This is a genomic window from Mycobacterium palustre (assembly GCF_002101785.1).
GTDB lineage: Bacteria > Actinomycetota > Actinomycetes > Mycobacteriales > Mycobacteriaceae > Mycobacterium > Mycobacterium palustre.
Genome location: NZ_LQPJ01000043.1, coordinates 1 through 56,811 on the forward strand (window position 1 = coordinate 1; position 56,811 = coordinate 56,811).

The following is a 56,811-nucleotide window of genomic DNA, read 5'->3' on the forward strand; positions in this document are numbered from 1 at the left end:
TATCCCGGCTACGGCTACCCGCCCCCGCCGCCGGGATATCCGGGCCCCGCCTATCCGGGCTATCCACCGCCTCCACCACCGCCGCGTCGGACGGGACAGTCGGGCACCGCGCTGATCATCATCGGTGCGCTGCTGCTGGTGTTGGGCGGTATTGGGATCGTCGGAAACATCGCCCATTTCAATTCCGAACGGCCGCAAGGGTTGCCGGGGGCCGATCAGCCGCAGCCGTCGACCGAAGTCCCGACGCCCGATATCGGTCGGTGCTTCGGCGAATTCGAATTGGGCATGGGTTCTCTCAACGGCGCGCCCGAGAGCTGCGCTGATCCGGTGGCGACCTATGAGCTCGCCTCCAAAGGCGGGCCGACGGCGAACTGTCCGGATGGCAAACGCGATGGCTCTGTCTACGCACGCCTGGTCAACAAGTCCGCCACGCTGTGCTTCGCACTGAACCTGCAACAAGGCCAGTGCTACCTGAGGACTGACGCCACCACGACCAAGACGTGGACGCCGACCGATTGCGCCAATGCGCGATACGCAAAGTTCAGGGTCGACAAGCGCATCGACGGCAGCACGGACGAAACGCTGTGCCCGCCCGGGACGACGGCCAGGGCGTTCCCCACTCCCGCACGTGTCTATTGCCTGGCGATCGAGGGGTAGCAGGCTTGATCAGCCCGCCGCGACGGGACGCACCTGCGGTTGGCAGGCGGTCGATGCCGGCACAGCGGTGATTTCCGGCCCGGCCGGGATGTTGACCCCGGATCGGGAAGCGTCGCTTCACCTTGCAGGGTTAGGCTCTCTGACGGTTGACGACCCTCGACCCTAGGAGGAAGCCAGTGACCGCCACCCGCACCGAGGGCCCGTCTCACCCGGTGTCGTATCCGCCGCCGGCGCAGTTCACCGAGCAAGCCAACGCCGGCGAGGAGCTCTACCGCGAGGCCGAGAATGACCGGCTGGCGTTTTGGGCCGAACAGGCCAAGCGGCTCAGCTGGTCGACGCCCTTCACCGAGGTGCTGGACTGGTCGCAGGCGCCGTTCGCCAAGTGGTTCGGCGACGGCAAGCTCAACGTCGCCTACAACTGCGTCGACCGCCACGTCGAGGCCGGCCACGGGGACCGCGTCGCCATCCACTGGGAGGGCGAACCCGTCGGCGACAGCCGCAGCCTCACCTACTCCGAACTGCAGGCCGAGGTGTGCAAGGCGGCCAACGCGCTGACCGACCTCGGTCTGGTCGCCGGCGACCGCGTCGCGATCTACATGCCGTTGATCCCGGAAGCGGTGGTCGCGATGCTGGCCTGCGCGCGCCTGGGCATCATGCACAGCGTCGTGTTCGCCGGTTTCACCGCGAAGGCTCTGCGCGCCCGCATCGCCGACGCCCAGGCCAAGCTGCTGATCACCGCCGACGGGCAGTTCCGCCGCGGCAAGCCGGCGCCGCTGAAGGAGGCCGCCGACGAGGCGGTCGCTTCGGGTCCCGACGGCTCCGGTGACCGGAGTCCCGTCGAGCACGTTCTGGTGGTGCGCCGCACCGGAATTGACGTGCCGTGGAACGACGACCGCGACCTGTGGTGGCACGACGTCGTCGGGCGCGCCTCCGCCGAACACACCCCCGAGGCGTTCGACGCCGAGCATCCGCTCTTTTTGCTGTACACCTCGGGCACCACCGGCAAGCCCAAGGGCATCGTCCACACCAGCGGCGGCTACCTGACCCAGTCCTCCTACACGCACTACTACGTCTTCGACGTCAAACCCGAGACCGACGTGTTTTGGTGCACCGCCGACATCGGCTGGGTCACCGGTCACACCTACGGCGTCTACGGCCCCCTGTCCAACGGGGTCACCGAGGTCCTCTACGAGGGCACGCCCGACTCGCCCAGCCGGCACCGGCACTTCGAGATCATCGAAAAGTACGGTGTGACAATCTATTACACGGCGCCCACCCTCATCCGCACGTTCATGAAGTGGGGCCGCGAAATCCCCGACGCCCACGACCTGTCGAGTTTGCGCCTGCTGGGGTCCGTCGGCGAACCGATCAACCCCGAAGCGTGGCGCTGGTATCGCAAGGTGATCGGGGCCGACCGCCTGCCCGTCGTCGACACCTGGTGGCAGACCGAGACGGGGGCCGCGATGATCACGCCGCTGCCCGGAGTGGCTGCGGCCAAACCGGGTTCGGCGATGAGGCCGTTGCCGGGCATCTCGGCCAAGATCGTCGACGACCACGGCGACCAGCTGTCTCCGGGGACCGACAAGGGCGAGCATGTCGCCGGCTACCTCGTCTTGGATCAGCCGTGGCCCTCGATGCTGCGCGGCATCTGGGGCGACCCGGAGCGGTACGTCGAGACCTACTGGTCCCGGTTCGCCGAGCAGGGTTGGTATTTCGCCGGCGACAGCGCCTACTACGACGCCGACGGCGCCATCTGGGTGGTGGGCCGCATCGACGACGTGATGAACGTGTCGGGACATCGGCTTTCCACCGCCGAGGTGGAGTCGGCGCTGGTCGGCCACGCCGCGGTGGCCGAGGCGGCGGTGGTGGGCAAGACCGACGACACCACCGGGCAGGCCATCTGCGCGTTCGTCGTCTTGCGCGGCGACTTCGAGGTGCACGACGGGATCGTCGACGAGTTGCGCGTCGAGGTGGCCCGCGAGATCTCCCCGATCGCCAAGCCGCGCGAGGTCCACGTGGTGCCGGAGCTGCCCAAGACCCGCAGCGGCAAGATCATGCGCAGGCTGCTGCGCGACATCGCCGAAAACCGCGAGCTGGGTGACACGTCGACGCTGCTGGACCCCGGCGTGTTCGACGCGATCAAGGCCGCCAGGTAGGCCCCCGGCGTCAGGCCGGCAGCGGCACGAACCCCGCCCCGGGTCGGTGCTTGCCGTTGACGTCGGCCATGATCGCGTTGAACGACTGCACCACGGCCGGCGTGTGCAGCGGGATGTATTTGATGACGCACGTCGGCAGGTTGTCGCTGAAGGCCCCGTGGATCATGCCGACCAGCAGGTTGTTGACCGTCACCGGCGCCCCGGAGTCGCCCGGCTGGCCACACACCTGCATGACGATGGTGCCCGGATCCTGACCCGGCCCCCACGTGACCCCGCAGGAATTCCCGGTCGTTCTCCCCTGCTTGCAGGCGATCTGGCCGAAGGCGGGGTCCGGGCCGACGCCGGCGATCACGAATCCGTTGTAGTTGGCCACGGGGGCCACCTTGGCCGGATCGAACTTGATGACCGCGTAGTCGAGGTTGTCGTTGCCGGCGACCATGACACCGAGCGGGCCCCGGTTCTGCGCCGCCTCGGCGGCGACCTGCGCGCCCGGTCCGCCGCAGTGTGCGGAGGTGAAGCCGATCATGTCTCCGGCCGGATCGGTGCCGATCGTCGTCAGCGTGCACATCGTGTCGCCGTTGATGACGATGCCCGCCCCGCCGCCCATCGGGACCCGGTAGTCGGCGCCCGCCCTGCCGGGCAGGCCGATCAGCAGCAGGAGAACGGCTACCATCGCCGCCTGGTAGCAACGCTGGGCCGTATGCAAAGCCTTACTCCCATCAACGGTCGGACATCCCGAGCAGCTTGGTAAGTGTAAACGGCAAATATGTGGGATCCGCCGAGGTTCTGGGGCGGCCGCCGATCGACGTTCGCAAGCAAAACCCGCAGTTGTGCGTGTCCGCCGACCCGGTGTGCTCCGACGCCATGAAGTTTTCCGCGCAAGACGCGCGGGCGTCCGAGGACGGTTTGGTGGATGTGGGCGAGGATTTCGCCGCCGATCACCTCCGACATTGCGGGCCAAGCGGTTTCGCCTCGCCGGTGCGGCCGGTTCGCGGCTGCCTTCGTAGGGCACCCCGGCACATGGCAACATAAACCGCGACGAGTGAACCGAGAGGACCCTGGTGTGAGCAAAGTCGATCGCAAGAACGGTGTGCCCAGCACCCTGACCACGATTCCGTTGGCCGACCCGCACGCCAAGGCCGCCGATCCGTCGATCGGTGAGCTGATCAAGGACGCGACCACCCAGGTGTCCACTCTGGTGCGCGCCGAGGTCGAACTGGCCCGCGCCGAGATCACCCGCGACGTCAAGAAGGGGCTCACCGGCAGCGTCTACTTCATCGCCGCGCTGGTGGTGCTGTTCTACTCGACGTTCTTTTTCTTCTTCTTCGTGGCAGAGCTACTCGACACGTGGCTGTGGCGCTGGGTGGCGTACCTGATCGTGTTCGCGGTCATGGTGGTGGTCGGCGCCGTGCTAGGGCTGCTGGGCTTTTTGAAGGTGCGCCGGATCCGCGGGCCGCGGCAGACGATCGAGTCCGTCAAGGAGACCCGCACCGCGCTCACCCCCGGACACGACAAGCCGGCTCCCGGGTCCAAGCAGCTCACCAAGTCTCCCGGCACGCCGGGCACGGAAAACCCCGCAGATCCGTCGGGTTGGTAGATGCCCGCACCCGATCCGTCGGTAACCCGCATCGACGGGCCGTGGCGCCATCTGGACGTCCACGCCAACGGCATCCGGTTTCACGTCGTCGAAGCGGTGCCGGCGGACCTCGGGCCGGGCACGCCGGCGACGGCGCGCCCGCTGGTGATGCTGTTGCACGGCTTCGGCTCGTTTTGGTGGTCATGGCGGCATCAGCTGCGTGGCCTGACGGGCGCGCGGGTGGTCGCGGTAGATTTGCGCGGCTATGGCGGCAGCGACAAGCCCCCACGCGGCTATGACGGCTGGACGCTCGCCGGCGACGCGGCCGGGCTCATCCGCGCGCTCGGCCATTCGTCGGCGACGCTGGTCGGGCACGCCGACGGCGGGTTGGCCTGCTGGGCCACCGCGCTGCTGCATTCGCGGCTGGTTCGCGCCATCGCGCTGATCAGTTCGCCGCACCCGGCGGCGCTGCGCCGGTCCACGCTGAGAAGGCGCGACCAGGGGTACGCCCTGCTGCCGACGCTGCTGCGATATCAACTGCCCATCTGGCCGGAGCGGCTGCTGACGCGCGACAACGCCGCGGAGATCGAGCGCCTCGTACGAAGCCGCAGCTGCGCCAAATGGGTTGCCTCAGAGGATTTTTCGCAGACCATCGGCTACCTGCGGACGGCGATACAGATCCCGGGCGCCGCGCACTGCGCGCTGGAATACCAGCGCTGGGCGGTGCGCAGCCAGCTACGCGGGGAGGGCCAGCGATTCATGCGATCGATGTCGCAGCAGCTCGCCATGCCGTTGCTGCACCTGCGCGGTGACGCCGATCCCTACGTGCTGGCCGACCCAGTCGACCACAGCCAACGCTACGCGCCACAGGGGCGCTACCTATCCGTCTCCGGCGCAGGGCATTACAGCCACGAGGAGGCGCCGGACGAGGTCAACAGACACCTGACGCGATTTTTGGGCCAGGTGCACGGGCCGGCGGTCAGCTGACGCAGGAGCCCGTCGTAACCTGTTGCGAGGCACCGATTTTGGCCCTCTGCCCAGCGACCTCGTCGGCGGTCAGCACGAAACCCGTGTCGGGGTCGTCGACGGCGGCGCCGAACACCACACCGAGTACGCGGCCGTCGAGGTCGATCAGCGGACCACCCGAATTGCCTTGCTCCACATTGGCTCTGATGGTGTACACGTCGCGGGTGACCGGAGCCGGGTCGCGGTAGATGTCGGGGCCGCTGAGCTTGATGGCCTCGCGGATCCTGGCCGGCGTCGCGGTGAAGTTGCCGCCGCCCGGATAGCCTAGCACCACAACACTTTCGCCGCTCTTGGCCTCGTTCTGGGCGAATGTCAGCGGCGACGGCGGCAGGTTCGGGACGGCCAGGATGGCGATGTCGACCGACGGGTCATAGGAGACCACCGTTGCGTCGAGGGGATTTCCGCTGGCGTAGACCTGAACGCTGTTGGACCCCGCGACGACGTGCGCGTTGGTCATCACCCGGTCCGGCGCTATTACGAAACCGCTGCCCTCCAAAACCTTTTGGCAGCTAGGCGCCAGGCTGCGCACCTTGACGACGCTGGGCGCGGCCGAGGTGACGACCGGATTGGTTGCCAGGGCCGGGTCCGGCGACGCGACGGGGATCACCGGCGTGCGGCTGAATGGTTCCAGCACGGCCGGCAGCCCGGAGGTGTTCAGCAACGCCGACAGCCGCTTGGGCACCGTCTTCAGCCACGGCGGCGCGACCTCGTTGACCTGAGCGAGCACCCGCGAACCCCGGACCGCGGCGGCCAGCTCGGGCTGGTCCTTGGACTGCGTCAGCGGCGTGGCCAGCAGCCAGGCGGCGGTCAGCACCACGACGAGCTGGACGCCCACACCGATCACCGAATCGATGGAACGGATTGTGCGACTGTGGATTGCGCCGCGCACCGCGCGCCCCAGCACCACGCCGGCGACCTCGCCGACGACGACCAGCGCGAGGATCGAAAACAGCGCGGTGAACAGCTTGGCGCGGGGAGCCGCGATGTGGCTGACGATGTGGGGCGCCAGCAGCACCCCCGCGATCGCGCCGAGCAGCACACCCACGAACGACAACAGCGAGCCCAGCGCGCCGGAACGCCAGCCCGAGATGGCCGCGATGAAGGCGACCGCCAGGACTGCGATGTCCAGCCACTGCGATGGGGTCATGGAATTCACCGCGACCCGCCCTCGTCACCGACCAGCACCATCGCCTCGTCCAGCTCGCGCACGTCGCCGGTGTCCCAGGGCAAGGCCCAGCCGGCCACGTCGAGCATGGCAGAGATCACCTGGCCAGTGAATCCCCACACCAGCATCTCGTTCAACAGGAACGCCGGGCCGGCCCAGCGCGCACCGAGGTTGCTGCGGTAGACCATCAGCCGGTTCTTTGGATTGATGAAGGCGCGCACCGGGACTCGCGCCACGATCGCCGTTTCGGCCTCGTTGACGACGGCGACCGGACCGGGGTCGGGTGAATACGCCAACACCGGGACCACATGAAACTGTGAGGGCGCGATGAAGGTCCGCTCCATGGTGACCAGCGGAGAAAGCCGGCTGACGTCAATCCCGGTTTCCTCGTGCGCTTCCCGCAGGGCCGTGGCCACCGGACCGTCGTCGGTGGGATCGGCCGCGCCGCCGGGGAACGCGGCCTGCCCCGCGTGGTGGCGCAAACTCGAGGCGCGCACGGTGAGCAACAGGTCGGCGTCGTCGGGAACACCGCCGCCGTCCGGTCCGGATTCGGGCCCCGAAAACAGCACCAGGACCGCGGCCTCGCGCTGATCGCCGCTCAGGGACGCCACCGGGGACGCCACCTTGGCGGTCACCATCGCCAGCACGTCGGCCGGCAGCCGACGCCGAAAGGCGTCGGGGATCTGCTCGACGTTGTCGACCAACGGCCGCAGCCACGGCGGGCAGACGTCAGGTGTCAGCGGAACGGCGGAACTCACCGGCGCCTCCCTCGTCCAACTGCCAGCCAATCTGCCTATCCCGCGTCGTTTCCCACCGCTGCCGCGATCTCGTCGGCACTGGCGAAAGGCCGCGGCATCGTCTGCGCAACGCTACCGTCCGACCGCAGCACGACCGTCGCGGGCATCACATTTACCACCCGCAGCGCCGCCGCGATCCGACGACGACCGTCCTGCAGCGTCGGCAGCCGAACGCCCAACTCCGCCAACCTCAGTAAGCCGGCGGTCTCGTTCTCGTCTTGATGCACCGTCACAACCATCACATCCGAACCGACCCGACGTTGATACTCGGCCATCGCGGGCAGTTCGGCCGCGCACGGCGCGCACCAATACGCCCAGAAATTCAGGACCACCCGGCGTCCGGCCAGCGACTGGCCCACATCGACGGTCGAACCGTCGGCGGCGCACTCCACCGTGACACCGCGCAGCGGGACCGGGCCGGGGCCAGCGCCGGGCGCCGGGCACGCCGCCAGGTTGGCGCGTTCCCGCGGACCGGCCAGCGCGGCGGGGGTGTCGGCGTCACGGTGTTCCCGCCCGGCCGCGGGCTGGGTGGTCGCGGTCCGCGGGGTCGTCGCGGCGTCGTCGCGCAGCTGGGCCACCAACGCCGCCGTCAGCGCCGCCACCACCACCAAAATCGCGATGGTCCAGCGGGTCTTGGCGGTCAAAGTTGCCTGCACCCGGGCGTTACAGCCCCGCCAGGCCCAGCAGGTGCTCCGCTTCGGGACCCTGCACCAGGGGCGCGGCGAGCAGCGGCTCGGTGGGCCCGAGGCCGAAGGAGGGGCAGTCCTTGGCGAGCAGGCACACACCGCACGCCGGTTTACGGGCATGGCACACCCGGCGGCCGTGGAAGATCACCCGGTGGCTCAACATGGTCCACTCCCGGCGTTCGATCAGCTCACCGACCGCGTGCTCGATTTTGACCGGGTCCTTTTCGGCGGTCCACCGCCACCTGGCCACCAGCCGCGCGAAGTGGGTGTCGACGGTGATGCCGGGGATGCCGAAGGCGTTGCCCAGGATGACATTGGCGGTCTTGCGCCCGACCCCGGGCAGCGTGACCAGCTCGGCCATCGTCGACGGCACTTCGCCGTCGAAACGTTCGACCAGCGCCTGCCCGAGCCCGATCAGCGAGCTCGCCTTGTTGCGAAAGAACCCCGTGGGCCGGATGAGCTCTTCCAATTCGGTGCGGTCGGCCTTGGCGTAATCCAGCGCCGAGCGGTACCGCGCGAACAACGCCGGCGTCGTCAGGTTGACCCGCTTGTCGGTACTTTGCGCCGACAGGATGGTGGCCACCGTCAACTCGAGTGGCGTCGTGAAATCCAGCTCGCAGTGCGCTTCCGGAAACGCTTGCGCCAGAACACGATTCATGCGTCGCGCGCGTCGCACCAACCCGGCCCGGGTCTCTTGCGCCCAGCGCTTGGCGACGGCACCATCGAGAGTGGCCGGCGCCGACTTGGAGCGCCCGGACGACTTTGCCGCTGTCACCTACGACAGAGTACTGATTTCGTGATCTCGCCGAGACCTCGTGTTGATTCAACGCCCTGTTTACTCTCCTTGTGGCGTGGTTGCTGGTCGCGTGCGTTCCCGGGCTGCTGATGCTCGCGGCGCTCGGTCTGGGGCGGCTGGAAAAGGTGCTCGCCCGCGACACCGTGACGGCGACCGACGTCGACGAATTCCTCGAGTGCGCGGAGGCTGTCGACGTGCATACGCTCGCCCGCGAGGGCATGCCCGAGGCGCTGGAATACCTGCATCGACGCCAGGCTCTGCGGCCGGCCGATTCGCCGCCGATCCGCGCCTACATCGGACCGCGTCACGCCGCGCCGGAATTTGCCACCGCTCTCGTCGACCGCGCACCGGTCGGATTACCGGCGCGCCGGCAAACCCCTTCGCCCGTCAATCCACAAGTTAGTGGCGCTAGATACGTCAATCGTGTGTAGCGTGGCACGTTGGACATAATTGGCCTACCTCTAGACTTACGTCACACGGGCAAGGGTTGGCCTGCCCATCTCACATATTTGGAAAGCTGAAGAGGCAACGTGGACGAGATCCTGGCAAGGGCAGGAATCTTCCAAGGGGTTGAGCCCGGCGCGGTCGCCGCGCTGACCAAGCAGCTGCAACCCGTCGACTTCCCGCGAGGACACACGGTTTTCGCCGAGGGGGAGCCGGGCGACCGGCTATACATCATCGTTTCGGGAAAGGTCAAGATTGGGCGGCGTTCCCCGGACGGCCGGGAGAACCTGTTGACGATCATGGGCCCGTCCGACATGTTCGGGGAATTGTCGATCTTCGACCCGGGCCCACGGACGTCCAGCGCGACCACGATCACCGAGGTGCGGGCGGTGTCGATGGACCGTGACGCGCTGCGGGCGTGGATCGCCGACCGTCCCGAGATCGCCGAGCAGTTGCTGCGGGTGCTCGCCCGGCGGTTGCGCCGCACCAACAACAACCTGGCCGACCTGATCTTCACCGACGTGCCCGGCCGGGTGGCCAAGCAGTTGCTACAGCTCGCCCAGCGTTTCGGCACCCAGGAGGGCGGCGCCATGCGTGTCACCCACGACCTGACGCAAGAAGAGATCGCCCAGCTGGTCGGCGCCTCGCGGGAAACGGTGAACAAGGCGCTGGCCGACTTCGCCCATCGCGGCTGGATTCGCCTGGAGGGCAAGAGCGTGCTCATCTCCGACTCCGAGCGCCTGGCCCGCCGAGCCCGGTAGCCATCGGCCGAGCCGACGCTATCGAGCCCGCAGGTAGTCGAGCTGGGCCTGGACCGACCATTCGGCGACGTCCCAGAGTTTCTCATCGACGTCGGTGTAGACGTATTCCACGACGTCGCGCAGCGTCGCCTCGTCGCCAAGATCCGACAGCGCGGCGCGCACCTGCTCGAGGCGTTCGTGGCGGTGCGTCAGGTAGCCCGTGGCGACGGATTCCAGGTCGGCCAGCTCGGGCCCGTGCCCCGGCAGCACCGTGCGGCGGCCCAGCCCGCGCAGCCGGCGCAGCGATTCGAGGTAGTCGGCCAGGCTGCCGTCTTCCTTGTCGATGACGGTGGTGCCGCGACCCAGCACGGTGTCGGCGGTCAGCACGGCGTCGTCGAGGACGAACGACAACGAGTCGGCGGTGTGTCCGGGGGTGGACATGACCGTGATCTTCAGCCCGGCGGCGTCGATCACCTCGCCGTCGACGAGCTCACCGCCGAGGCCGCGCAAAAACCCGCTGCCCGCCGACCGGACCGTCGCCCCGGTCAGGTCGACCAGCTTGTCGATGCCGTCGGTGTGGTCGCCGTGCCGGTGGCTGATGAGCACCAGCGCGACGCGGCCGAGCGAGGCGACGCCGGCGATGTGATCGTCGTCTTCGGGTCCCGGATCGACGACGACGACTTCGTCGCTGCCCGGCCCGCGCAGCACCCAGGTGTTGGTGCCCTCGAGCGTCAGCAGCCCGGGGTTGTTTGCCAACAACACCGACGCAGACTCGGTGACCGCCCGCAACCGTCCGTATGCGGGATGGGTCAGCGACTCGGCGTTGTTGGTCACGGCCGTCAGCCGACCTCCACGATCAGCTCGACTTCCACCGGCGCATCCAGGGGCAGCTCGGCCACGCCGACGGCCGAACGCGCGTGCGCCCCGTTGTCGCCGAACACCTCGGCCAGCAGCTCCGAGGCGCCGTTGACGACGGTCGGCTGGCCGTTGAAGCCGGGGGCCGAGGCGACGAACCCGACCACCTTGACCACCCGGGTCACGGCGTCGATGCCGGCGACCGAATCGACCGCCGCCAGCGCGTTGAGCGCGCAGATCCGCGCCAGCTCCTTGCCCTGCTCGGGTGTGACGCCGGCGCCGACCTTGCCCGTGCGGGCCAGCTTTCCGCCCTGCATCGGAAGCTGACCCGCGGTGTAGACCAGGTTGCCGCTGCGCACCGCGGGCACGTAGGAGGCCAGCGGCGCGACCACCTCCGGCAGCGTGACGCCGAGTTGCCCCAGCCGGGCGGAAGCGGTCATCTACTTGGGGCGCTTCAAATACGCGACGTGCTGCTCGCCGGTGGGGCCGGGCAGGACGGCCACCAGCTCCCAGCCGTCGGCGCCCCACTGGTCGAGGATTTGTTTGGTGGCGTGCGTCAGCAGGGGAACCGTGGCGTATTCCCATGCGGTCGGTTGACTCATGACGCGAGCTTATCGGTCCGACGCGGAGGGCCCCGGCCCGCCGGCCAGCTACCCGATCGACGGGCGCCCTGGAGCCCTCGGGCTAGCATGCGAAGGTGGCATCCACTTCGAGCGGCGGCAGCTCCGTCGGCTGGCCCGCGCGCTTGTCGAAGGCCCGCTTGCATTTCGTGACGGGCAAGGGCGGTACCGGCAAGTCGACGGTGGCGGCCGCCCTGGCGCTGACGCTCGCGGCCGGCGGCCGCAAAGTCCTTCTCGTCGAAGTCGAGGGCCGCCAAGGGATTGCGCAACTCTTCGACGTCCCGCCGCTGCCGTACCAGGAGCTCAAGATCGCGACCGCCGAGCGCGGCGGCCAGGTCAACGCGCTGGCGATCGACATCGAGGCCGCGTTCCTGGAATACCTGGACATGTTCTACAACCTCGGCATCGCGGGCCGGGCGATGCGCCGCATCGGGGCCATCGAGTTCGCGACGACGATCGCGCCCGGCCTGCGCGACGTGCTGCTCACCGGCAAGATCAAGGAGTCGGTGGTGCGCGTGGACAAGGGAACCCGGAATCCGGTCTACGACGCCGTCGTCGTCGACTCGCCGCCGACGGGCCGCATCGCCCGTTTTCTCGATGTCACCAAAGCCGTTTCGGATCTGGCCAAGGGCGGCCCGGTGCACTCGCAAAGCGAGGGTGTGGTGCGGCTGCTGCACTCCGAGGCGACCGCCATTCATTTGGTCACCCTGCTGGAGGCCCTGCCGGTGCAGGAGACGCTGGAAGCCATCGATGAGCTTGCGGCGATGCAGCTGCCGATCGGCAGCGTGATCGTCAACCGCAACATCCCGTCCTATCTGGAGCCGCGGGATTTGGCCAAGGCCGCCGAGGGAGACGTCGACGCGGACTCGGTGCGCGCCGGGCTGGAGCTGGCCGGAATCAGGCTGGAAGACGCCGATTTCGCCGGGCTGCTGACCGAGACGATCCAGCATGCGACCCGGATCGCCGCGCGGGCCGAGACCGCCCAGCAGCTGTACGCGTTGAACGTGCCACGGCTGGAACTGCCGGCGATCTCCGACGGTGTCGACCTCGGTAGCCTGTACGAGCTGTCGGAATCGCTTGCGCAGCAGGGGGTTCGATGAGCACCGCACCGAAAGCGCTTGATATGGCCGCCATCCTGGCGGACACGTCGAACCGGGTGGTGGTGTGTTGCGGCGCGGGCGGCGTGGGCAAGACGACCACCGCGGCCGCCATAGCGATGCGAGCGGCCGAATACGGCCGCACCGTCTGCGTTTTGACGATCGACCCGGCCAAGCGGCTGGCGCAGGCGCTCGGGGTCAACGACCTGGGCAATACCCCGCAGCGCGTGCCGCTGGCCCCCGAGGTGTCCGGGGAGCTGCACGCGATGATGCTCGACATGCGGCGCACGTTCGACGAGATGGTGGTCCAGTATTCCGGAGCCGGTCGCGCGCAATCGATTCTGGACAACCAGTTCTACCAGACCGTCGCCACCTCGCTTGCCGGCACGCAGGAGTACATGGCGATGGAGAAGCTGGGGCAGCTGCTCAGCGAGGACCGCTGGGACCTGGTGGTGGTGGACACTCCCCCGTCGCGGAACGCGTTGGACTTCTTGGACGCGCCCAAGCGTCTCGGCAGTTTCATGGACAGCCGACTGTGGCGCTTGCTCCTGGCCCCCGGCCGCGGCATCGGCCGGTTGGTAACCGGCGCAATGGGTTTGGCGATGAAGGCGATGTCGACGGTGTTGGGCTCGCAGATGCTCGCCGACGCGGCGGCCTTCGTGCAATCGCTGGACGCCACCTTCGGCGGGTTCCGGGAGAAGGCCGACCGCACCTACGCGCTGCTGAAACGGCGCGGCACGCAATTCGTCGTGGTGTCGGCTGCCGAACCCGACGCCCTGCGAGAGGCGGCCTTCTTCGTCGACCGGCTATCGCAGGAAGGCATGCCGCTCGCGGGCCTCGTGCTGAACCGCACCCACCCGACGTTGTGCTCGCTGCCCGTGGAGCGTGCGATCGACGGCAGCGAAACGCTGGAGGCGCACACGGAGTCCGAGGTCGCGTCGCTGGCCGCAGCCGTGCTGCAAATTCACGCCGACCGCGCGCAGACCGCCAAGCGCGAGATCCGACTGCTTTCCCGGTTCACCGCGGCCCACCCGCATGTGCCGGTGATCGGGGTCCCGTCGCTGCCGTTCGACGTGTCGGACCTCGAGGCGCTGCGGGCGCTCGCCGATCAGATCACCGCGGCCGGTGACGATGCGCCCCGCGTAGCGGGGCGCTGAGGAACCGGCCCATCCGGCACCGGCCGGTGACCGATGCGGCCCGCGTAGCGGGGCGCTTGGTCTCGCCGGGCGACGACACCTCTCTTTGACCCGCGTCAGTTTTCGGCGGCGCGGCGCTATTGACACTGCCCAGGCCGTTCGCGGCGCAGGGAAGCCGTTGCTGCCGAATCCCCGTCAGGCACAAGCACGCTCGTATTCGACACGAGCCAGTCAACTATTAGACAGTTCCAGTCGCGGGCTGAGGGAGAGGTGCCGTAACAGAAACGTAATTATGAAAACCGTAATTTTCAGGGCCGTTTGAAGGGTTTTGGCGTCGGGACTAGACGTGCCTGTATGTCGCCGAGATCAGCCCACGCCGCGGTTGCGGCGCTTCTCGAAGAAGTCCGACCACGAAACGACCTCGGGGTGCTGCTTGAGCAGCGCCCTGCGCTGGCGTTCGGTCATGCCACCCCACACACCGAACTCCACCTTGTTGTCCAGCGCGTCCGCGCCGCACTCCTGCATCACTGGGCAGTGGCGGCAGATCACCGCTGCTTTCCGCTGCGCGGCCCCCCGAACAAACAGTTCATCGGGGTCCGTGGTCCGGCAGAGCGCCTTCGATACCCACGCAATCCGCTCTTCGGCGTCGACACTGCGCAGTGCTCCTTGAGCAGCCGCGATGTTCGTCCTGCGCGCGGCTGGCCGTGTTCCTGACACGAGCTGTTCCCTTCCTCCCGATCGCTATGCTGCGATCGCCCTCCTCGGGTGCAGACCCCTGCTGCGATCTACGCCACACTGTGCACATCGGTGTTAGCCGAATCTCACCGTGTGTCTAAGTTAGGTGGTCAAGTGGCAATTGCGCAACAGTCTGATAACGGTTTTTTTGGGACGCCCGTGCAGTCTCGACCGAAATCATAGATCGGAGTGCGACCATTCGCATCCCGGCCCGGTTGCCGACCGGTGACAGCGACGCTATTTTTTTCGCCGACATCGAGTCTAAGTTCGCTGCTCACGGTATGGGAGCGGCCTTGTCAACTGATCGGTCAACTGATCGCGTCGGCGGGTGACACGGGGCGGCTACCCTAGTACGCATGCCAGACCGCCCGCCGGCCGCACTCACGCTGCTCAAGCTCGCCGGCTGCTGTTTGTTGGCCAGCGTCGTGGCCACCGCGCTGATGTTCCCGCTGGCCGGGGGGCTGGGGTTGATCTCCAACCGGGCCTCCGAAGTGGTCGCCAACGGCTCGGCCCAGCTGCTGCAGGGCGAAGTCCCGGCGGTCTCCACGATGGTCGACAAAAAAGGCAACGTGATCGCGTGGCTGTATTCGCAGCGTCGCTTCGAGGTGCCCACCGACAAGATCGCCAACACCATGAAGCTCGCGATCGTCTCGATCGAGGACAAGCGGTTCGCCGACCACAACGGCGTGGACTGGAAGGGCACACTGACCGGGCTGGCCGGCTACGCGTCCGGCGATGTCGACACCCGCGGCGGATCGACCATCGAACAGCAGTACGTCAAGAACTACCAACTGTTGGTGACGGCCCAAACCGACGCCGAGAAGCGCGCGGCCGTCGAAACCACCCCGGCCCGCAAGCTGCGCGAGATCCGGATGGCGCTCACGCTCGACAAGACGTTCACCAAGCCGGAAATCCTGACCCGCTACCTGAATCTCGTTTCGTTCGGCAACGGCTCGTTCGGGGTGCAGGACGCGGCACAGACCTACTTCGGCATCAACGCCTCAGACCTGAACTGGCAGCAGGCGGCCCTGCTGGCCGGCATGGTGCAGTCGACCAGCACGCTGAACCCGTACACCAACCCCGACGGCGCGTTGGCCCGGCGCAACCTGGTGCTCGACACCATGATCGAGAACCTGCCCCAAGAGGCCGACGCCCTGCGCGCGGCGAAGGCCACGCCGCTGGGCGTCTTGCCGCAGCCCAAGGAACTGCCCCGCGGCTGCATCGCCGCGGGTGACCGCGCCTTCTTCTGCGACTACGTGCAGGAGTACCTGTCGCGCGCCGGCATCAGCAAGGATCAGTTGGCCAAGGGCGGCTACATGATCCGCACCACGCTCGACCCGGACGTGCAGGCCCCGGTCAAGGCTGCCATCGACAAGTTCGCGAGCCCGACCCTGCCGGGCATCTCGAGCGTGATGAGCGTGATCGCTCCGGGCAAGGACGCCCACCACGTCATAGCGATGGCCAGCAACCGCAAGTACGGGCTGGACACCGAGGCCGGCGAAACCATGCGACCCCAGCCGTTCTCCCTCGTCGGCGACGGCGCCGGATCGGTCTTCAAGATCTTCACCACGGCGGCGGCGCTGGACATGGGCATGGGCATCAACGCCACGCTCGAGGTGCCCGGCCGGTTCCAGGCCAAGGGCATGGGTAGCGGCGGCGCGAAGGGCTGCCCCAAGGACACCTGGTGCGTGGTCAACGCCGGTAGCTACCGGGGCTCGATGAACGTCACCGACGCGCTGGCCACCTCGCCCAACACCGCGTTCGCCAAGCTGATCCAGCAGGTCGGCGTGGCCCGCACGGTGGACATGGCCATCAAGCTGGGGCTGCGGTCCTACGCGGATCCCGGCACGGCCCGCGACTACAACCCCGACAGCAACGAGAGCCTGGCCGACTTCGTCAAGCGACAGAACATCGGCTCGTTCACGCTGGGTCCGATCGAGGTGAACGCGCTCGAGCTGTCCAACGTCGCGGCCACCCTGGCCTCGGGCGGCGTGTGGTGCCCGCCCAACCCCGTCGACAAGCTGATCGACCGCAACGGCAACGAGGTCGCGGTGACCACCGAGACGTGCGACCAGGTGGTGCCCGAGGGCCTGGCCAACACGATGGCCAACGCGATGAGCAAGGACGCCGTGGGTGGCGGCACGGCGGCCGGTTCGGCCGGCGCGGCGGGCTGGGACCTGCCGGTGTCCGCCAAGACCGGCACCACCGAGGCGCACCGATCCTCCGCTTTCGTCGGTTTCACCAGCCACTACGCGGCCGCGAACTACATCTACGACGACTCGCCCAACCCGACGGACTTGTGCTCCGCGCCGCTGCGGCACTGCGGCGAGGGCGACTTGTACGGCGGTAACGAGCCGGCCCGCACCTGGTTCACGGCGATGAAGCCGATCGCCACCAATTTCGGCCCGGTGCAGCTGCCGCCCACCGACCCCCGCTACGTCGACGGCTCACCCGGGTCGCGGGTGCCCAGCGTCGCCGGCCTGGACGTGGACGTGGCGCGTCAACGCCTCAAGGAGGCGGGCTTCCAGGTCGCCGACCAGACCAACTCGGTCAACAGCAGCGCCAAGCAGGGCGAGGTGGTCGGGACGACGCCGAGCGGGCAAACAATCCCGGGGTCGATCATCACGATCCAGGTCAGCAACGGCATCCCGCCGGCGCCGCCGCCGCCGCCGGAAGGCGCGCCCGTGCCGGTGGGTTCTCAGGTGGTGGAGATTCCGGGCTTGCCGCCGATCACCATCCCGCTGCTGGCGCCTCCCCCGCCGCCCGGACAGCCCCCGCCGTAGGGGCAGATCCGCGCCAGATCGCGCTGCCAAAGCGCCGCCGGCAGTAGGCTTGCCAGCATGGCTGAAGTTATGCCCGTTCTCCTGCGGACCGGCGCCGCCGCCCTCGGCTCGACCGTCGCCGGCATCGGTTATGCCGCGTTCGTCGAGCGCAACGCGTTCGTCCTGCGCGAGATCACCATGCCCGTCCTGACGCCGGGTTCGACACCGCTGCGGGTGCTGCACATCAGCGATCTGCACATGCTGCCCAACCAGCGCCGCAAACAGGCCTGGCTGCGCGAGCTGGCCAGCTGGGAGCCCGACCTGGTCGTCAACACCGGCGACAACCTGGCCCACCCCAAGGCGGTGCCCGCGGTGGTGCAGACCCTGGGCGATCTGCTGTCGCGCCCGGGCGTCTTCGTCTTCGGCAGCAACGACTACTTCGGGCCGCGCCTGAAAAACCCGATGCACTACGTGACCAACCCGACGCATCGGGTGCGCGGCGAGCCGCTGCCCTGGCAGGACCTGCGGGCGGCGTTCACCGAGCGCGGCTGGCTCGACCTGACCCACAACCGCCGCGAGTTCGAGGTGGCCGGCCTGCACGTCGCGGCCGCGGGCGTCGACGACCCCCACATCGGCCGGGACCGCTACGACGCGATCGCCGGCCCTGCCAGCCCGGCGGCCAATTTGCGCCTCGGGCTGACGCACTCGCCGGAGCCGCGGGTGCTGGACCGCTTCGCCGCCGACGGCTACCAGCTGGTGATGGCCGGCCACACTCACGGCGGGCAGCTGTGCCTGCCGTTCTACGGCGCCCTGGTGACCAACTGCGGCCTGGACCGCTCCCGGGCCAAGGGCCCGTCGCGCTGGGGCGCGAACATGCAGCTGCATGTCTCCGCGGGCATCGGCACCTCGCCGTTCGCGCCCGTGCGCTTCTGCTGCCGGCCGGAGGCGACGCTGCTGACGCTGATCGCCGCGCCGATGGGTGACCGCGACTCCACCAGCGACCTAACCCGTTCGCAGCCAACAGCTTCCGTGCGTTGAGCGATCCGGCCCGGGTCGCCAGCCGCGGCGGGTCGCGTTGCTGGACGGACAACGCCGTCCGGCTGATCCAGGCCGACGCACGGCGCAGCGCCGACACACATCTGTTGCGCTATCCCCTGCCGTCGGCGTGGTGCGGTGACGGCCCAGACGCCCAAGTCGCGCTGTACCTCAAGGACGAGAGCACCCACATCACGGGCAGCCTCAAGCACCGGCTGGCCCGCTCGTTGTTCCTGTACGCGCTGTGCAACGGCTGGATCGGCGAGGGCACCACCGTCGTCGAGGCGTCCTCGGGGTCGACGGCGGTGTCGGAGGCGTACTTCGCGGCCCTGCTGGGGCTGCCGTTCGTCGCAGTGATGCCGGCGACCACCAGCGCCGCCAAGATCGCGCTCATCGAATCACAGGGCGGCCGTTGTCATTTCGTCGACGACTCGAGCCAGGTGTACGCCGAGGCCGAGCGCGTCGCCCGCGAGACCGGCGGGCACTACCTCGACCAGTTCACCAACGCCGAACGCGCCACCGACTGGCGGGGCAACAACAACATCGCCGAATCCATCTACGAGCAGATGCGCGACGAGCGCTACCCCGTCCCGGAGTGGATCGTGGTCGGCGCGGGCACCGGCGGGACCAGCGCGACGATCGGCCGCTACATCCGCTACCGCCGCCACGCGACGCGGCTGTGCGTCGTCGACCCGGAGAACTCCGCGTTCTTTCCCGCCTTCGTCGAGGACCGCTACGACCTCGTGATGCCGGCGCCGTCGCGGATCGAGGGCATCGGCCGGCCGCGGGTCGAGCCGTCGTTTTTGCCGGGCGTGGTCGACCGCATGGTCGCCGTGCCGGACGCGGCGTCCATCGCCGCCGCCCGCCACGTCAGCGCCGTGTTGGGGCGGCGGGTGGGGCCGTCGACGGGCACCAACCTGTGGGGCGCGTTCGGGCTGCTCGCCGAGATGGTCGCCGACGGCCGCAGCGGCTCGGTGGTGACGCTGATCGCCGACAGTGGCGACCGCTACGCCGACACCTACTTCGACGACGAGTGGGTGCGCGCCCAGGGGCTCGACACGGCCGGCCCCGCCGCGGCGCTGGCCGAGTTCGAACGGTCGTGCGCCTGGGGCTAGGCCGTTGTGCTGCGGTTTGGCCAGCCGACGGGCCGGTGCGATAGGCTGTCGAGGCTTCAAGCGGGGTGTGGCGCAGCTTGGTAGCGCGCTTCGTTCGGGACGAAGAGGCCGTGGGTTCAAATCCCGCCACCCCGACTCGAAAGACCTGACCAGTAGCAACACGGTCAGTGCTTCTGGGTATCAGGGACTCGTTTGCGGATCCGTCCCCGGCGCGCCAGCACTGATTGGCGACGAGGCGACGGTGTGACGGAGGTCGTGCATCGTGGGGTGCGGCCAGCCGGTCGTCGGCCTGCCGTCTTCGTTGATGCCGCGCAGCTTGGCGACGGCCGGGTTGAACACACGGGTTCGGAAGGTGGCGACCCTTCGCCGGGCGAGGTCATCAGTGAGGAATCGCGGAAACGGGACGGACCGAGGTTCGTGGCTTTTCGGCGTCGACCATTCCGACTTGTGCACACCTGCGCAGCATGTCGAAGTCAGCCACTCCGGCGCTCGATCTGCCGTGCTCTGCTGAACGCTAACCCGCCAGTTGGCGGTCACGCTTGCTTTACTTCCTAAGCGCTCAGACAACCTACGAACTACCCGAATCGCCGTCCGCGAGGGGACGCGATCCGCAATGCGCCGGATTGCTGGTGGCGGGTCAGCCGCCGGGCGGAACCACCGTTGTCGTCAGGGTCTTGGTCGGCGTCGTCGTGAGCGTCGGGACGCTGCTGGTGACCGTGACGGTGCTGGTGCTCGTGCTCGTCGACGCCGGCGGCGCGACGGCGGTGGTGGTGATCGTGGTTTCGCTGGTCGTCGCCGTGGTGGACGAGGTCGTCGTCGCGGCCGCCGCGGCGATCACACCGCACGCCAGGCGCTTGCTCGAATCGCCGGTCGACGTGCTCGTCAGGTTGTCCGGGGTCTGATGGATGATCAGCGCTGTGCCCGAGCCGTTGCGCAGGTCGGCGGCGGTGAACAAGTTACTGGTGGTCACCAGCTTCGCCGACCCGTCGGTGCGCACCTGCAACGCGGTCAGATCGCCGCTGGCGGGGTAGCCGGTGTGGCCCGACGCCTGGTACACGCCGCCGGAGGAGTTGAAGTCCCCTGTCGAACCGCCCGCGGGCGCTGCCGAGTTCGGCTCGCATTTGCCGACGCCGTGGATCTCGAGCCCGTGGAAACCGGGGCTCAGCGCTTGGTTGGGGCCCGCCTCCACCGTGACCGTCGCATAGCCGTTCGCGAAATCGATCGTGGCGGTGGCGACCTGGCTGCCGTCGGCGGCCTTCACCTGGGTCGCCATCCTCTCGGTGCCGGGCGGCACGCTGGACGACGTCGTCGACTGGTTGCTGCCCTGATTGGCGCATGCGCCCAACGGCGCCACGCCGACCGCGAAGGATACGCCCTTTTTTATTGGTCGGGCCTACCCCGATCGGCCGGTCTCGAAACGGGCGCGACCCACGTCCGGGCCGGCGGATGTGGCCGCGGGCATCCGCGTCCAGATGTGCAGCTGCTCGCGGCCGACGAGGCGGCAACGGTGCGTGCTCGCCAACTGGCGGGCCGCCTTGGTGAACCCCCGGTTGGTCACCACGACCGCCTGGCCGCAACGGTGGTGCAGCGCGCCGGACACCACCTGCTGCACGGCCGCGACGCCGACGGCCCGGCCCAGCCTCTTGCACTGCACCGCCATGCGGGTGCCGCCCCTCTTGGCGATCAGGTCGACGCCGTAGTCACCGGTGCTGGCGGTGTGCTCGACGCTCCACCCCGCCGTTCGAAGCTGTGCCGCGACGAATCCTTCGAACTCGACTCCCGACATCTCGTCGATCGCGGCCATCGCCGACGCCGCGTACTTGAGGTCACGCCGCCGCTGCAGTCGAACGCGAAAGCGGTCCCGCTGCACCGAAAGCCACAGCAGGGCAACGACCGTCCCGACAAGCCCGGCCAGCCCGGCCGCCGCCCCCGCCGGCACGCTGCCGGTGGCGCTCTGCGTGAAATACCAAGGCAGGGCGAACCCGAACAGCACCAACGACCCGAATATCTTGTCCATGACTCCTCGAGGTTGCCGCGCCGCTTTGTTCGCCGAACCTAGCCGAAGGCGGTGACAATCCCGCGCAACCGCGTCCTAGCCCGCCTGGATGGGGCGAAAGCGCACCCTGGTGCCGTGGCGGGGCACGAGCATGATGGAGCGCCGCACTATCCGCTCCGGCCGGTCGTCGACCGCAACGAACTCCCCGGCCCGCAGCAGGGTGTGCAGTACGGTGATCAGTTCGCGCATCGAAAAAGCCGCTCCCAGACAGCGTTTGACACCGCCGCCGAACGGAACCCACGCGTAGGTGTCGGGCCGGCAGCCCAGGAACCGTTCGGGCCGAAACTCGTTCGGACGGTTGTAGATCCCGGGGTTGCGGTTGATCGCAACGATATGGACGACGATTCGCGTCCCGGCGGCCACTCGGTAGCCACCGATCGGAACCGGTTGCGCCGCAACGCGGGCCGTGAACGGCGCGGGCGGACGGAGCCGCAGGGTCTCGTGGATCACCGCGGTGGTGAAGGCCTCCTCGCCACGCAGGGCCTCGTCGCGCACCCGTTGCAGCGCCTCGGGATGGTGCAGCAACAGGTCGAAGATCCAGGCCAGCGTGGTGGCCGTCGTCTCGTGACCGGCCAGCATCAAGGTGATCAGGTCGTCGCGGATCTCGCTGTCGGACAAGCCCTTTCCGTCATCGCCGCGGGCGCACATCAGCAACGCCAGGATGTCGGGCTGCTCGGCCAACCGCGGGTCGTTTCGCCGCCGCGCGATGAGCGGCATCACAACGTCGTCGATCTCCTTGTTGGCGCGGCCGCGCTGCGGCCACACCCGAAGCGCACCGAAGTGGCGCAGCGCGTAGCGGACCGTCAATTGCTCCGAGACGCCGAGGTTCAGCAGGCGCTCGAAGGGCCGCCCCAGGCGCCGCACCTCGTCGGGGTCGTCGGCCCCGAAGACGACCCTGACGATCGCGTCCAAGGTCAGCGCCCGTGCGGCGGTGAGCATCTCGAAGGGCCGATCGACGGGCCAGTTGTGCATGGCGGCGAGGGCCGAGGACCGCATGATCGGCACGTAGCTACTGAGTGCGGCACCGTGCAGCGGAGGTGTCAGCAGCTTGCGCCGCCGAAGATGTTCCGGCTCCTCCTGCACGAACATCGACCCGGAGCCGTAGATGGCGGCCGCGGGTCCCACCCCCTGTCCGCCGAGCAGGACGTCGGGCGGCGCGGTGAAGACCTCCTTGGCCACCTGCGGGTCGGACACGACCGCCACGTTGCCCAGGCTGAGGACCGGCATCGTCATGATCGGTCCGTACCGGCGAATCAGCCGCAGCATCCGGCGCTCGCCCCCTACCAGGTACGCGACCGCATACGCCGCGGCGAAGGCGGCGCGCAGGGGACGTGGCGCGGGCAGGCCGGGCGGCGGCCTCAGCGCGTCAGGCGTTTCGCCGCGGCGAAGAGCGGATGCGGCCACGCTGACGACAGAAACACGGCGTTATCCGTTGGTCAACAGTCTCGCCGAGACCGGCGTCACGCGCAGTCGGCGCAGACCGGAAGGCCCGAGCTCGAACTGCGTAGCCGGCTGCGGTGCTGGACCAGAAAGCAGCTGGAGCAGGTGAACTCGTCGGAGCGCTGGGGAATCACCGTCACCGACAGTTCTTCACCGGACAGGTCCGCGCCCGGCAGCTCGAAGAACACCATGTCGTTGGGGTCCTCGTCGACCACCGTGGCCGTGGCGGTCGGCAGCGCGGGTGCGAACTCGCGCAGCGAGGTCGCGTCCTGGGCCTCGACGTCGGAAAGCCGGCGTGCGTCGTAGTCGCTTGCGGTCGTCATCGGTGTTCCTTCCTGCTCGGTGACGGGTTGACGCACTCACCTATAGTCACCCGTGGGTCATTCGATACCCCGTTCGCGTATCAGCCACACCCACGAACTCGAAAAAATGCGAACCCGGCGACAGCCTGGTCGCGGCCACCCCGGCCACCCCGCCGCTCCGTTTGCCGGTCGCACGCGGGGTGTCGAGCATGAGGCACTTCTACCCGGTCAGGTGCGGGATTAACCCGCCCGACTGGCCTCGACAGGCGCCCCGGATTCGTTAGCTCGGGGCGGATCAGCTGGTCGGCGGGGGCGCGGGCGTGTCGGAATGCGCGGCGTGCCAGCGCAGTTCGGCGTCGCGCACCTTGCGGTGCGTGTGCAGCAGCCACGCCGCGCTCGACACGGCGAGCACGACCGCGACGACGACGGACGCCGAACCGGCGAGAAGGTGTCCCGTCGCGACCGCGCACAAGCCGATGATCAGGGCGCCCGCGGCGACGATGGTGCCGTACACGCCGGGCGCGTGCGGACCATGGATCAGGGTCTCCCCGGCATGCTGGCGGAAGGTGCGTTCGTGGTCGACCGGGTCGGTCTTCGGGTAATCCACGTTACTCCTCGTGAAAGACGTTGCGTGGCAGAGCCACTGGCGCGACACGCCGAGCAGACTCGGGAGCGCACCGACGCTCTCGTCGACGTTTACCCGCCGCCCCGCGGAGCCAAACGGCGGTGTCAGCCGGCGCCGGTGCGGGTATGCCCGGCACATGAACGCCGCCCGCGGCACGCCCGCCGTCCTGTTCGACGTCGACGGAACCCTCGTTGATTCCAATTACCTGCACGTCTACGCGTGGCGGCGCGCCTTCGACGACGAAGGCCTGCCCGTCGCCGCCTGGAAGATCCACCGCTGCATCGGCATGGACGGTGACACGCTGGTGCGCACGTTGTCCGAGGATGCGCCCGACGACGTGCGGGACCGGCTCAGCGACGGGCACAGCCGGTACTACGCCGACACCATGCCGCTGCTGGCACCGCTGCCCGGCGCCCGTGCCCTGCTGCACCGCGTGGCCGAGCTGGGATTGCAAGTGGTGCTGGCCAGTTCGGCGCCCGAAGACGAACTCGGGGTCCTGCAGAAGGCACTGGACTGCGACGACGTCATCAACGTGACGACGTCGTCGCGGGACGTCGACACCGCCAAACCCGAACCGGGCATCGTGCAGGTCGCGTTGGACCGGGCCGGCGTCGATACGGACCACGCCGTGTTCGTCGGCGACGCGGTATGGGACGCGCACGCCGCGAACGCCGCGGGGTTGCCGTGCATCGGGCTGCTGTGCGGCGGCATCTCCCGCGCGGAACTGGAGTCGGCCGGCGCCTCACCGGTTTTCGCGGATCCCCAGGATCTTTTGGACCACCTTGACTCCACCCGCATCGCGGCGCTGGCGCCCCGGCGCTGAGGAGCCGGACCAGCTACATACCGTGGGTGCGAAGCAACAGCGGTAAAACCCACCAAAAGAACGCAAACAACACCAGCGCGCAGGCGCCCGCTATGAGGCCCGCGGCGCGCCCGGCCACCGCGGCGAAAACGATGACGGTCACGCCGGTCAGCGCCGAGCCGAGCAGCGCCAGCCCCGCGTACGCGCACCGGTGGGCGGCCGACACCAGCACCTGGAGGTGATGCCGCCGGAACAGCAGCCGGTGGATGCCGACCGGGGCGACCAGCAGCACGGTGGCGCCCACCGAACAACCCACGGTGATTAGGTACACGATCCGCAGCGGCGGCGACAGAACATCGAAGCGCTGCTGGAACGGCAGCGTTAACAGGAACCCGGTCAGCAGCTGCACGCCGGTCTGCACCACGCGCAGCTCCTGCAGCAAACTGGTCCAATTGCGGTCCAGCCGTTCGGTTTCGGTTTCGCCGCGCTTGCGGCGGTCCCACTGCTGGTCGTCTTCCGGATGATCGACGTCGACATCCATGACCGCGATCATCGCACCGGCGGCTGTGAACGTGTGAAAAAGCGCGCGCCGACGCGAAAGTCAGGAGTTGAACTTGCCGTCGCGCACGGCGGTCAACGCATCGTCCAGCGTCAGGTACAGCGGGAACGTCTTGTCCAGGCCGGTCAGGTGGATCGGCCGCCGGGTGGCCGGCCCGCGCGCCACCACGCCGAAGTCGGTGGACTTGCCGAGCTTTTCGTAGGTCGCCGCGAGGATCTTCAGGCCCACCGAGCCGAGGAACTCCACCGCGGACAGGTCGATGACCAGCGCCGACGGGCCTTCCGCGACCACCGTGCCGATGGCCTGTTCGAGGGCCGGAGCGGTCACCAGATCGATTTCGCCGCTGACGCTGACCACAGAGACCCCATCGTGGTCTTCAACCAAGGTGGTGATCGAATCGGGAGCTGACAATGGCGACCCTTCGTTTAAGGCTCAGGTGTGCTACAAGCCTAACCTGCCGTGCGAACTGCAAGAAGAATAAGCCCTAGCCACCTACGCCGCGATAACCCAAGCTAGTCTCCCCATAGGCACTGCGAACTGCGGAGCGCGACGTGGCATACGGGAGGCCAGATGTCAGATTCGCCGTCGGATTTCGGGACCACCAGCATCGCCGCACAGACTGTCAGCGAGGGCCTGCTGCCGCAGCTCGTCCAGCACCTACGCCAGAATCGAACCGTTCTGCGCGAGGAGTGGGCCCGCAGGATCACCGAGGCCGAACTGCTGACGGCGATGACGCCCGAGGAGCTCTTTTCCGAAGCCACCGCCGTCTACGACAACTACGTCGAGGTGCTCGAGACCGGTAGCGTCGAGGCGCTGCAGGCCTACGCGCGCGACCTATCCGAACGCATCATCCCGCGAGGGGTGGAAACCGACGAGGTGCTCGGCATCGTGCTGCTGCTGCGCGACGTCCTGGCGCGCTCGCTGTTCGAGAAGTACCAGACCGACTTCGAGATGCTCAACCGGGTGTTGGACGCCTACGAGCCGGCGGCCAACCGCATCGCCAACACCGTGGGCGTCAGCTTCGTGCAGGAACGCGAGCGCATCATCCGCCAACAGCAGGAGGCGATCCGCGAGCTGTCGACGCCGGTGCTGCAGGTGCGCGAACAGCTGCTGATCCTGCCGATCATCGGCGTGCTCGACAGCCAGCGCGCCCGCCAGGTCACCGAGCAGTTGCTCCGGGCCATCCGCGCGAACCGCGCCAAGGTGGTCGTCATCGACATCACCGGTGTGCCCACGATCGACTCGACGGTGGCAAATCACCTGGTGCAGACGGTCGATGCGTCCGGCCTGATGGGCGCGAGCGTCATCATCACCGGCCTGTCGTCCGAGATCGCGCTGACCCTGGTCACCATCGGCCTGGACCTGTCGAAGATGAACGCCGTCGGCGACCTGCAGGGCGGCATCGAGGAGGCCGAACGCCTGCTCGGCTACGAGGTCACCCGCACCGGCGAGCAGACCGGGTGAGCACGACCAACACGAGCACCGTATGCCAGTCCCCATCCTGAAACAGGGCTCGATTTTGATCGCCACGGTGCAGGCCGCGCTGTCGGACTCCGATACCGAGCGGCTGCGGTACGACCTCATGGAGCAGGTCAGCCGATTCCGCGCGCAGGGGATCATCGTCGACGTCACCGCCATCGACGTGATGGACTCGTTCGCCGCCCGATCGCTGCGCACCATCGCCCACATGACCAGGTTGCGCGGCGCGGACACCGTGATCGTCGGCCTGCAGCCGGAGGTGGCCTTCGCGATGGTCCAGCTCGGCTTGGCGTTCGACGACATGAAGACGGCGCTGGACCTCGAAGAGGGCCTTGCTTTGTTGAATCGTCAAGGCGGCGTGGGTAAATCGACGATCGGGCACGACGGTGGTGGGTGACATCGTCGTCAACATTCATAACCCCGACGACATCGTCGCCGCCCGCAAAGCCGGACACCAGCTCGCACTGGATCTCGGTTTTTCGCTGACCGACGTCACGATGATCGCCACCGCAATCTCGGAGATCGCCCGCAACATAACGAGCTACGCCGGGCGCGGCGCCGTCCGCGTCACGGTGGCCGAGCGGGAGGGTCGCAAGGCGCTGGTGGTACGCGCCGAGGACGACGGCCCGGGCATCGCCGACGTCGAACGCGCGCTCGAGGACGGATATTCGACCGGTCGCGGGCTCGGCCTGGGACTGCCCGGAGCCCGCCGGCTGATGGACCGACTGGTCATCGACTCCGCGCTGGGCCACGGGACGGTCGTCGAGATGTGGAAGTGGGTTCCGGCCCGTGGCTGACCATGCATGAGCACGGCCGGCTAGGGCCGATGGAGTGGGCAAAGGCGGGTCGCCCGCTGCCCAGCGAGCACACCTCGGGCGACCGTGGCATCGCCGTCGACATCGACGGTGCGGCGGCCCTTTTCGGAGTGGTGGACGGCCTCGGCCACGGGCCGGACGCCGCGGCCGCCGCCGTGCGCGCCGTCAACACCGTCCGGGGCGCCGGCTCCGAGCGGCTCGAAGTCCTGGTTCAGCAGTGCCACCGCGTGCTTGCCGGCACCAGAGGCGTCGCCATGACGTTGGCGCGGGTGGACTTCGCCACCAACACACTGGAGTGGACCGGCGTCGGCAACGTCACCGCCGATCTGCTGGCCAAGGCGCCGACCGGCGTCCAGGTCCGCTCCAGCGCGCGGCTGACCGCCGGGATCGTCGGCTACCGCATACCGGAAATCAGGCAGGCGCAGGTGCTTCCGATCCGCACCGGCGACCTGGTCGTGATAAGCACCGACGGCATCGCCGAGCACTTCCTGAACCACATCGACTTCGCGGCTCCCGCTGTCGTCATCGCCGAAGAGCTACTCAGCAAGGACGCCAAGGAAACCGACGATGCGATGGTGTTGGTGGCACGTCACCGCGGAGCCCTCCCATGAGCGCCAGCGACGACTTCCGGGTCCGATACACCGCCGCGTTGCGCGCCTACCTGGACGCGGGCGACGAGGACACGCTGGCCGTCGGCAACGAGCTCGGACGCCGCGCCCTGCAGGAACAAATCAGCATGCTCGCCATCGTCGAGCACCATTTCCGCCTGGTTCAGGAATTGGCCGGGGCCTATCCGATCGACAGGCCGACGGCGCTGGAATTCCTTTTGCAGACGCTGGCACCCCTGGACGTGGTCACGCGCGGATTTCTCGACGGGACCAGGCGCTACGAGGAGCAACGGGCCCGCGCCGAGGGGCTGGCCGACCGGGACAAATTCCGAACCGCCCTGGTGAATTCGCTGCAGGAAGGCTTCTTCGTCGCCGACCACGAGGGCGCGGTGATCGAGGTCAACGACGCCTTCATTCAGATCGTCGGCTACCCCGCCGAGGGCCTGCCCTACCGGTGGCCGCACCCCTGGCTCGTCGACAAAAGGGCCGCGCGCGAACAACAATCGCTGGTCGGGACCATCGGCCGCGCCGAGTACGAGACGCCGATCCGGCACCGAGACGGTCACATCGCCTGGGTGAAGGTCAGCATCAACGCGGTCAAGGAAACCGGCAGCGACCGCGACGTCTACGTGGGGACCGTGCGGGACATCACCGCCGAACGGGCCTTCGCGGCCCGGGAAAGCGCCGTCTTGCGGCTGGCCACGGCGGTGGCGGTGGCCAAGACCGTGACCGAGCTGTTGTCGATCACCTTGGAAGAGTGCCGCACCGCGATCGACGTCCACCGTGTCATCGCCGTCTCCTGGCCCAGCGGCGACGGCGATCCGACCGTCCAGGTCGCGGGCCCGCCGATCGAAACCTCCTGGCGCAGAATGGATCCCTGGCTGAAGAAGACCTTCCAGGACGCCCGTCACCAGCTGCCGCTGACGGCAAAGACGGCCGAGCGGCCCGAAAACCCCGGCAAGGCACAGGGATTGGTCGCGGTGCTGTCTGGCACCGGTGACCTCGCGCTGTGGCTCGAGCTTCGCGCGCCCCGCTGGGTCAGCGCGGAGGATCGGCTGCTGGTCACGGTGCTCATCGGGCACCTCAGCCTGGCGATGCAGCACGTGCGCCAGTTCGAGAGCGCGCGGGAAACCTCGCTGACCCTGCAGCGCACGATGCTGCCCTCGGTCGAGCCGCCCGCGGGTTTCGCGGTCCGCTACGAACCGGCGGTTCCGCCGCTGGAGATCGGCGGCGACTGGTATGACGTGTTGCCGATCGGCGACCACCGCATCGGCATCGTGGTCGGCGACTGCGTGGGTCGCGGCCTACCGGCGGCCGCGATCATGGGTCAGTTGCGAAGTTCGGCGCGCGCGCTGCTGATCACCGGCGCCGAGCCGGCGGTGTTGCTCGAGCAACTCGACTCGGCGGCGTCGCTGATCCCGAATGCGTACTGCACCACCGTCTTCCTGGCGATCCTCGATACCTATTCGGGGGTCATGCAGTACAGCAACGCCGGCCACATGCCGGCCATGCTGGCCGGACCCGCCCCGGCGCGCACCAGCGTGCTGACCGACGCCGTGTCGGTGCCGCTTGCGGTCCGCCGGGCCGAACCGCGCCCGCAAGCCTCCCTGGTGCTGCCGGCCGGCTCGACGCTGATGCTGTTCACCGACGGCCTGGTTGAGCGTAAGCACGAGTCGATCGACATCGGAATCGCCCGCGCCGCAGACGTTTTGGTGGAAACAATGCAGCTGCCACTGGACGAGGTTCCCGCCGCCGTGGTGAGCGCACTGGCCCCGGCGTCGGGGTACGACGACGACGTCGCGATGGTGATCTACCGCCACCAGCCGACACACCTTCGCATCGAAAGCGCCGCCACCGCCGACCAATTGGTCGACGTCCGGCACCGGCTGACCGCGTGGATGCGGGTCCACGGCGTGCGGGATGCGCAGGCCGGCGACATCGTGCTGGTCGTCAACGAAGCGTGCACCAACTGCGTCGAGCACGCCTACCGGGGGCACGGGGTCGGGACGATGCTGATCGAAGCCAGCATCGCCGACGGCGAGGTCCGGACGCGCATCACCGATTCCGGTTCGTGGAAAACACCGGCCGCCAACCCCGGTAACAGCGGGCGCGGGCTGCTGTTGATGAGGGCGCTGAGTAAAACCATGGAGCTGGACAGCAGCCCGACCGGCACGACGGTCGACATCACCTTCGGCCTGACCGCGGAGGACCAATGACGCCCGAAGATCCGTTTGCGGGGCCCGAATGCGGGGTACTCGCCGGCGTGACCCGCGCATCAATCACGGCCGCGCCCGCCCTGCCGGCAGCGCACGGCCCGCTATCCACGGCGGTCCGCCACGCGCTGACCGGGCCGCCCTCCCGTGACCACCTCGCTCGCATCGGCGCCTCCGTGCGGGATTCCGATCCCTACGGTCTGGATCTTCAACTGGCGCTGTCGATGTGCTACGAGCTGCACTATCGCGGCTTCGCCGGCGTCGATCCGAGCTGGGAGTGGAATCCCGCGCTGCTGGGATTGCGCGCGGAGCTGGAACGGGTCTTCTTGGCCGGCGTGCGGCGCGACGTCGGTCCCATCGAACCCGGCCGCACCGCGGCCACCGAGATGGAGGCCCTTTGCGTCGAACCGCCCGACGGCACCGGCCCGTCGTACTTTTTGCGTGACACGGGAACCTGGCAACAGATGCGCGAGTACTTCGTGCACCGCTCGGTCTATCACCTCAAAGAGGGCGATCCGCACGCCTGGGCGATCCCCCGGCTGACGGGTACCGCCAAGGCGGCCTTCGTGGCCATCGAGTTCGACGAGTACGGCGCCGGTCAGGGACCGCGGCTGCACCAGCAGCTGTTCGCCGATCTCATGACGGCGGCCGGCCTGGATTCGACGTATCTCGCCTACCTCGACGCCGTCCCCGCCGAGGCGTTGGCGGCGGTGAACCTGATGTCGATGTTCGGGCTGCACCGGTCGCTGCGTGGCGCCGCGATCGGGCATTTCGCCTCGACGGAGATCACCTCCCCGCCGGGATCGCGGCGGATGGTTCAGGCGCTAATGCGGATGCAGGCGCCGGCCGCCTGCATCGGTTTCTACAGCGAGCACGTCGAAGCCGACGCCGTCCACGAGCAAGTGGTGCGCCGCGACGTCGTCGGTGATCTCGTGGCAAAGGAGCCCGATCTCGACGCGGACGTGGTGTTCGGGATCCGCGCACACGCCGCGGTCGAAAACCGTTTGGCTGACCGGCTTATGGAGTCGTGGAAGCAGGATCGGACGTCGTTGCGGCGGCCGCTCGACCAGCTGGACTAGACATCCGCGCGTCCTTTTTCATGGTGCGGCAGCGCCGATGGCTGGTGTCGCACAACGGATAGTTTTGGCTGCGCCGGCAGGTGCAGATGGCCACCATGAACCGATCCGACTCGACGACGTCCCCGCCGGGCGTCTCGATGCGCACCGGCCCGGAGACCAGGACGGGCCCGTTGGGCACCACCTGTACCCGAGTGGTCGTCATGGCTTGTCGGCCCGGATCACGACGAGTTCCTCTTCGCGGCGCCCCGTCGGGATCCGGCCGATCTCCTCCAGCCACCGCGCCCGCACCGACATCACCGGGCCAAATGGAATCCACATGGAGGCAATGACTTCGGCTTGCATACCGGCCCACTTCAGGCGATCCAGCGATGGTTGGACGCCGGCGATCGCCGAGTGTACGAGCAGCAGGGATCCCCCGTCGCACAGCAGCTTTGGGGCCGCTTCGCACAGCGGGTCGAGGATCAGGCGCCCATCGGATCCGGCGTTCCAGGCCCACGACGGGCCCGCCCCCGGGCCGATGAGGGCCGAGTCGTCGTCCGGTGGGACCGGGACGTACGGGGGATTCGCCACCACGACGTCGAAGGGTGCGCAGTCGACCGCGTCCATCCACGATCCCGCGCGGACGTCGACCGCCACACCGGCCAGCGCGGCGTTGGTCTGGGCGCAGCGCACCGCTTCCGGGCAGATGTCGAAGGCGGTCACGCTGGAACAACCCATTTCGGCCGCGGCCATCGCCACGAATCCGCTGCCCGTACACAGGTCCAAAACCCGCCGTCCCGGCATGAGTGCCGTGTTGTGCATCGCGTCCACCAGCAACCGAGAGTCTTCTTGAGGCTGGTACACGTTGTGCCTTACCGAGATGGTGGGTTCGGGGTAGGTTGTTGTCAACGTCGGCCTTTCGTAAGCCTTTAAGGACCGCCGTGGCGGCCCACGGCTTGGCCTATGTAATGCCCGCAAACCGGCCCGTTGAAACGGGGCAGTTTGCGCCGTTCCTCGGTTATCCCGTGGTGGCGTGTTCCAGTTGTTTGACGAGCGTATCGGAGAACGCCGGAAGGTCCGAGGGCGAGCGACTGGTGATCAGATTGCCGTCCACCACCACCTCTTCGTCCACCACGTGCGCGCCGGCGTTGCGCAGGTCGGTGCGGATGCTCGGGTACGACGTCAGCGTTCGCCCCACCGCAACGCCGGCCTCGACCAGCGTCCAGGGACCGTGGCAGATCGCGGCGACGGGCTTTCCCGATACCACGAAGTCGCGCACGAACGACACGGCGGAATCGTTTAGCCGCAGCTTGTCCGGGTTCACCGTGCCGCCGGGAAGCACCAGACCGTCGAACTCCCCCACCGAAGCGTCGGAAACCTCGCGGTCGACGTCGAAAGCGCCGGCCGGCTCCAGGTCGTGGTTACGGGCCTGGATTTGACCGGCCTTCAGTGACAGCAGCTGGACTTGGGCGCCCGCCCGTTCGAGCGCCTCGCGCGGTTGCTCGAGTTCCACCTTTTCCACGCCATCGGCTGCCAGGATCGCGATCTTTATGCCTTGCAATTCATTTGACATCGCGGTACTCCCTTCGGGGTTAGGGGTTCATGACGACCTTCGTGCAGCCGTCCTGCTTGCGCTTGAAGATTTCGTAGCCGTGCGGAGCCTGGTCGAGCCGCAGATGGTGGCTGATGACGATCGTGGGGTCGATGTCGCCCCTGCGTATCCGGTCCAGCAGCGGACGCATGTAGCGCTGCACGTGGCATTGGCCGGTCCTGATGGTCAGCGAACGGTTCATGACCGCGCCGATGGGAAACTTGTCCATCAGGCCGCCGTACACCCCGATGATGGACAGCGTTCCACCGTTGCGGCAACTCATGGCCGCTTCCCGAAGTGCGTGTGGGCGTTCGGTTTCCAACCGCATGGCCTGCTTGACGCGGTCGTATGCGTCCAGCGGCGCCGATGCGTTGCGGGCTTCCATGCCGGCGGCGTCGATGCAGTGGTCCGGCCCGCGCCCGGCGGTCATGTCCTGCAGCTCCTCGAGCACCGACGTCTCGGCAAAGTTGACCGGGGTCGCGCCCACCTTTTCGGCCAGCTCCAAGCGATACGGAACCCGGTCGACGGCAATGACTTTCGACGCGCCCAGCAAGAACGCGCTCATGATCGCGAACAGGCCGACCGGGCCGGCGCCCCACACCGCCACCAGCTGGCCCGGCTGGATGTCACACATTTCGGCACCCATGTAGCCGGTCGGCAAGATGTCCGACAAGAACAGCACCTGGTCGTCGGTCAGGTCGTCGTCGATCTTCAAAGGACCGACGTCGGCGAAGGGCACCCGCGCGTATTCGGCTTGGCCGCCGGCAAATCCGCCCAGCATGTGCGAATAGCCGAACAGGCCCGCCGGGGAATGGCCCATGAACTTCTCGGCAATGCCGGCGTTGGGGTTGGAGTTCTCGCACAGCGAGAACAGCTCACGCTCGCAGGCCGAGCATGCCCCGCAGGCGATCGGGAACGGCACCACCACCCGGTCGCCGACCGCAAGGTTGTGCACCCCCTTGCCGACCTCGACGACCTCGCCCATGAATTCGTGGCCCAGCACGTCACCGCGCTTGACCGTCGGGATGTACCCGTCGTACAGGTGCAGGTCGGAACCGCAGATCGCGGTGGAGGTGACGCGCACGATGGCGTCACGGTCGTTGAGGATCTTGGGATCCGGGACCGATTGCACCTCAACGCTGTTGCGGCCCGAGTAAACGGTTGCCCTCATGCCGTGGCTCCTTCACGGGTCGGTTGTGCGGGTCGCTGATGCATCTGCCGGCCCGCGACGGTTCCCTCCGGGGAGCCGTCAGAGCGCACCACCTGCCCGGTTTCGAGCATTTGCTTGAATCGCCGGAGGTCGTCGTTGACCTGTTGCTCGGGCGATTCGCCGAACAGACTCGCCACGGCCTTGCCGAGCGCGCCGCCCGGGATCTCGTAGCCGATCTGAACGCGGACCTCGGTGCCTTCACCGGTCGCGGCGGGCGTGAACTCGACGCTGCCTCCGTTGTGGATCGAAAAATCCGGCAGCGACTGCCAGGCGATCCGCTTGTTGGGCTGGTCCTCGGTGAGCTGGGCTTCCCACCGCACCGGCCGGCCGACCGGCGCGTTGGCCACCCACTGCGATCGTCCGTCGGCGCCGGCGGTGACCGACTGCAGGTGGTGCATGAAGCTGGGCAGGTTCTCCAGGTCTCGCCAGAAGCCGTAGACGTCCTCGACCGGGCGCCGGACCGTGATCGCGGCGCGCAGGGTGCGGTGGCGCGCCGCGTCGGCGTGGCGTCCCCCGCCCCGCGGACCGCCGCCGGTGGTGCGCAACGCCGCGTAGAGGTCGGCGGCGCCGATCGCGCCCAGGACCAGGCCCATGATCGCCCCCCGGCGGCGGCGCCCCGGGCCGCGGGCGGCCACCCCGGCGGCCAGCAGCGCCACGTCCAGGGCATCGCCGGCCACCCTCGTCCAGACCAGCCTGTCCGGGCCGGCCACCAGCGCCGCGCCGTGGCCGCACTCGCGCGCCCCCAGCGCGCGGATGACCCGGCGCGACAGCCTGGTGTCGTCCACGCCGGCCACCGCAGCAACTTTCCCGGGCGCCGCCAATTCGGCGAGGCCGAGCCCGAAGCTCGCACCCGCGAGCGCCCTCACCAACGGCGCGGGGGCATTGCTGGATCGATCACTCATTGTCGACTCCCTGCGCCGCGGAACGGGATCGAGCGCAAACCTGCTGCGGCGCAGTACCTTGCAGGACCTTGCAGGCCGCCTCTTGCCCTGTCCGCGGTCGTTGTTTTTCCGTCAAGCCGCCGGTGGTAGCCGGGGGCCACTATGGGCCCTCGGGTACCCCGGCGCGGCGCGCCCAAACGCACGATCAGCCGGACGCGCTGCGCAGCGCCTCGAGCAAAGGCTGCGCGGCCTCCTTGAGGAACAGCTCCTGGGAGTCGCCGCCGATCTGGACCAGCGCGATGTCGGTGAACCCGGCCTCCCAGTAGGCCCGCACCGCGTCGACGATCGCGTCGAGGTCCGGGCCGCACGGGATGCTTTCGGCGACGTCCTCGGGGCGCACAAACTGGGTGGCGCCGGCGAAACCGGCCGGCGTGGGCAGGTCCGCGTTGACCTTCCAGCCGCCGGCGAACCAGCGGAATTGGTCGTGGGCGCGCTGGACGGCGGTGTCGCGGTCGGGGTCCCAGCACACCGGTATCTGGCCGACCACGCGTCCGCCGCCGGCGAGGTTGGCGGCCTGGCGGGCGGCGTGCCACTCGCGGACCAGTTCGCCGTCGGGCTCCACGGCGATCAGGTGTTCGGCCAGCCTGGTGAACCGCTCGACGCCCTTCGCCCCGGACATGGCCACTCCGATTGCAACGGGAATGTCGGGCACGTCCCACAACCGTGCCGAGTCCACCTGGAAGTAGTCGCCGCGCCAGGTCACCAGCTGGCCGCCGAACAGCTCGCGGATGATCTTGATCGCTTCTCGCAACATGTCTTGCCGGCGCTCGACGCTCGGCCAGGCCTTGCCGACGATGTGCTCGTTGAGGTTTTCACCGCTGCCCAGACCGAGCGTGAACCGCCCGTCGGACAAAATCTGCACCGTGGCGGCCTGCTGGGCGACAATCGCGGGGTGATAGCGCATGGTTGGGCACGTCACGTAGGTGTACAGGTCCACCCGCTCGGTGGCGTGCGCCACCGCGCCCAGCACCGTCCACGCGTTGGGCGCGTGCCCCTGCGACGTCAGCCACGGTGTGAAGTGGTCGCTGCAGACCTCGAAATCGAACCCGACCTCCTCGGCCGAAACCGCATGCCGCACAAGGTCTTTGGGTCCACTCTGCTCGGTCATCAGAGTGTAGCCAAAATTCGTCATAGCGGCGGGGTTACCCGCGGGCGGTGCCCACAAACCGTTCGCCGAGGCACCAATCCCGTCGGGCCGTGGCCGATTAGCCCGCGGTGGTGATCGAGTCCCCCGTGATGCCGGCGGCGCGGCGCGCCTCGAGCCGGCGCTTCTGCGGCTCGATCGTGTAGCGGGGATCGCGGGCCGACTCCAGCCCCGCCTCGAAGAACCCGAACCGCAGCATCGCCGACGCCGACAGCAATGCCAAGCCGGACAAGGCGGCGACGCCGCGATGTCGCCCGCCCAGCAATGCGCCCAAACCGCCCGCGGCGGCCAGCCGTTCGCTCCACGCCAGCAGCCGGCCGGGCCTGCCGTGGTGAAGGGGTTCCCTGGTCACCGGGTCCATCCGGTGCTCGGTGAACCGGGCGGAGACCAGGTCGCCGATCGCGCCGATGACGGCCAGCCTGCGCGCGGGGCCGGCCTGGGCGACCGGGGTGGTGATCATCGCCAATCCCGACGCGGCAAGGCTCGCCGAGCTGACGAACACGAACGGCAGGTCCCGGTACGCGGCGTTCCACGTCGGGGTCGCGGTGTCGGTGAGCAGCACCGCGGTGTAGACGGCGAGCGGTGGCGAGAAGACCGCGGCTTCCAATCCGGCCGGTCCCTCGACCGCGCGCAGAACGTTGCGCAAGGGTCCCAACGGGATTCGCTCGCCGGTCATCCGGTCGACCTCGGAGACGGCGGCCACCCCGATGCCGGCGCTGAACAAGCTGAGGATCCACGAGCCGATGCTCATCGGTGACGTCAGCTTCACCGTCCGCAGCATGTTCACGAAGCGCTCCGGCCGGCCCAGGTCCTTCACCAGCGCGACCGCGCCCAGCAGCACCGCGACCAGAGCGGACAACCTTGCGTTGCGGCGCAGCGTGTCTCGGCCGGTGAGCTGGGCACCGGCGGCGAGCAGGCCGGATCCGCCGGCCACACCGCCCAGGAACAGATACGCCGCGACCTCGTGTCCCCAGGGCGCGGGCTTGACCACCGGGCGCCCGTAGTACGAGCTGAACTCGACGTCGGGAACCATCGGCATCTCGCGGGCACCGTCGCCGCCGCCACGGCGGCCCGCCCGCCTGCCCTTGCGGCGCTTGGCGGGCTCCGGCGGGCGCAGGCTGTCGTATTCCGAAGTGCTCATGGGCTGTTCATCGACCCTTCCAGAAGGCCAGCGCCGCGGCGGCGGCCATCCCCGCCGCGGCCATGGCGGCCCGTTTGAACATCTGCGGCAGGTCGGCCGTGCACACGCGCGGGTCGGGCGGCAGGCCGTAGACCTCCGGCTCGTCGAGCAGCAGGAAGATCGACCCGGTGCCGCCGACGCCGTCGTGCTCGTTGGCGCCGTAGAGGCGGGCCTCGGTCAAGCCCCGGGCGTGCAGCTGCGCGACCCTGTCCCGCGCAGTGACCACCAGGTCGTCGTGGTCGCCGAACTTGATCGACGTAGTCGGGCACGTCTTGGCGCACGCCGGTATCTGGTCGTCGACGAGGCGGTCGTAGCACAGGGTGCACTTCTGGGCGACCCCGGTGACGGGCTTGTCGGCGGGACGGTCCGGGCGTTGGGCCGGCGTCGCGTACGTCCCGTCGCTGCGCCGCTCGACGACGCCGAAGGGGCAACCCGCCACGCACGTTCCGCACCCGTTGCAGACGTCGTCCTGCACGACGACGGTGCCGAACTCGGTCCTAAACAGCGCGCCCGTCGGGCAGACGTCGAGGCAGCCGGCGTGGGTGCAGTGCTTGCACACATCCGACGACATCAACCAGCGGAACTCCGGGGTGTCCGGCGGCGTGACGTCGGGGCGCTCGGGCGCGCCCGGAAGCGCGGGCATGCCCAAATCGATGAGCGCGCGGCCGGATTCGCGCGCCTCGGCGATCCGGTCGCGGCCCTGCTCGATGAACGCCACGTGCCGCCAGGTGCTGGCGCCCAGCGCCCCGGTGTTGTCGTAGGACGAACCCAACAGCTCCAGGTCGCCGTCGCGCGGGTTGCGGTTCCACTCCTTGCAGGCCACCTCGCAGGCCTTGCAGCCGATGCAGATCGAGGTGTCGGTGAAAAACCCCTTGCGCGGCTTGGGTTCTGCCCAACCGGCGTCGCGCGTCGGGTCGGTCGGTCCGCTCAGCTTACCCATCGGCTTGCCCTTCCCAGACGCCATCGCTGATCGGGACGTTGCCGGTCTCGGTGGTGGCCCCGGAGCGGGACTGGTATTCGGCGATCAGCCGTAGCAGCTCCTCGCCCTGCGGCCGCCGCCCCGGGCGGATGTCGCACGAGCCGGCCTTGGACTCCTGGATCTGCACGTTGGGGTCGAGCGTCACGCCGAGCAGGTCGTTGGCCGCGTCCCCGCTGACCACCGCGTCGCCGCCGACGCCCCAGTGGTAGGGCAACCCGATCTGGTGCACCGTGCGGCCCTTAATTACAAGCGGGGCAAGGCGTTTGGTGACCAGCACCCGGGCCTCGATCGCCGCCCGGGGCGAGACGATCGTCGCCCAGCCGTAGGGTTCGAGGCCGCGTTCGGCGGCCAACTCCGGGGACACCTCGCAGAACATCTCCGGTTGCAGCTCCGACAGGTAGGGCAGCCACCGGCTCATCCCACCCGCGGTGTGATGCTCGGTGAGCCGGTAGGTGGTGAACACGTACGGATAGACGTCGACCCCGGGCTCCCCGGCGCTGGGCGCGCTCAGATTGTCCTTGCGCGGGAAGGTGATTCGCCCCGGGTTGCGCTGCTGCGGGTACAACGCGTTGGCGACCGGCGACTCCTGCGGCTCGTAGTGCGTGGGCAGGGGCCCGTCGACCAGTCCCTTCGGCGCGAACAGCCACCCCTTGCCGTCGGCCTGCATGATGAACGGGTCGTCGCCGGCCAGCGCGTCCGGGCCGCCGAGGTCGGGGTCGGGGCGGCTGCCCGGGGCCCGGTCGACGACGAAGTCCGGCACGTCGTGTCCGACCCAGCGGCCGGCTTCGGCGTCCCACCAGACGTAGCGCTTGCGCTCGCTCCACGGCTTGCCGTCGGGATCGGCGGAGGCCCGGTTGTAGAGGATCCGCCGGTCGGCGGGCCACGCCCAGCCCCACTCCGCTTGGCTCGGGGACTCCCCGCCGTGCGGCACCCGGCGCGCGGCCTGGTTGGTGGCATCGGCGTACACGCCGGTGTAGATCCAGCATCCGGCGGCGGTCGAACCGTCGGCGCGCAGCTCGGTGTACGACGACAGCGGGTGTCGCGCGTCGGCGCCGTCGACGTGGTACCCGTTGATCTCGGCGAGCACCGCCTCCCCGTCGGGCTCGCCGTTCTCGTCGGTCGGGTAGTCCCACGTCAGGTCCAGCAGGGGCCGGTCGCGCTCGTCGGTGGAGCCGGCCAGCCGCTGCCTGATCCGCTTTCCCAGCTCGTAGAAGAAGGCCAGCTCGCTCTGGCACTGACCGGGCGGGTCGACGGCCTTGTGCCGCCACTGCACCAGCCGCTGAGTCTGGGTGAACGACCCCGCCTTCTCGACGTGCGTCGCCGCGGGCAGGAAGAACACCTCGGTCTCGATGTCCTCGGTTTTGAGTTCGCCCGAGGCGATCTCCGGGCCGTCCTTCCACCAGGTGGCCGACTCGATGAGGTTGAGGTCGCGGACCACCAGCCACTTGAGGTGGGACATGCCCAGGCGCTGCATCCGCCCGTGCGCCGACCCGACCGCGGGGTTCTGGCCCAGCAGGAAGTAGCCCTCCACCTCGTCGGCCAGCATCGCCGTCACGGTCTGATAGGTGCCGTGCGGGCCGGACAGCCGCGGCAGGTAGTCGTAGGCCCAGTCGTTGTCCTCGGTGGCGGCGTCGCCCCACCACGCCTTGAGCAGGCTGATCGCGTAGGCGTCGGCGTTGGCCCAGAAGCCCTTCTGCTTCTTGGATCCGACCGCGTCGAGGTAGTCGGCCAGGGTGTCGTGCATGCCCGCCTTGGGCATCGGCAGGTAGCCGGGAAGCAGGTTGAACAACGTCGGGATGTCGGTGGAGCCCTGGATGCTGGCGTGCCCGCGCAGCGCCATGATGCCGCCGCCCGGCCGGCCCACGTTGCCGAGCAGGAGTTGCAGAATCGTTGCGGTGCGGATGAATTGGGCCCCCAGGGTGTGCTGCGTCCAGCCGACGGCATAGGCGAAGCAGGTGGTGCGCTCGCGCCCGGAGTTCTCCACGACCGAGCGGGCCAGGTAGTCGAAGTCCGCGCGGCTGATGCCGCAGACCTCGGTGACCATCTCCGGGGTGTAGCGGGCGTAGTGGCGCTTGACGATCTGGAAGACGGTGCGCGGGTGCTGCAGGGTTTCGTCCCGCTTCACCCGGGCGTGCGCGAGCGGGGGACCCCCGCTGCCGTGCTCGTGACCCGCCCCGCTCTGCGCGGCGGTGGCCCCGTGGGCGTGGCCCCCGCCGGGCGACTCGATCTGCCCGTTCCCTTCCTCCTCGTAGGCCCACGTCGACGTGTCGTACTGCCCGGTCTCCGGGTCGAACCCCGAGAACAAACCGTTCAAATCCTCGGTGTCCCTAAACTTTTCGTTGATGATGGTCGCCGCGTTCGTGTACGCGACGACGTACTCCTTGAACCACAGGTCGTTGGACAGGATGTGGTTGATCAGCGCGCCGAGCAGCACCACATCCGAGCCGGCCCGGATCGGGATGTGCTTATCGGCCACCGCCGAGGTTCGGGTGAAGCGCGGGTCGACGTGGATCACCCGCGCGCCGCGGGCCCGGGCCTCCTCCACCCACTGGAAACCCACCGGGTGGCATTCGGCCATGTTGGAGCCCTGGATCACGATGCAATCGGCGTTGGCCATGTCTTGCAGTGTTTGGGTGGCGCCGCCGCGCCCGAAGGAGGCTCCCAGACCGGGAACCGTGGCGGAGTGTCAAATGCGGGCTTGGTTCTCGATCTGGATGGCGCCCGCGGCGGTGAAGAGCTTCTTGATCAGGTAGTTCTCTTCGTTGTCCAGCGTCGCCCCGCCCAGCGCGGCGATGCCCATGGTGCGGCGCAGCGGGTGGCCCTTCTTGTCGATGTCCTGCCAGGCGTGGCGGCGGGATTCCACGAAGCGGTCGGCGATCATGTCGATCGCGGTGTCCAGCTCGAGGGGCTGCCATTCGGTCGCCCGCGGCGCGCGGTAGAGCACCTGCAGCTGCCGGCCCGGCGAGTTCACCAGCTGTTCGCTGGCAGCGCCCTTGGGGCACAAGCGGCCTCGCGAGATCGGCGAATCCGGGTCGCCCTCGATCTGGACCACCCGCTCGTCCTTGACGTACACCCGTTGTCCGCAGCCGACCGCGCAGTAGGGGCAGATGCTCTGCACCACCCGGTCGGCCGTCGTCGTGCGCGGCGTGACGGCGCGGGTGTGCTTGGAGGTCACCGCCGAGCCGCGGCCGGACTTGTCCGGTGAGCGCAGCTGACGCAGGACGGGCCATTCCAGGAAGACTTTGGACAGTGCCATTCCCTCACCCTAGTGCCCGCGCGGCCGCCCCGTCCGCTCAGTGCACCACGATCGTGTGCTCGCCGCGGGACACCAGCTCCCCGATCACGGGCGCGCCGGGGATCTCGCCGGCGATCAGCAAACCGCCCGAGGTTTGCGCGTCGGCGAGCAGCAGCGCGTCGTCCTCGCCGACGGCCGCCAGGTCCGCGTGCGGGGCGACCCAGTCGAGGTTGCGCCGGGTGCCCCCGCTGACGTAGCCGGCCGCCAGCGCCTCCCGCGCCCCGTCCAGGTAGGGCACCGCGGCCGAGTCGATCACCGCCGTCACGCCGCTGGCCCGCGCCAGCTTGTGCAGGTGCCCGAGCAGGCCGAAACCCGTTACGTCGGTGGCGCATTCGACGCCGGCGGCCAGCGCCGCGGCGGCCGCCTCGGCGTTCAGCGTCGTCATCGCCTCGATGGCCTGCTCGAAACGTTCCCCGGTGGCCTTGTGCCTGCTGTTCAGCACGCCGATGCCGAGCGGCTTGGTGAGTGTCAGCGGCGTGCCGGGTTTGCCGGAGTCGTTGCGCAGCAACCGATTTGGGTCAGCGATCCCGGTGACCGCCAGCCCATACTTCGGTTCCGGGTCGTCGACGCTGTGCCCGCCGGCCAGGTGGCAGCCCGCCAGCGCGCACACCTCCTGCCCGCCGCGCAGCGCCTCGGAAGCCAGCTCGAACGGCAGCACGTCGCGCGGCCAGCCCAGCAGGTTGAGCGCGACGACCGGCCGGCCGCCCATCGCGTACACGTCGGACAGCGCGTTGGCGGCCGCGATCCGCCCCCAGTCGTAGGCATCGTCGACGACGGGGGTGAAGAAGTCGGTCGTCGCGATCAGCGCGGTGCCTTGATCGAGCAGCACGACCGCGGCGTCGTCGCCGCTGTCGAGGCCCACCACCAGCTCACCGGCCGGCTGGCGCGGCGCGGATGCCCTCAGCCCGCGCACCACCTCCTCGAGCTCGCCGGGGGGAATCTTGCACGCGCAGCCGCCGCCGTGGGCGTACTGAGTCAGTCGATAGGTCACGGGATACATAATTGTCGCCATGGTCCGAGGAGGCGTGTCCGGTCTGGTGACCGGCGCGGTCTTCAAAACCGTCGAACGGCAGACGCTGCCGCTGGCGGGTTCGATTCCCGTCCGCCTCCGCCAAACCTTCGGGGCCTGAGATGACCGACGCCCGACGACAAGTGCCCCGCACCGACGCGCTGCTGGCCGATCCCCGGCTGGCCGCGGCCGAGCGGGTGCTGGGCCGTGCGCTGGTGAAGTCGGTGATCGCCGAGGCCCAGCAGCGGGCGCGCGTCGGGGAGATCGAGCCGGACCGCGTCGCCGAGCACGCCGTCGCGGCGCTCCCGGCCACCGCGTCGAGCCTGCGGCCGGTGATCAACGCGACCGGTGTGGTGGTGCACACCAACCTGGGCCGGGCGCCGCTGTCGCGGGCGGCGCTGGACGCGGTGGTCGCCGCGGCCGGGACCACCGACGTCGAGTTCGACCTGGCGACGGGCCGGCGCGCGCGCCGCGGCCGCGGCGCGTTGGCCGCGCTGGCCCGCGCGGTGCCCGCCGCGGGCGGGGTGCACGTGGTCAACAACAACGCCGCCGCGCTGCTGCTGACCGCCCTGGCGCTGGCCCCCGGCAAGGAGATCGTGCTCAGCCGCGGCGAGCTCGTCGAGATCGGCGACGGCTTCCGCATCCCCGAGCTGCTCGCCTCCACCGGTGCGCGGCTGCGCGAGGTCGGCACCACCAACCGCACCAGCCTGCGCGACTACGCCGAGGCGGTCGGGCCCGAGACCGGTTTCGTGCTGAAGGTCCATCCGTCGAATTTCCATGTCACCGGGTTCACGTCGGCGGTCGGCGTGGCGGAGCTTAAGGACCTCGGCGTGCCGCTGGTCGTCGACATCGGTTCGGGGCTGCTGGCCCCGCATCCCGTGCTGCCCGACGAACCCGATGCCTCGTCGGCGCTGCGCGACGGCGCGGACCTGGTGACCGCGAGCGGCGACAAGCTGCTCGGCGGCCCGCAGGCCGGGCTGCTGTTCGGCGACGCCGAGCTCATCGAACGGTTGCGCCGCCACCCCGCGGCGCGCGCCCTGCGGGTGGACAAGCTGACCCTGGCCGCGCTGGAGGCGACGCTGACCGGTCCGCCGCCGCCGGTGGCCCAGGCGCTGGTGGCCGACGCGGCGCGGCTGCGGGCGCGCGCCGAGCGGCTCGCGGCGCAAGTGCCGGGCGCGGCCGCGGTGGCCTGCGTGGCGGCCGTCGGCGGCGGTGGGGCGCCCGGCGTCGAGCTGCCCAGCGTCGCGGTGAGCCTGCCGGAGTCCTATGCCGCCGCGTTGCGCGCGGGCAGCCCGCCGGTGGTCGGCCGGCTCGAGGCCGGCCGCTGCCTGCTGGACCTGCGCACCGTCGCCCCCGAGGACGACGAGCTGCTGGCGGCCGCGGTGCGCGCGTGTTCGTCCTAGCCACCGCGGGTCACGTCGACCACGGCAAGTCGACCCTGCTGCACCGGCTCACCGGCATGTGGCCGGACCGGCTGGCCGAGGAGCAGCGCCGCGGCCTGACCATCGACCTCGGCTTCGCCTGGACCGAGATCGACGGGCGCCGGCTCGCGTTCGTCGACGTGCCGGGCCACGAGCGGTTCGTGACCAACATGCTGGCCGGCGTGGGGGCGGTTCCGGCCGTCGTGTTCGTCGTGGCCGCCACCGAGGGCTGGATGCCGCAGTCCGAGGAGCACCTCGCGGCGCTGGACGCCCTCGGGGTTCGCCACGGCCTGCTGGTGATCACCAAGGCCGACCTCGCCGACCCCGGTCCGGCCGTCGCGCAGGCCTCCGAGCGGCTCGCCGTCACCTCCCTGGCCGGTGCGCCCGTCGCGCTGGGCACCGACCTAGAGCGGGTGCGCGCGGAGCTGGTGGCGCTGACCGACCGGCTGCCGGTGCCCGACCGCGACGCCGACGTGCGGCTCTGGGTGGACCGCTCCTTCACCGTGCGGGGCGCGGGCACCGTCGTGACCGGGACGCTGGCGGCCGGCACCGTCCGGGTGGGCGACGAACTCGAACACGCCGGGCGGCGGGTGGCGGTCCGCGGCCTGCAGTCGCTGGGGCGCGACGAAACGGAAGTCGGGGCGGTGGCGCGGGTAGCGCTGAATTTGCGGGGGGTGGACCGCCAGCACATCGGCCGCGGCGACACCGTGCGGACCCCGGGCGCGTGGCGGGACACGACGGAGATCGACGTCGCGCTGCGCTCGCCGGGCCAGTTGCACCGCCAGCTGGTGCTGCACATCGGGTCGGCGGCGGTGCCGGTGCAGGTCCGCGAGCTGGGCGCGGGCGCGGCGCGGCTGCGGCTGGGACGGGCCCTGCCGTTGCGCGTCGGGGATATCGGGTTGCTGCGCGATCCGGGCGAGCACCGGATCGCGGCCGGCCTCGAGGTGCTCGACGTGCGGCCGCCGGCGCTGCGCCGCCGCGGTGCGGCGCGCGCGCGTGCCGCGGAGCTCGCCACCGGGCGCGCCCGCCCGCCCGAGTGCGCGCGGGCCGACGAGCTGCGCGCGATGGGCCTGGCGCCGTCCGGTCAGCGGGTGGGCGACTGGGTGGTCGACCCGCAGTGGTGGGCGGCGCGGCGCGACTGCGCCACGGCGACGGTGCGGCGCTGGGCCGCCGATCACGACGTCGCGGCGGGGATGCCGCTGGAGACGCTGCGCCAGCGGGTCGGGCTGCCCGCCGCGGAGCTGGTGCCCAAGCTGCTCGAGGGCACCGGCCTCGACGTGGCCGGCGGGGTGGTGCGCCCGCCCGGCGCGGGCCTGCCGGGCCGCATCGACGGCGCGGTGCGCACCGTGGAGCGGTGGCTGGTCGACGAGCCGTTTCGCGCGCCGGAGGCCGACGAACTGGCCGGGCTCGGGCTCGGTGCCCGCGAGCTGGCCGCCGCGGTGCGCGCCGGGCGGCTGACCCGGATCGCCGACGGCGTCGTGCTCGGGCCCGACGCGCTGGATCGCGCGGCCGATCTGCTCAAGACGCTGCCGCAGCCCTTCACGGTCAGCGAGGCCAAACGCGCGCTGAGCACCACCCGGCGGGTCGCGGTGCCGTTGCTGGAACTACTCGACGCCCGCCGCGTCACCAGGCGCGGCGGTGACGGCACCCGGACGGTCCTCTGATGTCGTTGTCGCGCAACGTCTTTCGGATTCCTCGGCGCCCTACAACCGCTCCCTGACCGCCGCGGACAACCGCGCGCCGTCGGCCTTTCCGGCCGCGATGGCCGTCGCCGCCTTCATCACCAGGCCCATCTGTTTCATGCCCGGCCGTTCCCCGATCTCCTCGGCGACCTGCGCGATGGCGGTGTCGGCGACGTCGGCCAGCTCGGCCTCGGTGAGCGGCGTGGGCAGGTACTCGTCGATGATGCGCGCCTCGGCGTGCTCGTTGGCGGCGAGCTCGCCGCGACCGTTCTGCGTGTAGATCTCGGCGGACTCGCCCCGCTTGCGCGATTCGCGGGCCAGCACCTTGATGACCTCGTCGTCCGAGAGTTCCCGCGCCTGCTTGCCGGAGACCTCCTCGGTCTGGATCGCGGCCAGCAACATGCGCAGGGTCGCGGTCCGCAACTTATCCTGGGACTTCATCGCCTGGGTCAGGTCCGCCCGGAGCCGGGATTTAAGTTCCGCCATGCACCCAGACGCTACGCGCCGGCACCGCCGCCGTGATTGAGAAATGCCCCGACCGCCGACAGGATGGAGCCCATGACACACGACCGGCACGGCGCTGAGGGTCTTTTTGGAGGCCTTGCAGAAGATTTCTGCGCGCGGTGAGCGTCCCGCCGCCCGGCTACCCGGTTGTGCCTCCGTCCGGTGGGTACGCGACGCCCGGATACCCGCCACCCGGCTACTACGGCCCGCCCCCGGGCTACGGCGGGCCGCCGCCCGGCTACTACGGCGCGGCGCCGGCGTACGGTCCGCCCCCGGGCTACGGCCCCCCACCGGGTTACGGTCCCCCGCCCTACGGCCCGCAACCTTACGGCCCGCCCCCCGTCATGCCCGGGGCGGCCAAACCCGGCATCATCCCGCTGCGGCCCCTGACCCTGAGCGACATCTTCAACGGCGCCGTCGGCTACGTCCGCGCCAATCCCAAGGCGACGCTGGGGCTCACGGCGATGGTGGTCGTCGTCATGCAGGTCATCTCACTGCTGGCGACGATCGGCCCGCTGACCGCCTTCCGCGGTATCTCGACCGGCCGGTCCGACGAGATGAGCCCGGGCATCGCCGCAGCTTGGCTCGGGTCGTTGGCCGCCGGGATGCTGGTCACCTGGCTGGGTGGCATACTGCTGTCCGGCATGCTCACCGTCGTCGTCGGGCGGGCGGTGTTCGGCTCGCCGATCACGATCGGCGAAACGTGGGCCAAGATTCGTGGCCGGCTGCTCCCCCTGCTCGGACTGGCGCTGCTGGAAGCGATCGTGGTGGCGGCGCTCTTCGGGCTGGTGGCGGTGGTGATCGCGCTGTTCGCGGCCATCGGCAACGGGGCGCTGGCGATCCTGCTGGGCTTCCCGCTGGTGCTCGCCGTCTTCGCGCTGCTGGTGTACCTGTACACGGTGGTGTTGTTCGCGCCCGTGCTCATCGTGCTGGAGCGGCTGCCGGTCATGGACGCGATCACGCGGTCGTTCGCCCTGGTCCGCAACGGCTTCTGGCGGGTGCTCGGGATCCGCACGCTGACGTTGATCGTCGCCTCGGTGATCGCCAGCGCCGTCGCGCTGCCGTTCAGCATCGTCGGCCAGATCATGACGGCCGGCAGCGCCTCCACCGCGGGACTGCTGCTGGGTACCGCGCTGGCTTCCGTCGGGTCGGCGATCGGCCAGATCATCACGGCGCCGTTCAACGCCGGGGTCATCGTGCTGCTCTACACCGACCGCCGCATGCGCGCCGAGGCGTTCGACCTAATCCTGCAGAGCGGCGCGGCCGGCGGCCCCTACGCGGTCGCGTCCACCGACAACCTGTGGCTGACCCGGCCCTGGTAGCGCCGGGAGCGAGGACAAACCGACAGTGCCTTCCATCGACGTCGACCGCGATGCCGCGCACCAGGCCGCGCTGGCCGAACTCGGCAAGCCGATCTATTCGAAGGGCTCGGCGGCCCGGCAATTCGCCGAATGGGTCGACGAGCTGGTGTACCGGTTGCTGGAAAAGACCGCCTCGATTCCGGGCGGGTGGCTTACGGTCACGGTGCTGGCGATCCTGCTGGCGATCGCGGTCGCGGTCGCCGTTCGGGTCATTCGGCGCACCATACGCACCCGGCGCGCCGGCGACTACCTATTGTTCGAAGCCGCACAGCTCACCGCGGCCCAGCACCGCGCCACCGCGGAAAGCTATGCCTCCCAAGGCGACTGGGTGGCGGCGATCAGGCACCGGCTGCGCGCCGTCGCCCGGCAGCTGGAGGAGACCGGCGTGGTGGAACCGGCCCCCGGCCGCACCGCCAACGAGCTGGCCCGCGACGCCGCCGCGGCGCTGCCCCACCTGGCAGACGAATTGTCCCGGGCCGCAACGGCATTCAACGACGTCACCTACGGTGAGCGGCCCGGCACCCGGGCCGCCTACCAGATGATCGTCGACCTCGACGACCACCTGCGGTCGCGACCCCCCGCCTTCGCGCCGCCACCCGGGCATCCCGCCGCGGTCGAGTCCTGGGCGCAGGTCCGGTGACGGCGACGGCGGGGGCCCCTCCGGCCGCGCGGCGCCGGCGGCCCTGGCGCTCGGTGGCGCTCACGCTGGTGGTGCTGGCCGTGATCGCCGGCGTCACCGCGTATCTGACCGCGCCGCGGCCCGGCGCCCGCATGGACCCGGAATCCACGGGACCCGACGGCGCCCATGCCCTGGTGACGCTGCTCCGCGACTTCGGCGTCGAGGTGGTGGTGGCCGACCGCGTCGCCGACGTCGAACGGGCGGCGCGCCCGGGCACGTTGATCTTGATTGCCCAGACCCAGTACCTGACCGACGACGCGCTGCTGGACCGGCTGGCCAAGGTCCCCGGGGACCTCCTGCTGGTGGAGCCGACGGCGCGGACCCGCGAGGCGCTGATGCCGGGTGTGCGCGCGTCGAAGGCGGGCACCGCGTTCGACAGCGACCCGAATTGCACTCTGCGTGAGGCCAATCGCGCCGGGTCGGTTCGGTTCGGGCCGAGCCGCGCCTACCACGCCCAGGATGGCCGGACGCTGACCAGCTGCTACGACGGCGTGCTGATCCGGTTCCGCGACGGCGGCCGGACCGTCACCGCCGTCGGCAGCACCGACTTCATGACCAACGACGGCCTGCTGCAGGCGGGCAACGCGGCGCTGGCGATGAACCTCGCGGGCGACCGGCCCCGGCTGATCTGGTATGCCCCCCACCGCGTCGAGGGCGAAACGTCCTCTCCGGTATCGATTTCGGACTTGATCCCGGAGAACGTGACGTGGATCGTCTGGCAGCTGTGCCTGGTCGTGGCGCTGGTCGCCCTGTGGAAGGGCCGCCGGCCCGGGCCCCTGGTGGCCGAGGAATTGCCCGTCGTCGTGCGCGCGTCGGAGACCGTCGAGGGCCGCGGCCGGCTGTACCGATCGCGCCGCGCCCGCGATCGCGCCGCCGCGGCGCTGCGCACCGCCACCGTGCAGCGGCTGCTGCCCCGGCTCGGCCTCGGCCCGGGCGCGCCGGCGCCGGCGGTGGTCGCCACCGTGGCGCAGCGCACCGGGGCCGACCCCGGCTTGGTCTCCTACCAGCTGTTCGGCCCGCCCCCGGCCACCGACAACGACCTGCTACAACTTGCCCGTGTGCTCGACGAAATCGAAAGGCAGGTCACGCACAAGTGACGCAGTCCCATTCCGGCCCGGCCGCTCCCGCCCAACCCCTGCACGCTGAGGCGGCGCGCGACGCCCTGCTGGCGCTGCGGGCCGAGCTCGCCAAGGCCGTCGTCGGGCAGGAGGGCGTCGTCAGCGGCCTGGTGATCGCGCTGCTGTGCCGCGGCCACGTGTTGCTGGAGGGCGTGCCGGGGGTGGCCAAGACGCTGCTGGTCCGGTCGCTGGCGGCCGCGCTGCAGCTGGAGTTCAAGCGGGTGCAGTTCACCCCCGACCTGATGCCGGGCGACGTCACCGGATCGCTGGTCTACGACACGCGGACCGCCGCGTTCACGTTCCGGCCCGGTCCGGTGTTCACCAACCTGCTGCTGGCCGACGAGATCAACCGCACCCCGCCGAAGACCCAGGCCGCGCTGCTCGAGGCGATGGAGGAGCGCCAGGTCAGCGTCGAGGGCGAGGCCAAGCCGCTGCCCGACCCGTTCATCGTCGCCGCCACCCAGAACCCGATCGAATACGAGGGCACCTACCAGCTGCCCGAAGCCCAGCTGGACCGCTTTTTGCTCAAGCTCAACGTGACGCTGCCGTCCCGCGACGCCGAGATCGCCATCCTGGGCCGCCACGCCCACGGCTTCGACCCCCGCGACCTGTCCGCGATCAACCCCGTGGCCGGGCCCGCCGAGCTGGCCGCCGGCCGTCAGGCGGTGCAACAAGTGCTGGTGGCCGACGAGGTGCTGGGCTACATCGTTGACATCGTCGGCGCCACCCGGTCCTCGCCCGCGCTGCAGCTGGGCGTCTCGCCACGCGGGGCGACGGCGTTGCTGGGCACCGCCCGGTCCTGGGCCTGGCTGTCTGGTCGCAACTACGTCACGCCCGACGACGTCAAGGCCATGGCCCGGCCCACGCTGCGGCACCGGGTGATGCTGCGCCCCGAGGCCGAGCTCGAAGGGGCCACGCCCGACGGCGTGCTCGACGGAATCCTGGCGTCGGTTCCGGTGCCCCGCTAGTGGTCCTCACCGGGCGCACCGGGCTGCTGGCGCTGATCGGCGTCCTGCCCATTGCGGCATCGCCTTGGCCGGCAAAGACTTTCGTGGTTCTGCTGGTGGCGCTGGCGATCCTGGTGGTGATCGACGCCGCGCTGGCGGCCAGCACCCGCGGACTGCGCTACACCCGGACGCCGGACACCTCGGCCCGGCTGGCCCAGCAGGTCGAGGTGGGTTTGCTGATCCACAACGACGGCCGCCGCCGGTTCCGCGGCCTCATCCGCGACGCCTGGCCGCCCAGCGCGCGCGCCGAGCCCCGCACCCACGCGGTCGACATTCCCGCCGGCCAGGCCCACCACGTCCAGACCCGGCTGCGGCCGGTGCGCCGGGGGGACCAGCGCGCGGCCGCGGTCACGGCCCGATCCCTCGGGCCGCTCGGCCTGGCCGGACGGCAGGGCTCGCGGGTGGTGGCGGGTCAGGTGCGCGTCCTGCCGCCGTTCCTGTCCCGCAAGCACCTGCCGTCGCGGCTGGCCAAGCTGCGCGAGATCGACGGGCTGCTGCCCACGCTGATCCGCGGGCAGGGCACCGAATTCGATTCGCTGCGTGAGTATGTCGTCGGCGACGACGTGCGCTCGATCGACTGGCGGGCCACCGCACGCCGCGCCGACGTCGTCGTGCGCACCTGGCGGCCCGAACGCGACCGGCGCGTGGTGATCGTCCTCGACACCGGCCGCACCGCGGCGGGCCGCGTCGGCGTCGACCCGGCCTCTCCAGCCCGGGGCGCCGACCCCGCCGGGTGGCCCCGGCTGGATTGGGCGATGGACGCCGCGCTGCTGCTGGCGGCGCTGGCCGCGCGGGCCGGCGACCACGTCGACTTCCTCGCCCACGACCGGGTGACCCGGGTCGGCGTCTTCGGCGCGTCGCGCACCGAGCTGCTCGCCCAGCTCGTCGAGGCGATGGCGCCCCTGCAGCCGGCGCTTGTCGAATCCGACTGGCGCGCAATGGTGGCCGCGGTTTTGCGGCGGACGCGGCGGCGCTCGCTGGTGGTGCTGCTCACGGACCTCAACGCGACCGCCCTCGACGAGGGGCTGCTGCCCGTGCTGCCGCAGCTGTCGGCCAGACATCACATGCTGGTCGCCGCGGTCGCCGACCCGCGGGTGGACGAGATGGCGGCCGGGCGTTCGGACGCCGCCGCGGTGTACGACGCGGCGGCCGCCGAGCGATCCCGCAACGACCGCCGCGCGATCGCCATGCGGTTGCGCCGCGGCGGGGTGGAGGTCGTCGACGCCCCGCCCGCCGAGCTGGCGCCCGCGCTCGCCGACCGCTACCTGGCGATGAAAGCGACTGGGCGGCTTTAGTTTTCGGCGCGGACGCTCACCCGGTAGGCACCACGTCGGGCGCGTCCTCGACGTCGCCGGTCTCGCCGGCTTGCACCGCGCGGCGGCCGAAGTACCCGATGTAGCACAGGAACGCGGCCTCGGCGATGACGCCGATGCCCACCCGGACGAAGGTCGGCAGCGGCGACGGCGTCACCAGCGCCTCGATGAGCCCGGACACCAGCAACACCCCCACCAGCCCCACGGCGACCGCGACGACGCCGCGACCCTGCTCGGCGAGCACCTGCCCGCGCGGGCGGTCACCGGGCGATATCACCGACCATCCCAGCCGCATTCCCGTTGCGCCGGCGAGGAATACCGCCGTCAGCTCCAGCAGCCCGTGCGGCGCCAGCAGGCCGAGCAGGATGCCGCCCTTGCCGGCCTGGAACATCAGCCCGGCGATCAATCCCAGGTTGGCGGCGTTGTTGAACAAGATGATCGGGATCGGCAGCCCCAGCAGAACCGACATCGCGATGCACTGCGCCGAGACCCAGGAGTTGTTCACCCACACCTGCAGCGCGAATGCCGCGGCGGGATGTTCGCTGTAATAGGACGCGACGTCGTGGTTGACCAATTCGTCGATGTCACTTGGCGTTCCGATGGCCGACTGCACCTCCGGGTTGCCAGCCACCCACAGCGCGATCGCCGCGACCACGGCGAAAAACGCCACCGCCGTGCCCAACCACCAGCGCCAGGTGCGGTAGGCGACCACCGGAAACGACACCGTCCAAAACCGGGCGAAGGTGCCGCTCAGCGGCGCATGCGCGCCCGTCACCACCGAACGGGCGCGGGCGACCAGGCTGGACAACCGCCCGGTGAGCACCGAATCGGAGGACGCCGACCGCAGCATCGACAGGTGGGTGGACACCCGCTGATAGAGCTCGACGAGTTCGTCGACTTCGGCCCCCGTCAGCGACCGGCGTCGCTTGACCAACTGGTCGAGCCGGTCCCAGGTGCCGCGATGGGTCAGCACAAATGCGTCGACGTCCACCTTGCGGAGCCTAATCGCACCTGTAGCGTTCGGTGTTATGTCGGAGGTGGTGACCGGGGACGCCGTGGTGCTCGACGTGCAGATTGCCCAGTTGCCGGTCCGGGCGGTGGGCGCGCTGATCGACATCGCGGTGATCTTCGTCGGCTACATCCTGGGCCTGCTGTTGTGGGCGGCCACCCTCACCCAGTTCGACACCGCGCTGAGCACCGCCATTTTGCTCGTCTTCACCGTGCTCGTGCTCGTCGGCTATCCGCTGGCCTTCGAGACCGCCACGCGGGGCCGGTCGGTAGGCAAGATCGTGATGGGCCTTCGGGTGGTGTCCGAAGACGGTGGCCCGGAACGCTTCCGGCAGGCGCTGTTTCGCGCGCTGGCGTCGGTCGTGGAGATCTGGATGCTCGCCGGCAGCCCCGCCGTCATCTGCAGCATGCTATCGCCGAAGGGAAAGCGGATCGGCGACATCTTCGCCGGCACCGTCGTGGTCAGCGAACGCGGACCCCGCACGGGCCCCCCGCCGGTGATGCCCCCGTCGCTGGCGTGGTGGGCGTCGTCGCTGCAACTGTCGGGGCTCAACGCGGGCCATGCCGAAGTCGCGCGCCAATTCCTTTCCCGCGCACCGCAACTCGAGCCCCAGTTGCGGCAACAGATGGCCTACCGGATCGCCGGCGACGTGGTGTCGCACATCGCCCCGCCGCCCCCGCCCGGCGCGCCGCCGGAGCTGGTGCTCGCCGCCGTGCTGGCCGAACGACACCGTCGCGAACTGGCGCGCCTGCGCCCGACGGGCCCCGCGGGCTGGCCACCGCCGGGTCCGCGACACCCGCCGCCCCCGGGCTGGCAGGCGGCCACGCCATGGCCCCAGCCGCAGGCGGCCCCCTGGCCCGAGCCGCAGCCGAGCCAGCCCGTCGCCTGGCCGCAGCAGCAAGCGCCCGGCGGCTTTTTTCCGCCGGGCTGAATCGGCGCGTTCAGCCGGAGACCGCCGCGGCCATCAGGGCGACGTCGACGACCAACAGCGCGCAGCCGCACAGCGGAACGGCGATGCCGCCGCGGCGCTTTGCAGTGAAGAACGAGACGACCAGGACGACGAAGGCCACGACGGGCGCGCCGTAGAACGCGACCCCGAAGTCGATCCCGCCGCCACCCAGGTTGGGGCAGCTTCGGTCGGTGCAGCCGTCGGTGCTCATCACCGCACCGAGGGCAAAGAGCATCACGATCGCCGCGGCCGGCACCGTGGCCAGCGCCAGAGCCCAGTTGACCCACGGCCGCGCGTTGCGGCCGCGGCCGACATCCCGCCGCCCCGGTTCGGCCGCGTTCTGCGCCCCGCTGCCGACGGTCAGGTGGTTGTTCGCGTTCATCCCTGAGGTCCTACCCGCCGTTTACCGGATGCAAACTGCGCTGCGGGCCTACGGGATACCGGGCGTTCGATCCCTTTTCACCAGGTCGACACCCGATCGCGGCTCCTGGATGAATATCGCGTTGCATCACGTTAGTTTGCGATATATCGTGATGCTTCGAAGCGCGCGACCGGCGCGCTCTCCGCGTACGACGTAAGGAACCGACATGAGCACCCCATTCACTCCCCCCGAAGGATCGTTCGCCGGCGGCCCGGGCTTCGGCTTCGGCTTCGGCGCCGCGCCGCTGGACCGGCGCGCCTTGCACGAGGCCAAGCGGCAGGCCAGGCGGGAATTCCGCGAACACCTCCGCGATCACGCCGGGGGCGCCGGCTTCGGGCCCGGCTTCGGCCCCGGCTTCGGGCCGGGCTTCGGGCCGGGCCTCGGCTTCGGCCCGGGCGGCTGGCGCGGCGGATTTCGCCGTGGCGGCGGTGGCCGCGGCCGTCGCGGCGACGTGCGCGCGGCCATCCTCGCGCTGCTGGCCGAGCGGCCGATGCACGGCTACGAGATGATCCAGCAGATCGCCGAGCGCAGCAACGGCATCTGGCGGCCCAGCCCCGGATCGGTTTACCCGACGCTGCAGCTGCTGGACGACGAGGGTCTGATCACCGCGAGCGAATCCGACGGCAGCAAAAAGCTTTTCGAGCTGACCGACGAGGGTCGCGCGGCCGCCGAGAGGATCGAGACGCCACCGTGGGACGAGATCGCCGAGGGCGCCGACCCGGGCCACGTCAACCTGCGCGCGGCGATGGGCCAGTTGTTCGGCGCGGCAGCGCAATCCGCGCACACCGCCACCGCCGAGCAGCAGCAGCGCATCGTCGAGATCCTCAACAACGCCCGCCGCGAGATCTACGGCATCCTCGGCGAGGACTGAGCCATCCCGGTCCCGCCGCGAGCGTGCGCACAATGACGGCCGCACCGGCGTGTCGCCGCACAGACACGCACGCTCGCGGACGGGGCCGAGTGGTCCCTGGGGAGGTTAAGTGACATCCACCCAATCCAGGGTCCGCTGCACCGCCTTGCGCCAGCCCTCGTACCCGGCGGCGCGCTCGTCCTCGCTCCACGCCGGCGTCCAGCGCTTGTCCTCTTGCCAGTTGGTGCGCAGCTCGGATGGATCGGCCCAGAACCCGGCCGACAGGCCCGCGGCGTAGGCGGCGCCCAGCGCGGTCGTCTCGGCGACCACCGGGCGCACCACGTCCACCCCCAGCACGTCGGCCTGGATCTGCATGCACAGCTCGTTTTGCGTGATGCCGCCGTCGACCTTCAACACCTCAAGGCGCACACCGGAATCCGCCTCCATCGCCTCCACCACGTCGCGGCTCTGGTAGCAGATCGCCTCCAGCGTCGCGCGGGCCAGGTGGGCGTTTGTGTTGAACCGCGACAGGCCCACGATCGCGCCCCGGGCATCGGACCGCCAGTAGGGGGCGAACAACCCGGAAAACGCGGGGACGAAATACATCCCGCCGTTGTCGGCGACCTGCCGGGCCAGCGACTCGCTTTGCGCGGCCCCGCTGATGATGCCCAGCTGGTCGCGCAACCACTGCACCGCCGAGCCGGTGACCGCGATCGAGCCCTCAAGGGCGTAAACGGGTTTGGCGTCCCCAAACTGGTAGCACACGGTGGTCAGCAAGCCGTTGTCGGAGCGCACGATCGACTCGCCGGTGTTGAGCAGCAGGAAATTGCCAGTGCCGTAAGTGTTTTTCGCCTCGCCCTCGGCCAGGCACACCTGGCCCACCATCGCCGCATGCTGATCGCCGAGCATGCCGGTGATGGGCACTTCCCCGCCGAGCGGCCCGGCCTCGGCCGTCACACCGTAGGGCCGCACCGGCGACGACGACGCGATAGCGGGCAGCATCGCCCGCGGGATCGAGAAGAACGACAACAGCTCGTCGTCCCAGTCCAGCGTCTCCAAGTCCATCAGCATGGTCCGGCTGGCGTTGGTGACGTCGGTGACGTGCACGCCGCCCCGCGGGCCCCCGGTCAGGTTCCACAGCACCCAGGTGTCGGCGGTGCCGAAGAGGGCGTCACCGCTTTCGGCGGCCTCGCGCACACCGTCGACGTTCTCCAGGATCCATTGCAGCTTGCCGCCGGAAAAGTAAGTGGCAGGCGGCAGGCCCGCCTTGCGCCGGATCACCTCGCCGCGGCCGTCGCGGTCCAGCGCCGACGCGATCCGATCGGTGCGGGTGTCCTGCCACACGATCGCGTTGTAGTACGGCCGTCCGGTGCGCCGATTCCACACCATCGTGGTCTCGCGCTGATTGGTAATCCCAAGCGCCACAAGGTTTTCGGGGCCCAGCTTGGCGCGGTTCAGCACCGACATCAACACCGAGGAGGTGCGCTCCCAGATTTCGACCGGGTCGTGCTCGACCCAGCCGGCGCGGGGCAGGACCTGCTCGTGTTCGAGTTGGTGGCGGGCGACTTCGGCGCCGTCGTGGTCGAAGATCATGCAGCGTGTGCTGGTGGTGCCCTGGTCGATGGCGGCTACGAATTCGGCGGACTCGGTCAAAATTTCCCTCCTCCGGCGTGAGCCGAGACGATGTCAGGTCCATCATGGTGCACCCGCCGGCCGCGCGACAGCGCAGGTCAACCCGTCGCCCCTTGCGCTACCGCCGGTAACCCTGTTGCATCGGCGGTGTGGGCGAAGAG

Annotated in this window: 57 protein-coding genes, 2 tRNA genes and 1 pseudogene (1 of these 60 only partly in view); 30 read left to right on the top strand and 30 right to left on the bottom strand. The window is 69.7% G+C overall.

What is annotated here, in order from left to right; all coding sequences use genetic code 11:
- A partial coding sequence (locus AWC19_RS03250) for an LppU/SCO3897 family protein (protein ID WP_085076659.1) occupies nt 1-657 on the top strand: 657 nt, incomplete at its 5' end.
- Nucleotides 658-833: 176 nt separating this feature from the next.
- Nucleotides 834-2,813: an acetate--CoA ligase gene (gene acs / locus AWC19_RS03255; RefSeq protein ID WP_085076660.1), complete on the top strand. Its 1,980-nt coding sequence runs from the start codon at nt 834-836 to the stop codon at nt 2,811-2,813.
- 10 nt (nt 2,814-2,823) lie between these two features.
- Here acs and AWC19_RS03260 read toward each other — a convergent pair whose 3' ends face one another.
- Nucleotides 2,824-3,519: a S1 family peptidase gene (locus AWC19_RS03260; protein ID WP_142280944.1), complete on the bottom strand. Its 696-nt coding sequence runs from the start codon at nt 3,517-3,519 to the stop codon at nt 2,824-2,826.
- 357 nt (nt 3,520-3,876) lie between these two features.
- Between AWC19_RS03260 and AWC19_RS03265 the strand changes: the two genes are divergently transcribed.
- Both AWC19_RS03265 and AWC19_RS03270 read left to right on the top strand, forming a co-directional pair.
- Nucleotides 3,877-4,410: a phage holin family protein gene (locus AWC19_RS03265; RefSeq protein WP_085076662.1), complete on the top strand. Its 534-nt coding sequence runs from the start codon at nt 3,877-3,879 to the stop codon at nt 4,408-4,410.
- Complete coding sequence (locus AWC19_RS03270; protein ID WP_085076663.1) at nt 4,411-5,376, top strand: alpha/beta fold hydrolase; 966 nt, start codon at nt 4,411-4,413, stop codon at nt 5,374-5,376.
- On the opposite strand, the gene marP is transcribed toward AWC19_RS03270, so the two are convergent.
- From marP to nth, 4 genes are read right to left on the bottom strand one after another with little or no spacing between them, the layout of a single operon-like run.
- Complete coding sequence (gene marP, locus AWC19_RS03275) at nt 5,369-6,562, bottom strand: acid resistance serine protease MarP (protein ID WP_085076741.1); 1,194 nt, start codon at nt 6,560-6,562, stop codon at nt 5,369-5,371. The two genes, AWC19_RS03270 and marP, sit on opposite strands and share 8 nt — an antisense overlap.
- 5 nt (nt 6,563-6,567) lie before the next feature.
- Entirely contained in the window at nt 6,568-7,377 is an 810-nt protein-coding gene (locus AWC19_RS03280) for an NUDIX hydrolase (RefSeq protein WP_142280945.1), read from the bottom strand.
- Entirely contained in the window at nt 7,374-8,021 is a 648-nt protein-coding gene (locus tag AWC19_RS03285; protein ID WP_085076665.1) for a TlpA family protein disulfide reductase, read from the bottom strand. The genes AWC19_RS03280 and AWC19_RS03285 overlap by 4 nt, the downstream gene beginning before the upstream one ends.
- Nucleotides 8,022-8,040: 19 nt before the next feature.
- The gene (gene nth, locus AWC19_RS03290) at nt 8,041-8,721 is read right to left on the bottom strand and encodes an endonuclease III (RefSeq protein ID WP_169718073.1); all 681 of its coding nucleotides are present in this window, start codon (nt 8,719-8,721) and stop codon (nt 8,041-8,043) included.
- 173 nt (nt 8,722-8,894) lie between these two features.
- On the opposite strand from nth, the gene AWC19_RS03295 reads away from it, so the two are divergent.
- The gene (locus AWC19_RS03295) at nt 8,895-9,290 is read left to right on the top strand and encodes a hypothetical protein (RefSeq protein WP_085076667.1); all 396 of its coding nucleotides are present in this window, start codon (nt 8,895-8,897) and stop codon (nt 9,288-9,290) included.
- A gap of 99 nt (nt 9,291-9,389) precedes the next feature.
- Nucleotides 9,390-10,064, top strand: coding sequence for a cAMP-activated global transcriptional regulator CRP (gene crp / locus AWC19_RS03300; RefSeq protein ID WP_044508824.1), 675 nt, complete (start codon nt 9,390-9,392; stop codon nt 10,062-10,064).
- Nucleotides 10,065-10,082: 18 nt separating this feature from the next.
- Here the strand turns inward: crp and AWC19_RS03305 are convergent, their stop codons facing one another.
- Genes AWC19_RS03305 through sp36 form a run of 3 tightly spaced genes read right to left on the bottom strand, consistent with a single transcriptional unit; the run spans nt 10,083 to nt 11,500 of the window.
- Nucleotides 10,083-10,877 carry an MBL fold metallo-hydrolase gene (locus AWC19_RS03305; RefSeq protein WP_085076668.1) on the bottom strand — a complete coding sequence of 265 codons (795 nt, stop codon included), beginning with the start codon at nt 10,875-10,877 and terminating at the stop codon, nt 10,083-10,085.
- Between the two features lie 5 nt (nt 10,878-10,882).
- Nucleotides 10,883-11,338 carry a RidA family protein gene (locus AWC19_RS03310; protein WP_085076669.1) on the bottom strand — a complete coding sequence of 152 codons (456 nt, stop codon included), beginning with the start codon at nt 11,336-11,338 and terminating at the stop codon, nt 10,883-10,885.
- A complete protein-coding gene (gene sp36 / locus AWC19_RS28770; protein ID WP_090350112.1) occupies nt 11,339-11,500 on the bottom strand; it encodes a Sp36 family protein in 162 nt (53 codons plus the stop codon).
- 95 nt (nt 11,501-11,595) lie between these two features.
- On the opposite strand from sp36, the gene bagA reads away from it, so the two are divergent.
- Both bagA and bagB read left to right on the top strand, forming a co-directional pair.
- Nucleotides 11,596-12,618, top strand: coding sequence for an ATPase BagA (bagA, locus tag AWC19_RS03315; RefSeq protein WP_085076670.1), 1,023 nt, complete (start codon nt 11,596-11,598; stop codon nt 12,616-12,618).
- A complete protein-coding gene (bagB, locus tag AWC19_RS03320; RefSeq protein WP_085076671.1) occupies nt 12,615-13,772 on the top strand; it encodes an ATPase BagB in 1,158 nt (385 codons plus the stop codon). The genes bagA and bagB overlap by 4 nt, the downstream gene beginning before the upstream one ends.
- A 345-nt stretch (nt 13,773-14,117) precedes the next feature.
- Here the strand turns inward: bagB and AWC19_RS03325 are convergent, their stop codons facing one another.
- A complete protein-coding gene (locus tag AWC19_RS03325) occupies nt 14,118-14,468 on the bottom strand; it encodes a WhiB family transcriptional regulator (RefSeq protein ID WP_085076672.1) in 351 nt (116 codons plus the stop codon).
- A 374-nt stretch (nt 14,469-14,842) separates the two neighbouring features.
- On the opposite strand from AWC19_RS03325, the gene ponA2 reads away from it, so the two are divergent.
- The 4 genes from ponA2 to AWC19_RS03345 all read left to right on the top strand — a co-directional run bounded on the left by ponA2 (nt 14,843) and on the right by AWC19_RS03345 (nt 19,533).
- Entirely contained in the window at nt 14,843-17,269 is a 2,427-nt protein-coding gene (ponA2, locus tag AWC19_RS03330) for a transglycosylase/D,D-transpeptidase PonA2 (protein WP_085076673.1), read from the top strand.
- A 57-nt stretch (nt 17,270-17,326) separates the two neighbouring features.
- Nucleotides 17,327-18,286, top strand: coding sequence for a metallophosphoesterase (locus AWC19_RS03335; protein WP_085076674.1), 960 nt, complete (start codon nt 17,327-17,329; stop codon nt 18,284-18,286).
- Nucleotides 18,283-19,398, top strand: coding sequence for an L-cysteine desulfhydrase Cds1 (gene cds1, locus AWC19_RS03340; protein ID WP_085076675.1), 1,116 nt, complete (start codon nt 18,283-18,285; stop codon nt 19,396-19,398). Before AWC19_RS03335 ends, cds1 begins: the two co-directional genes overlap by 4 nt.
- 61 nt (nt 19,399-19,459) lie before the next feature.
- Nucleotides 19,460-19,533, top strand: a tRNA-Pro gene (locus AWC19_RS03345).
- Nucleotides 19,534-20,035: 502 nt separating this feature from the next.
- Here AWC19_RS03345 and AWC19_RS03355 read toward each other — a convergent pair.
- The 5 genes from AWC19_RS03355 to AWC19_RS03375 all read right to left on the bottom strand — a co-directional run bounded on the left by AWC19_RS03355 (nt 20,036) and on the right by AWC19_RS03375 (nt 23,803).
- Nucleotides 20,036-20,782, bottom strand: a complete 747-nt coding sequence (locus AWC19_RS03355) for a superoxide dismutase family protein (RefSeq protein WP_085076677.1) — start codon at nt 20,780-20,782, stop codon at nt 20,036-20,038.
- A 9-nt stretch (nt 20,783-20,791) separates the two neighbouring features.
- A complete protein-coding gene (locus AWC19_RS03360; RefSeq protein WP_085076678.1) occupies nt 20,792-21,415 on the bottom strand; it encodes a restriction endonuclease in 624 nt (207 codons plus the stop codon).
- 75 nt (nt 21,416-21,490) lie between these two features.
- The gene (locus tag AWC19_RS03365) at nt 21,491-22,858 is read right to left on the bottom strand and encodes a cytochrome P450 (protein WP_142280946.1); all 1,368 of its coding nucleotides are present in this window, start codon (nt 22,856-22,858) and stop codon (nt 21,491-21,493) included.
- Nucleotides 22,859-22,914: 56 nt separating this feature from the next.
- Complete coding sequence (locus AWC19_RS03370) at nt 22,915-23,217, bottom strand: DUF4193 domain-containing protein (protein WP_085076743.1); 303 nt, start codon at nt 23,215-23,217, stop codon at nt 22,915-22,917.
- A 274-nt stretch (nt 23,218-23,491) separates the two neighbouring features.
- The gene (locus AWC19_RS03375) at nt 23,492-23,803 is read right to left on the bottom strand and encodes a hypothetical protein (protein ID WP_085076679.1); all 312 of its coding nucleotides are present in this window, start codon (nt 23,801-23,803) and stop codon (nt 23,492-23,494) included.
- A 154-nt stretch (nt 23,804-23,957) separates the two neighbouring features.
- On the opposite strand from AWC19_RS03375, the gene AWC19_RS03380 reads away from it, so the two are divergent.
- Nucleotides 23,958-24,644, top strand: a complete 687-nt coding sequence (locus AWC19_RS03380; protein ID WP_085076680.1) for an HAD family hydrolase — start codon at nt 23,958-23,960, stop codon at nt 24,642-24,644.
- Between the two features lie 13 nt (nt 24,645-24,657).
- Here the strand turns inward: AWC19_RS03380 and AWC19_RS03385 are convergent, their stop codons facing one another.
- Entirely contained in the window at nt 24,658-25,164 is a 507-nt protein-coding gene (locus AWC19_RS03385; RefSeq protein WP_085076744.1) for a DUF6328 family protein, read from the bottom strand.
- Nucleotides 25,165-25,224: 60 nt separating this feature from the next.
- Nucleotides 25,225-25,593 (bottom strand): STAS domain-containing protein, encoded by a 369-nt coding sequence (locus AWC19_RS03390; protein ID WP_245848680.1) that lies wholly within the window; start codon nt 25,591-25,593, stop codon nt 25,225-25,227.
- A gap of 159 nt (nt 25,594-25,752) precedes the next feature.
- Between AWC19_RS03390 and AWC19_RS03395 the strand changes: the two genes are divergently transcribed.
- Genes AWC19_RS03395 through AWC19_RS03420 form a run of 6 tightly spaced genes read left to right on the top strand, consistent with a single transcriptional unit; the run spans nt 25,753 to nt 31,376 of the window.
- A complete protein-coding gene (locus AWC19_RS03395; RefSeq protein ID WP_085076682.1) occupies nt 25,753-26,646 on the top strand; it encodes an STAS domain-containing protein in 894 nt (297 codons plus the stop codon).
- A 22-nt stretch (nt 26,647-26,668) separates the two neighbouring features.
- Nucleotides 26,669-27,058: an STAS domain-containing protein gene (locus AWC19_RS03400; RefSeq protein ID WP_085076683.1), complete on the top strand. Its 390-nt coding sequence runs from the start codon at nt 26,669-26,671 to the stop codon at nt 27,056-27,058.
- Entirely contained in the window at nt 27,048-27,458 is a 411-nt protein-coding gene (locus AWC19_RS03405) for an ATP-binding protein (protein ID WP_085076684.1), read from the top strand. Before AWC19_RS03400 ends, AWC19_RS03405 begins: the two co-directional genes overlap by 11 nt.
- A 2-nt stretch (nt 27,459-27,460) precedes the next feature.
- Nucleotides 27,461-28,087 (top strand): SpoIIE family protein phosphatase, encoded by a 627-nt coding sequence (locus AWC19_RS03410; protein ID WP_085076745.1) that lies wholly within the window; start codon nt 27,461-27,463, stop codon nt 28,085-28,087.
- Entirely contained in the window at nt 28,084-30,300 is a 2,217-nt protein-coding gene (locus tag AWC19_RS03415) for a SpoIIE family protein phosphatase (RefSeq protein WP_085076685.1), read from the top strand. The genes AWC19_RS03410 and AWC19_RS03415 overlap by 4 nt, the downstream gene beginning before the upstream one ends.
- Nucleotides 30,301-30,347: 47 nt before the next feature.
- Nucleotides 30,348-31,376 (top strand): iron-containing redox enzyme family protein, encoded by a 1,029-nt coding sequence (locus AWC19_RS03420; protein WP_085076746.1) that lies wholly within the window; start codon nt 30,348-30,350, stop codon nt 31,374-31,376.
- Here the strand turns inward: AWC19_RS03420 and AWC19_RS03425 are convergent.
- From AWC19_RS03425 to selD, 10 genes are all read right to left on the bottom strand, one after another.
- The gene (locus AWC19_RS03425; protein WP_085076686.1) at nt 31,315-31,578 is read right to left on the bottom strand and encodes a CDGSH iron-sulfur domain-containing protein; all 264 of its coding nucleotides are present in this window, start codon (nt 31,576-31,578) and stop codon (nt 31,315-31,317) included. The genes AWC19_RS03420 and AWC19_RS03425 overlap by 62 nt on opposite strands.
- Nucleotides 31,575-32,264: a HemK2/MTQ2 family protein methyltransferase gene (locus tag AWC19_RS03430; protein ID WP_085076687.1), complete on the bottom strand. Its 690-nt coding sequence runs from the start codon at nt 32,262-32,264 to the stop codon at nt 31,575-31,577. Before AWC19_RS03430 ends, AWC19_RS03425 begins: the two co-directional genes overlap by 4 nt.
- A 109-nt stretch (nt 32,265-32,373) precedes the next feature.
- Entirely contained in the window at nt 32,374-32,928 is a 555-nt protein-coding gene (locus AWC19_RS03435) for a type 1 glutamine amidotransferase domain-containing protein (protein ID WP_085076688.1), read from the bottom strand.
- A gap of 19 nt (nt 32,929-32,947) precedes the next feature.
- Complete coding sequence (locus AWC19_RS03440) at nt 32,948-34,117, bottom strand: zinc-dependent alcohol dehydrogenase (protein ID WP_085076689.1); 1,170 nt, start codon at nt 34,115-34,117, stop codon at nt 32,948-32,950.
- Nucleotides 34,114-35,058 carry an SRPBCC family protein gene (locus tag AWC19_RS03445; RefSeq protein ID WP_085076690.1) on the bottom strand — a complete coding sequence of 315 codons (945 nt, stop codon included), beginning with the start codon at nt 35,056-35,058 and terminating at the stop codon, nt 34,114-34,116. The genes AWC19_RS03440 and AWC19_RS03445 overlap by 4 nt, the downstream gene beginning before the upstream one ends.
- Nucleotides 35,059-35,242: 184 nt before the next feature.
- Nucleotides 35,243-36,229, bottom strand: a complete 987-nt coding sequence (locus tag AWC19_RS03450) for an LLM class F420-dependent oxidoreductase (RefSeq protein ID WP_085076691.1) — start codon at nt 36,227-36,229, stop codon at nt 35,243-35,245.
- 73 nt (nt 36,230-36,302) lie between these two features.
- Nucleotides 36,303-37,382: an NrfD/PsrC family molybdoenzyme membrane anchor subunit gene (gene nrfD, locus AWC19_RS03455; protein WP_085076692.1), complete on the bottom strand. Its 1,080-nt coding sequence runs from the start codon at nt 37,380-37,382 to the stop codon at nt 36,303-36,305.
- A gap of 7 nt (nt 37,383-37,389) precedes the next feature.
- A complete protein-coding gene (locus AWC19_RS03460) occupies nt 37,390-38,361 on the bottom strand; it encodes a 4Fe-4S dicluster domain-containing protein (RefSeq protein WP_085076693.1) in 972 nt (323 codons plus the stop codon).
- A complete protein-coding gene (gene fdh / locus AWC19_RS03465; protein WP_142280948.1) occupies nt 38,354-41,656 on the bottom strand; it encodes a formate dehydrogenase in 3,303 nt (1,100 codons plus the stop codon). Before fdh ends, AWC19_RS03460 begins: the two co-directional genes overlap by 8 nt.
- Nucleotides 41,657-41,693: 37 nt before the next feature.
- The gene (gene selD / locus AWC19_RS03475) at nt 41,694-42,695 is read right to left on the bottom strand and encodes a selenide, water dikinase SelD (RefSeq protein WP_276042939.1); all 1,002 of its coding nucleotides are present in this window, start codon (nt 42,693-42,695) and stop codon (nt 41,694-41,696) included.
- 19 nt (nt 42,696-42,714) lie between these two features.
- Here selD and AWC19_RS03480 point away from each other — a divergent pair.
- The 3 genes from AWC19_RS03480 to AWC19_RS03490 all read left to right on the top strand — a co-directional run bounded on the left by AWC19_RS03480 (nt 42,715) and on the right by AWC19_RS03490 (nt 45,789).
- Nucleotides 42,715-42,809, top strand: a tRNA-Sec gene (locus tag AWC19_RS03480).
- A gap of 17 nt (nt 42,810-42,826) precedes the next feature.
- Nucleotides 42,827-44,107: an L-seryl-tRNA(Sec) selenium transferase gene (selA, locus tag AWC19_RS03485; protein WP_085076696.1), complete on the top strand. Its 1,281-nt coding sequence runs from the start codon at nt 42,827-42,829 to the stop codon at nt 44,105-44,107.
- Nucleotides 44,095-45,789 (top strand): selenocysteine-specific translation elongation factor, encoded by a 1,695-nt coding sequence (locus AWC19_RS03490; RefSeq protein ID WP_085076697.1) that lies wholly within the window; start codon nt 44,095-44,097, stop codon nt 45,787-45,789. Before selA ends, AWC19_RS03490 begins: the two co-directional genes overlap by 13 nt.
- Before the next feature lie 39 nt (nt 45,790-45,828).
- On the opposite strand, the gene AWC19_RS03495 is transcribed toward AWC19_RS03490, so the two are convergent.
- A complete protein-coding gene (locus AWC19_RS03495) occupies nt 45,829-46,293 on the bottom strand; it encodes a GatB/YqeY domain-containing protein (protein ID WP_085076698.1) in 465 nt (154 codons plus the stop codon).
- 137 nt (nt 46,294-46,430) lie between these two features.
- Between AWC19_RS03495 and AWC19_RS03500 the strand changes: the two genes are divergently transcribed.
- Genes AWC19_RS03500 through AWC19_RS03520 form a run of 5 tightly spaced genes read left to right on the top strand, consistent with a single transcriptional unit; the run spans nt 46,431 to nt 51,771 of the window.
- The gene (locus tag AWC19_RS03500) at nt 46,431-47,633 is read left to right on the top strand and encodes a DUF7847 domain-containing protein (protein WP_085076699.1); all 1,203 of its coding nucleotides are present in this window, start codon (nt 46,431-46,433) and stop codon (nt 47,631-47,633) included.
- Between the two features lie 25 nt (nt 47,634-47,658).
- Nucleotides 47,659-48,312 carry a DUF4129 domain-containing protein gene (locus AWC19_RS03505; RefSeq protein ID WP_085076700.1) on the top strand — a complete coding sequence of 218 codons (654 nt, stop codon included), beginning with the start codon at nt 47,659-47,661 and terminating at the stop codon, nt 48,310-48,312.
- Nucleotides 48,294-49,448, top strand: a complete 1,155-nt coding sequence (locus AWC19_RS03510) for a DUF4350 domain-containing protein (RefSeq protein ID WP_085076701.1) — start codon at nt 48,294-48,296, stop codon at nt 49,446-49,448. Before AWC19_RS03505 ends, AWC19_RS03510 begins: the two co-directional genes overlap by 19 nt.
- Nucleotides 49,445-50,437 carry an AAA family ATPase gene (locus AWC19_RS03515; RefSeq protein WP_085076702.1) on the top strand — a complete coding sequence of 331 codons (993 nt, stop codon included), beginning with the start codon at nt 49,445-49,447 and terminating at the stop codon, nt 50,435-50,437. The genes AWC19_RS03510 and AWC19_RS03515 overlap by 4 nt, the downstream gene beginning before the upstream one ends.
- A complete protein-coding gene (locus AWC19_RS03520; RefSeq protein WP_085076703.1) occupies nt 50,437-51,771 on the top strand; it encodes a DUF58 domain-containing protein in 1,335 nt (444 codons plus the stop codon). The genes AWC19_RS03515 and AWC19_RS03520 overlap by 1 nt, the downstream gene beginning before the upstream one ends.
- Before the next feature lie 16 nt (nt 51,772-51,787).
- Here the strand turns inward: AWC19_RS03520 and AWC19_RS03525 are convergent, their stop codons facing one another.
- A complete protein-coding gene (locus tag AWC19_RS03525) occupies nt 51,788-52,780 on the bottom strand; it encodes a stage II sporulation protein M (RefSeq protein WP_085076704.1) in 993 nt (330 codons plus the stop codon).
- Between the two features lie 37 nt (nt 52,781-52,817).
- Here AWC19_RS03525 and AWC19_RS03530 point away from each other — a divergent pair, with 37 nt between their 5' ends.
- Nucleotides 52,818-53,729, top strand: coding sequence for an RDD family protein (locus AWC19_RS03530; protein ID WP_085076705.1), 912 nt, complete (start codon nt 52,818-52,820; stop codon nt 53,727-53,729).
- Nucleotides 53,730-53,739: 10 nt separating this feature from the next.
- Here AWC19_RS03530 and AWC19_RS03535 read toward each other — a convergent pair whose 3' ends face one another.
- On the bottom strand, nt 53,740-54,129 hold the full coding sequence (locus tag AWC19_RS03535; protein WP_085076706.1) for a hypothetical protein: 390 nt from the start codon (nt 54,127-54,129) through the stop codon (nt 53,740-53,742).
- Between the two features lie 205 nt (nt 54,130-54,334).
- On the opposite strand from AWC19_RS03535, the gene AWC19_RS03540 reads away from it, so the two are divergent.
- The gene (locus tag AWC19_RS03540) at nt 54,335-55,039 is read left to right on the top strand and encodes a PadR family transcriptional regulator (protein WP_085076707.1); all 705 of its coding nucleotides are present in this window, start codon (nt 54,335-54,337) and stop codon (nt 55,037-55,039) included.
- A 105-nt stretch (nt 55,040-55,144) separates the two neighbouring features.
- Here AWC19_RS03540 and glpK read toward each other — a convergent pair whose 3' ends face one another.
- A complete protein-coding gene (gene glpK / locus AWC19_RS03545; RefSeq protein WP_085076708.1) occupies nt 55,145-56,671 on the bottom strand; it encodes a glycerol kinase GlpK in 1,527 nt (508 codons plus the stop codon).
- A 128-nt stretch (nt 56,672-56,799) separates the two neighbouring features.
- On the opposite strand from glpK, the pseudogene AWC19_RS03550 reads away from it, so the two are divergent.
- Nucleotides 56,800-56,811, top strand: a pseudogene (locus AWC19_RS03550) (glutamate-cysteine ligase family protein) (its annotated part continues 1,452 nt past the right edge of the window); the annotation flags it as partial.

Coding starts and splice junctions, on each gene's coding strand:
- AWC19_RS03270 (WP_085076663.1), top strand. CDS start 4,411: ATGCCCGCACCCGATCCGTCGGTAACCCGCATCGACGGGCCGTGGCGC.
- marP (WP_085076741.1), bottom strand. CDS start 6,562: ATGACCCCATCGCAGTGGCTGGACATCGCAGTCCTGGCGGTCGCCTTC.
- nth (WP_169718073.1), bottom strand. CDS start 8,721: ATGAATCGTGTTCTGGCGCAAGCGTTTCCGGAAGCGCACTGCGAGCTG.
- AWC19_RS03310 (WP_085076669.1), bottom strand. CDS start 11,338: ATGACCGCTTCCGCCCGGCTGGGGCAACTCGGCGTCACGCTGCCGGAG.
- sp36 (WP_090350112.1), bottom strand. CDS start 11,500: ATGAGTCAACCGACCGCATGGGAATACGCCACGGTTCCCCTGCTGACG.
- bagB (WP_085076671.1), top strand. CDS start 12,615: ATGAGCACCGCACCGAAAGCGCTTGATATGGCCGCCATCCTGGCGGAC.
- ponA2 (WP_085076673.1), top strand. CDS start 14,843: ATGCCAGACCGCCCGCCGGCCGCACTCACGCTGCTCAAGCTCGCCGGC.
- AWC19_RS03335 (WP_085076674.1), top strand. CDS start 17,327: ATGGCTGAAGTTATGCCCGTTCTCCTGCGGACCGGCGCCGCCGCCCTC.
- AWC19_RS03360 (WP_085076678.1), bottom strand. CDS start 21,415: ATGGACAAGATATTCGGGTCGTTGGTGCTGTTCGGGTTCGCCCTGCCT.
- AWC19_RS03370 (WP_085076743.1), bottom strand. CDS start 23,217: ATGACGACCGCAAGCGACTACGACGCACGCCGGCTTTCCGACGTCGAG.
- AWC19_RS03380 (WP_085076680.1), top strand. CDS start 23,958: ATGAACGCCGCCCGCGGCACGCCCGCCGTCCTGTTCGACGTCGACGGA.
- AWC19_RS03385 (WP_085076744.1), bottom strand. CDS start 25,164: ATGGATGTCGACGTCGATCATCCGGAAGACGACCAGCAGTGGGACCGC.
- AWC19_RS03395 (WP_085076682.1), top strand. CDS start 25,753: ATGTCAGATTCGCCGTCGGATTTCGGGACCACCAGCATCGCCGCACAG.
- AWC19_RS03400 (WP_085076683.1), top strand. CDS start 26,669: ATGCCAGTCCCCATCCTGAAACAGGGCTCGATTTTGATCGCCACGGTG.
- AWC19_RS03410 (WP_085076745.1), top strand. CDS start 27,461: ATGCATGAGCACGGCCGGCTAGGGCCGATGGAGTGGGCAAAGGCGGGT.
- AWC19_RS03415 (WP_085076685.1), top strand. CDS start 28,084: ATGAGCGCCAGCGACGACTTCCGGGTCCGATACACCGCCGCGTTGCGC.
- AWC19_RS03425 (WP_085076686.1), bottom strand. CDS start 31,578: ATGACGACCACTCGGGTACAGGTGGTGCCCAACGGGCCCGTCCTGGTC.
- AWC19_RS03435 (WP_085076688.1), bottom strand. CDS start 32,928: ATGTCAAATGAATTGCAAGGCATAAAGATCGCGATCCTGGCAGCCGAT.
- AWC19_RS03440 (WP_085076689.1), bottom strand. CDS start 34,117: ATGAGGGCAACCGTTTACTCGGGCCGCAACAGCGTTGAGGTGCAATCG.
- AWC19_RS03445 (WP_085076690.1), bottom strand. CDS start 35,058: ATGAGTGATCGATCCAGCAATGCCCCCGCGCCGTTGGTGAGGGCGCTC.
- AWC19_RS03450 (WP_085076691.1), bottom strand. CDS start 36,229: ATGACGAATTTTGGCTACACTCTGATGACCGAGCAGAGTGGACCCAAA.
- nrfD (WP_085076692.1), bottom strand. CDS start 37,382: ATGAGCACTTCGGAATACGACAGCCTGCGCCCGCCGGAGCCCGCCAAG.
- AWC19_RS03460 (WP_085076693.1), bottom strand. CDS start 38,361: ATGGGTAAGCTGAGCGGACCGACCGACCCGACGCGCGACGCCGGTTGG.
- selD (WP_276042939.1), bottom strand. CDS start 42,695: ATGTATCCCGTGACCTATCGACTGACTCAGTACGCCCACGGCGGCGGC.
- selA (WP_085076696.1), top strand. CDS start 42,827: ATGACCGACGCCCGACGACAAGTGCCCCGCACCGACGCGCTGCTGGCC.
- AWC19_RS03495 (WP_085076698.1), bottom strand. CDS start 46,293: ATGGCGGAACTTAAATCCCGGCTCCGGGCGGACCTGACCCAGGCGATG.
- AWC19_RS03530 (WP_085076705.1), top strand. CDS start 52,818: ATGTCGGAGGTGGTGACCGGGGACGCCGTGGTGCTCGACGTGCAGATT.
- AWC19_RS03535 (WP_085076706.1), bottom strand. CDS start 54,129: ATGAACGCGAACAACCACCTGACCGTCGGCAGCGGGGCGCAGAACGCG.
- AWC19_RS03540 (WP_085076707.1), top strand. CDS start 54,335: ATGAGCACCCCATTCACTCCCCCCGAAGGATCGTTCGCCGGCGGCCCG.